Genomic DNA, 56,583 nt, shown 5'->3' on the forward strand with positions numbered 1-56,583 from the left:
CGTCGTCGCTCTTTGTGGAGCAGGCCGTGAGGCTGAACCCCAGGCCGGCCACGAGCGCCAGCGCCGCGGCCTTCCGGTATTGCGGTACGGACATCTGTCCATCCCTTCAGGAACGGGTGTCTCCCAGAAAGTTCGTTGATCCGCGTGGTGACCGCCGGTAATCACCCGGAGGCCAGGTGTGAGTGGAGTCACTGTAGCGAGGCCGACTCATTTCGGCAAGGTATCGACCCACTGTTGAAAAGAGACGACATGCTTACGAGAGATTGCGACAGCATCATGAAGCTGCGCCGATACAACCCCGTTCGCCCGTGTTACCACCCCCACCGAGCGGTGGCAGCGGTCGGCCGACCGGCACGACCTCGGCCATGACGAAAGGCCGCCGACCGCGGGCAGCGGTCGACGGCCAGAGCGTCGGTTCAGCGGGTCAGGGGCAGGGCGGCGGCGGGGGTGGCCGGCGGGGTCAGCGGCCGGGGACGGGTGCGGTGGAGCCGCGCACCACCAGCTCGGGCTCGAAGAGCAGCTCGTCGGTGAGCACTCCGCCCCCCTCGATCTGGGTGACCAGCAGGTCCACCGCCGCCTGCCCCATGGTCTCGATCGGCTGCCGCACGGTGGTCAGCGGCGGGTCGGTGCAGGTCATGAAGGCGGAGTCGTCGAAGCCGACCACCGACACGTCGTCGGGCACCGACCGGCCGAGCCGGCGGACCGCGCGGATGGCACCCAGCGCCAGCACGTCGCTGGCGCAGATGATGCCGGTGATCCCCCGATCGGCCAGCTTGGTCGCGGCGACCCGGGCGCCCTCCATCGAGAAGCTGGAGCGCTCGACCCACTCGGTGTCCTCGTCCCAGCCGGCGACCCGCCGCAAGGCGGCCAGCTTGCGCCGCGACGGCACGTGGTCCTCCGGGCCGAGCACCAGGCCGATCCGCTCGTGCCCGAGCGAGCGCAGGTGGCCGTACGCCTGCTCCACCGCCACCGCGTCGTCCGTGGAGACCCGGGGGAAGCCCAGCTCGTCCACGCCCGCGTTGACCAGCACCACCGGCAGCCCCCGATCGGTCAGCCGCCGGTAGTGCTCGTGCCCGGCGTCGGCCAGCGCGTACGACCCGCCGGCGAAGATGACCCCGGAGACCTGGTGGTCCAGCAGCATCTCGACGTACGCCGACTCGGAGACACCGCCGATGGTCCGGGCGCAGAGCGCCGGGGTGAACCCCCGCTGGGCCAGCGAGCCGGTGACCACCTCGGCGAGCGCCGGGAAGATCGGGTTCTGCAACTCGGGGAGGACCAACCCCACCAGCCGGGCACGTTCGCCGCGCAGTTTGCTCGGCCGCTCGTAGCCGAGCACGTCCAGGGCGGTGAGCACCGCGGTCCGGGTCGCCTCGGCCACGCCTCCGCGGCCGTTCAGCACCCGACTCACGGTGGCCTCGCTGACGCCCGCCTTACGGGCCACCTCCGTCAACCGTTTCGTCACAGCCGCAATCCTACGTCCTGTGTTTGCAAAAACCGAACAGACCTCTGTCGCGGAATGACGTCTTGTGTCAGATCACGAGCTGAGGCTACCCAGCGCCTCGGCGATGGCCCGGTGGAAGGTCGGGTACGCGTAGATCATGTGCCGGAGCTGGGCCAGCGGCACCGCCGCATGCACGGCCACCACCAGCCCGGAGAGCACCTCGCCGCCGGCCGGGCCGACCGAGGTGGCCCCGATCAACACCCCTTGGTCGGCGTCGGCGACAAGCTTGATGAAGCCGCCGTCATCCGTCTTGTGGATCCACCCTCGCGTGGACGAGGAGAGCTTCGTGAAGCCGACCTGCACGTTGATGCCGCGCTCGCGGGCCTGCTGCTCGGTCAGGCCGACCGCGCCGACCTCCGGATCGGTGAAGGTGACCCGGGGCAGCGCCCGGTAGTCGGCGCGGGGCACCGACCCGGCCGAGCCGCTCGACCCGGTGACCGCCAGCGAACTGGCCGAGCCGACCGCGCCGCCCACCACACTGGCGGTGCCGCTGGGATCCGCCCCGCCGTCGGCCCGCCGGACGTGGTCGAGCACGTCGGCGACCACGATGGACGCCTGGTACATGGCGATGTGGGTGAAGGCCCCCTCGCCGGTCACGTCGCCGACCGCCCAGACCTCGTCGGTGACGTGCAACCGGTCGTCGACCGGCAGGTACCGCCGGCTCGCGTCCACGCCGATCGTGTCCAGCCCCAGTTCGTCGAGGTGGGCGCGGCGACCGGTCACCACCAGCAGCCGTTCCGCGGTGAACCCCTCGCCGTCGGCGCCGCGCAGGGTGAAGCCACCCGCGTCGTGCTCGACCCGGGCCGCCCGGACCCCGGTGTGGATCTGCACCCCGTCCGCCCGCAGGGCGGCGGCGGCCACCTCGGACGCCTCCGGCTCCTCGACGGCGAGCACCCGGCCCGACGCCTCGACCACGGTGACCCGTACGCCGAAGCGGGCGAACACCTGGGCCAACTCCAGCCCGATCGCGCCGCCACCCAGCACCAGCAGCGACTCCGGCAACTCCTCGACCTCGATGGCCTCGCGGTTCGTCCAGTACGGCGTGTCGGCCAGCCCGTCGACCGGCGGCGCGGACGGCGTGGTGCCGGTGCCCAACACGATGCCGTACCGGGCCTGGAAGACCCGGTCACCGACGCGGACCCGGCCCGGTCCGGCGAGCCGGCCGCTGCCCCGGACGAAGCGCCCGCCCTTGTCGGTGAACCGCTGCACCGCGACCCGGTCGTCCCATCCGTCGGTGGCCTCCTCGCGGATCCGCTTCGCCACCGGCGCCCAGTCCGGGCGCACCTGCGCGGTGCCGGCCAGCCCGTCGACCCGACGGGCCTCGGCGATCGCGTTCGCCGCCCGGATCATCATCTTGCTCGGGATGCACCCCCAGTACGGGCACTCCCCGCCGACCAGGTTCCGCTCGACACCGACCACGGTGAGCCCGGCCTCCGCGAGTCGCCCGGCCACCTCCTCGCCGCCGACCCCGAGCCCGAGCACGATCACGTCCACCAGTTCCGGCTCCGCCATGTCCGCCAGCATCGCGCACCACCCGCCCGCCGGCCAGCCGACCACGCGGGGACGACCTCAGCGCAGCCAGGCCGGCTCGGCGCCGGGGATGTCCAGCGGCGGTGGGTAGTCGAGACGACGGCGGAGGTCGTCCGGCAGCCGCCACGGCAGGTGCACCGCCTTCCCGACCACCGCGGCCAGCTCGGGCACCCACCGCCGGACGTACCGGCCTTCGGGGTCGTACCGTTCGGCCTGGCGTACCGGGTTGAACCCCCGGTACGGCCTGGTGTCGTTGCCGGTCCCGGCGACCCACTGCCAGTTGCCGGAGTTGTTGGCCACGTCGCCGTCGAGCAGCCACCGGAAGTAGACCGCCAGCCCGTCGCGCCAGTCCAGGCCGAGCGTCTTGGTCAGGTAACCGGCGGTGATCAGTCGCGCCCGGTTGTGCAGCCAGCCCTGCGCGTGCAGTTGCCGCATGCCGGCGTCCACGATCGGCAGCCCGGTGCGCCCCTGCGCCCAGGCGGCCAGGGCCTCGCCGTCGTACCGCCACTGCTCCGTGGCACCGCGCCGGTACGCCTTTCGGGAGATGTCCGGGAAGGCGGCGGTCACCTGGTGGTAGAAGTCCCGCCAGCAGAGCTGCCGGACGAACGCCGAGTCACGGTCGCCGGCCCGGTTCGCCACGGTCAACGGCGAGAGACAACCGAAGCGCAGGTACGGGCTGAGCCGGGAGGTCCCGTCAGCGGCCAGGTCATCGTGCCGGTCGCCGTAGCGGGGCAGGTTGGGCAGCCAGCGGTCCAGCTGGCGTCGGGCCGCCTCCTCCCCGCCGACGACGGCGTCCGGGGAGTCGCCGGCCGGCAGCGCCGGCAGGCGTCCGGCCGGCACCCGCTCCGGCAGCGGCACCCGCTCCGGAGCGGCCAGCTCGTCCCGCCACCACTGCCGGATCCAGGCCCGGTGGTACGGGCCGAACACCCGATAGTGATCGCCACCGCCCGGCGTCAGCTCACCCGGCTCGACCACCGTCAACCCGGGAAAGAACCGCAGGTGCAGCCGGTGTAGCTGGCACTGGACACGCAACCGGCCGGCCCGGCGCTCGGCGTACCGGGAGACGTCGGCGCTGAGCGCGACCGCCTCGGCGCCCACCTCGCCGGCCAGCCGGACGGTCTCGGCCACCGGGTCGCCGTGCCGGAGCACCAGGTCACCGCCGAGCCCGCGCAGCGCGACGCGGAGCGCGGCGAGGCTCTGGTGCAGGAACCGGTCGCGGTTGGGCGAGAGCCCCGCCAGCGTCGGGTCCAGCACGTACAGCGGCACCACCCGGTCGAAGGCGGCGCAGCTGGTGGCCAGCGCCGGGTGGTCGTGCACCCGCAGGTCGCGGGTGAACAGCACGATCGCGGTACGCCCGGTCACCGGGCCGTCGGCCCGGGTCGGCCGACCGGCGTACCGGTCGGGGTGAGCAGTGCGCGGCCGGCCACCGCCATCCGTCGACGCCGCGGCACCGTGGCCCGCCGGGCGAAGACGTCGTAGTCCTGGGCGGCCACCTCGTCCAGGATCCCGCCGTAGAGCGCGTACGCGGTGCGGATGCAGGACTGCGAGCCGGGATCCAGCAGCAGCACCCCCGGCGCGGCGGCGGCGTAGTGCGCCTGGGCCCGGGTCACCTCGTACCGGATCAGCTCGCGCACCGGTCCGCTGGCCCGGCCGGCGGCCCGACAGCCGGCCAGTTCCTCCCGGGCCACCCCGAAGGCGGCCAGGTCCTCCTCCGGCAGGTACGTCCGGCCCCGGTCCAGGTCCTCGGCCACGTCCCGGATGAAGTTGGTGAGCTGGAACGCGAAGCCGAGCTGGCGGGCCGGCTCCCGGGCCGCCAGCGGGTCGGAGCTGCCCAGGATCGGCAGCATCATGGTGCCGATGACGGCCGCCGACCCCTCCATGTAGTCCAGCAGCTGACCGTAGGTGCGGTACGACCCGACGGTCAGGTCCATCGCCATGCTCTTGAGGAACGCGGCGAAGTCCTCCCGGTCCAGGTCGAAGACGGCGATGGTGTGCAGCACCGCCGGCAGCAGCGGGTCGTCGACCCGCTCACCGTGCAGCCCGGCGACGAACCGCCCGCCCCAGTGGTCGAGCCGGGCCGCGCGCTCGGCCGGCGGCAGGGCCTCCGTCCGGTCGACGATCTCGTCGGCGTACCTGGTAAATCCGTACAGGGCGTGGACATGCCGCCGTTTCCATGCGGGCAGCAGCCGGGTGGCGAGATAGTAGGTGCGGCCATGACGTCTGTGCAGCTCACGGCACCGGTCGTAGGCAGCGGTGAGGTCCAGGTCCACCAGCTCTCCTCGATATCGACGCACCAATCGACGCAACTTGCAACCTTAGGGTACGCTCAGCGACGTGGCCACCGACCGACCAACGGGTAACCTGCTTCGCGTGGTGCCTGAACAGCCGGTCGGCGGGGATGACCCGATCGGGGGCGTTCTGGCCGAGTACACCCGCGACCTCGTCACGGCGGTCAACCAGACCCTGGCCGAGTTCCTGACCGCCGAGGTCGCCGCACTGACCGAAATCGACCCGGCCATGGGCGGGTTCGCCGGCACCGCGCGGGACTACGTCCTCGGCGGCGGCAAACGGGTCCGCCCGACGTTCGCCTACTGGGGATGGCGCGGAGCGGTCGGCGGGGGCGAACCGGTCGCCCCGGTGTTGCCCGCACTGGCCACGTTGGAGCTGCTGCACACGTTCGCGCTCGTCCACGACGACGTGATGGACGCCTCCACCACCCGTCGGGGCCGGCCGACCGCCCACGTGGCGGTGGCCGCCCAGCACGCCGCCGCCGGGCTCAGCGGCGACTCCGGCCGCTTCGGCGAGGCGGTCGCGGTGCTGATCGGCGACCTCTGCATGGTCTGGGCCGACCAGTTGCTGGCCCGCACCGCCCTGCCCCCGAGCCGGCTGCTCGATGTGCGGCGCGGCTACGACCGGATGCGGGTGGAGACCGTCGCCGGGCAGTACCTCGACGTCCTCGGCGAGACCGACCCGGCGAACTGGTCGGTCGACCGGGCGCTGCGGGTGGCCCGCTACAAGACCGCCAGCTACACCGTCCAGCGGCCACTGCTCTTCGGCGCCAGCCTGGCCGGCGTCCACGACGACGCCCCGCTGCGGGCCGCGTACACCCGCTACGGCCTCTGCGTCGGCGAGGCGTTCCAGCTCCGCGACGATCTGCTCGGCGTCTACGGCGACCCGACCACCACCGGCAAGCCGACCGGCGACGACCTGCGCACCGGCAAGCCGACCGCGCTGCTCCTGCTGGCCCGGCAGCTGGCCACGCCGGCCCAGCGCCGGGCGCTCGACGGGACCGACTCCGGTGCCGACCCGCCGGAGATCGCCCGGCTGGCCGAGGTGGTGATCGACACCGGCGCGGTCGACCGGGTCGAGCGGATGATCGACGAGCGGGTCGAGGAGGCGCTGGTCGTGCTGGACACCGCCGTCGTCGACGAGACCGCGCATACCGCGCTGGTCGGTCTCGCCACCGCCGCCACCCACCGGCGGGCCTGATGCGCGCCCCGGGCAGGAAGGCGGTCACCGGTGCGGACCGTTGACGGGCGTACCGATCGGGTGGTGGTCGTCGGGGCCGGCCTCGGCGGCCTGGCCTGCGCACTGCACCTGGCCGGCAGCGGGCGGCAGGTGACCGTGCTGGAACGCGAGCCGGTGCCCGGTGGGCGGGCCGGCCGGCTCGGTGTCGACGGCTACGAGTTCGACACCGGCCCGACCGTGCTCACCATGCCCGACCTCATCGCCGAGGCGCTCGCCGCGGTCGGTGAGGAACTTACCGACTGGCTCGACCTGGTCCCGCTCGATCCGGCCTACCGCGCCCACTACCCGGACGGCTCCACGCTCGACGTGCTCACCGACAGCGCCCGGATGGCGGCCGAGATCTCCCGGGTCTGCGGTCCCCGGGAGGCCGACGGCTACCTGCGGTTCGTCGACTTCGCCCGCAACCTGTGGCGGCTGGAACGGGCCGACTTCATCGAGCGCAACCTCGACACACCCACCGACCTGCTCACCGCCAACCTGCTCCGGCTGGTAGCCACCGGGGCGTTCCGGCGACTCCAGACCAAGATCGATCAGTTCTTCCGGGACCCGCGCACCCGGCGGATCTTCTCCTTTCAGGCGATGTACGCCGGTCTCGCGCCGCACGACGCGCTGGCCATCTACGCCGTCATCGCGTACCTCGACTCGGTGCAGGGGGTCTACTTCCCGCGCGGCGGCATCCACGCGGTCTCCCGGGGCCTGGCCGGCGCCGCCGAGAAGCACGGCGTACGGATCCGGTACGACACCACGGTGACCCGGGTGGAGACCGCGAACGGTCGGGCCACCGGAGTGCTGACCGCCGACGGCGAGTTCGTCCCGGCCGACGCGGTGGTGCTCAACCCCGACCTGCCGGTGGCCTACCGCGACCTGCTCCCGCCGACCCGTCGACGCCGGCTGACCTACTCGCCGTCCTGCGTCGTCCTGCACGTCGGCTCGGCCCAGGGGTACGGTCGGATCGCCCACCACAACATCCACTTCGGGCGCGCCTGGAAGGGCACGTTCGAGGAGGTCATCCGGCGGGGCGAGCTGATGACCGACCCGTCCCTGCTGGTCACCAACCCGAGCCGGACGGACCCGGCGGTGGCGCCCGCCGGCCGGCACACCTACTACGTGCTCGCTCCCGTGCCCAACCTCGACCGGGCACCGCTCGACTGGCACGGCGACCTGGCCGCCCGCTACACCGACGAGCTGGTGTCGACCCTGGAGCAACGCGGCTACGTCGGCTTCGGCGCGGGCGTCGAGGTGCTCCGGGCCGTCACCCCGGCCGACTGGGCGGAGCAGGGGATGGCGGCCGGCACCCCGTTCGCCACCGCGCACACCCTGTTCCAGACCGGCCCGTTCCGGCCGTCGAACCTGCACCGGTCCCTGCCCAACGTCGTCTTCGTCGGCTCGGGCACCCAGCCCGGCGTCGGAGTCCCGATGGTGCTCATCTCCGGCAAGCTCGCCGCCGCCCGCATCACCGGAGCCGGCCAGTGAGTGCGAGCAGCGCAGCGGAGCCCCGCAGCCACGAACGAAGGAATGTCCTGATGCCGTCGTCGCGCGAGGGGCACCTGGTCGAGCTGGTCGACACGGCGGGTCGCCCGGTCGGCGAGGCCACCGTGGCCGCCGCCCACCAGACCCCCGGCCAGCTGCACCGGGCGTTCTCCGTGCTGCTCGTCGCGCCGGACGGCCGGGTGCTGCTCCAGCGCCGCGCTGCGGTGAAGACCCGTTTCCCGCTGCGCTGGGCCAACTCCTGCTGCGGCCACCCACTGCCCGGCGAGCCGTTGGCCGAGGCCGCCAACCGCCGGCTACAGGAGGAACTGGGCGCCGGTCCGGTGCCGCTGACCGAGGTCGGGGTCTTCCGCTACCGCGCCGAGGACCCGGCCACCGGGCGGGTCGAGGTCGAGTACGACCACGTCCTGCGCGGCGAACTCCGGCCGGACGCACCGCTGCACCCCGAACCGACGGAGGTCGCCGAGCTGCGCTGGGTCGACCCGGCGACACTGGCCGCGGAGATCGACGGCGACCCCGACGCGTACGCGCCGTGGCTGGGCGGGGTTGTGCACCGGCTGCTCCACCCGTCGGACCCGGCCGGGCTGCCCGCCAGTGACGCGTCGGAGCGGTCGGGTGGCCGATGAGGCGCTGAGCGCCGGGGCCGTCGCCCGGCGACTGGGCGTCGCGGTGACCACGCTGCGCACCTGGCACCAGCGCTACGGTCTCGGGCCCAGCCAGCACGTCCCGGGGCACCACCGGCGCTACACCCCGGCAGACCTGGCTCGGCTGGAAGTCATGCGGCGGCTCACCGCCGAGGGGGTCAGCCCGGCCGTGGCGGCTCGCTGGGCTCGACAGGCACCCGGCACGGCGCCCGACGGCCACGCCGTCCCGGCCCGGTCGAGGAACGCCCGTGACGGCGGCGGCGCCACCATCCCGGTCGGCCGCGCCGGGCCGGCGGCCCGCGGACTGGCCCGGGCCGCGATGCGACTGGACGCGATGGCGATCAGCGAGACGATCTCCCGCGCCATCGCCACTCACGGGGTGGTGGGCACCTGGGACCGGCTGCTGCGTCCGGTGCTCGTCGGCATCGGGGAGCGGCATGCCGCGACGGCGGCCCTGATCGAGGTCGAGCACCTGGTGTCCCGGTGCATCTCCGCGGCGTTCGGCGCGGTCTGCGCCGCGGCCCGGCCCGCTTCCGGCCCGTCCCGCCTCCTGCTCTCCTGCGCCGACGAGGAGCAGCACAGCCTGCCGCTGGAGGCGCTGGCCGCGGCGCTCGCCGAGGCCGGCGTCGGCCATCGGTTCCTCGGTGCCCGGGTGCCGGTGACCGCCCTGCTGGACGCGGTCGAGCGGACCGGACCGGCCGCCGTGGTGCTCTGGTCACACAGCCAGCTCACCGCCGACCCGGCCCAGCTCACCGCAGTGCTCACCGCGCCCCGCCGGCCGCTGCTGCTGCTCGCCGCCGGGCCGGGATGGCAGGCCGACACGCTGCCCGCCGGCGTGGTGCGCCCGGTAGACCTGACCGAGGCGCTCTCACTCGCCGTGACCATCCGCGACTCGCTGGACCGCCCGGCCGCGTCCTGACCGCCCGACGCTGACCCGCCCGACCTCGGCCGCCCGACGCTGACCCGCCCGGCCGGCACGGAGGGCGGTCGCCTCCTGACCCGCGGTGGACCTACTTAAAAGGGGTGAACTAGCGTCGGGGGGTCCGCGAACCGAACCCCTCTCGGGAGCGAACGATGCGTCGTCATGCCCTGCTCGCCTGCGTCACGGGCCTGGTCCTGCTGGTCGCTGGCTGTGGTGGTGGCGGAAACTCGCCGGCGTCCAGCGCCGCGCCCACCCCGGCCAGCCCGCCCACCCCGGCCAGCCCGCCCACCCCGGCCAGCCCGCCCCCCTCGGCAGCCCTGCCGCCGGAGGCGGCCCCGTCACCGACCCGCACCACACCGCCGAAGCCACCGCTGCGGGCGCTGCCGGCCAAGCTGCCGGCGGGTCTGGTCCGCAGCACCGGAGTCGAACAGGTGGCGCTCACCTTCGACGACGGGCCGGACCCAAGATGGACTCCGAAGGTGTTGGACAGCCTGCGGGCGGCCAAGGTGAAGGCCACCTTCTGCGTGGTGGGTACCCAGGTCCGCAAACATCCCGAGCTGGTCCGGCGGATCGTCCGGGAGGGCCATCAGCTCTGCAACCACAGCTGGAATCACGACCTCGACCTGGCCCGGCGGCCGATCGCCGAGATCCGCGCCGACCTGGTCCGCACGAACAAGGAGATCCGGCGGGCGGTACCGGACGCGAAGGTGCCGTACTACCGCCAGCCGGGCGGCCGGTGGACCGCCGAGGTGGTGCGGGTCGCGAAACAACTCGACATGCGATCGCTGCACTGGACGGTCGACCCGCAGGACTGGGCCAAACCGACCGCCGCCACGATCCGGAAACGGGTCAAGCGCGCCGCCCGGCCCGGTGCCGTCGTACTGCTGCACGACGGGGGCGGCGACCGGACGGCCACCCTCACCGCGTGCCCGAAGTTGATCGCCGCGCTGAAGCGCGACCACGGCGTCACCAAACTTCGATAGACCCCTCCTGAGCTGCTGTTATTCGGGGCCTTGTGGCTACCGCCATACCGGTTTGGCCGTCCGGTGAGACATCACGTATGCTTTCCAAGCCTCCGGCGGGGCCGGATGGGAGCAAGTCCGTTCAACGTTGCGAGTGTGCAATGATGGCGGGGCCGCCCTCATCGTCTAGCGGCCCAGGACGCCGCCCTTTCAAGGCGGTAGCACGGGTTCGAATCCCGTTGGGGGCACGGTCCGGCTTCGGCCGGAATGCAACATCAGCTAGGTCCTGTGGAGCAGTTGGAGTGCTCGCCGCCCTGTCAAGGCGGAGGTCGCGGGTTCAAGTCCCGTCAGGACCGCAAGCGCTGGCGCCGCGCACCACGCGCGGCGTTCTGCGTATCGGGGCATGCAACCCACGCAGCGGTGATCCTTCCGGGCGGGTAGCATGAGCCCGAGCACCACGGCCAGGTAGCTCAGTTGGTACGAGCGTCCGACTGAAAATCGGAAGGTCGGCGGTTCGACCCCGCCCCTGGCCACATAGCCTTTCGCCGGGCTACCAGAGCGCCGACCAGCCGAAACGCAGGTCGGCGCTCTTGCGTTCAGAGCGAAATCCGCACTGCGGCATTTTCGAGAGCTGGCCATGGCGCGGCCGCGAGTCTTCTGGACGGCGAGTGGCGTCGTGTTCGTTCGGACGGGCTACCAAGCGGAGCCGGGCTGCACAGCGGTGACCAGCGAAACGCCGCTCACCGTTCCTGCTTACCGGCCGCCGGCACCTGCCCGGCGTCGTCTGGTTCACCGCAGCGGCACTCGCCGTCGGCGCTCGCCTTGTTGAGCGTGTCAGCGTCGCCCTTGACGGTGTAGACCTCCCAAGGCTCGTCACCGGGACCGCGTACCCAGACCTTGTCCTGGCGCGCGTAGCAGCACTCGGTGTCGTTCTCCTCCAGGGTGACCAGGCCGGATTCGGTGAGTCGCCGGGTCGCGGCGTTGACGTCGTCGGTGCTGAACACCTCGACGCCCAGGTGGTCCAGGACGGTGGGCTGCTCGGGCTCGCCTTCGATCAGGACGAGCTTCAGGGGTGGGTTCTCGACCGCGAAGTTGGCGTACCCGGGACGGCGCTTGGCCGGCTCGACGCCGAACAGCTTCGCGTAGAAGGCGACGGAGCCTTCGAGGTCGGAGACGCGCAGGGCGAGCTGGACACGGGACATGACGATCCCCTCTGCCTAGATGACTGTCGAATCAAGTCCACTGTTGCAGTCTGTTTTGACATCTGTCAATCTAGAGGAATGTCGAAACAGACCCTGCCGACGGTGGATCTTCAGGCGGTGGCGTGCTGCTCACCGCTGGCGGTCCGCCCGATGGACGCCGAGCAGGCGGTGGTGGTCGCACCGATGTTCAAGGCCCTCGGCGACCCGGTTCGGCTGCGATTGATGTCGATGATCGCGTCGGTGCCCGAGATATGCGTTTGCGACCTGACCCCGGCGTTCGAGCTGTCCGGGCCGACCATCTCCCACCATCTGAAGGTGCTGCGGGAAGCCGGCCTGGTCCACGCCGAGCGGCGGGGCACCTGGGTCTGGTACCAGGTCGAGCCGGACGCGTTCCGACAACTCCGTGCGCTCCTGGATCTGCCGGTCGCCGCGTCGACCGCCGCCGGCCCGGCGTGAGGCTCACCCTGGCACGGCGAGCCTCCGCCGAGTTCGCTGGCACCGCTCTGCTGGTCACCGCCGGTCAGTGCCTACATCGGCGCCGCCTACTGGTTCACCTCGTCCACCTCGTTCGCCAATCCGGCAGTGACCGTCGGCCGGGCTTTCACCGACAGCTTCGCCGGCATCGCCCCGACCTCTGTGCCCGGCTTCGTCGCAGCCCAGGTCGGCGGCGGCCTGGTCGCCGTCGTCGCGCTCACCACCTGGTACCCGCACCCCGAACCCGCCGCTGGCACCGCGGTCGTGCCCCAACTGGCCGAGGAGAACCGCCCTTGATGAACCCCGCCATCGTGGCCATGGAAGATCACCATGCCGACCAGGTGCTGGACATCTACCGGCTCGGCATCGCCACCGGCCACGCCACCTTCGAGACGGAGCCACCCACCTGGCCTGACTTCACCGCGACCCGGATGCCCGGCCACCGCTGGGTCGCCATCGACCCGGCCGGTCGCGTCCTGGGCTGGATTGCCTGCGCCTCCGTGTCGGACCGGTGCGTCTACGCCGGAGTCGTCGAGCACTCCGTCTACGTGCATCCCGACGCGCGGGGCCGGGGCGTCGGCCGCGCACTACTGAACGCCCTGGTCGCCTCCACCGAGCGGGCCGGCATCTGGACCATCCAGTCCGGCGTGTTCCCCGAGAACACCGCCAGCCTCGCCCTCCACGCCGCCAGCGGCTTCCGCATCGTCGGTACCCGTCAACGGCTCGGCCGGCACCACGGCACCTGGCGCGACGTGACCCTCATCGAACGCCGCAGCCCCACCATCGCCTGAACGGAGCGCGCACCATGATCGGCAAACCCAGCGTCCTGTTCGTCTGCGTGCACAACGCTGGCCGTTCCCAGATGGCCGCCGGCTGGCTGCGCCATCTGGCGGGCGACGCCGTCGAGGTGCGTTCCGCCGGCAGCGCACCCGCCGACCGGATCAACCCGGTCGCCGTCGAGGCCATGCGCGAGGTCGGCATCGACATCACCGACCAGACCCCGGTCCGGCTGACCTGGGACGCGGCCGAGGCCAGCGACGTGATCGTCACCATGGGTTGCGGCGACGCCTGTCCCACCTTCCCCGGCAAGCGCTACGAGGACTGGCAGCTGACCGACCCTGCCGGGCAGCCCCTCGACGTCGTACGCCAGGTTCGCGACGACGTCCGGGCGCGAGTCACGGAGCTGCTGGCCGATCTGGCGCAGGACGGCTGACCGCGCCAATGGCCCTGCTCGGGGCAATGACGGAAGCTGCGCACTGAGGCATCAGCCGGTATGGTCCGGGCCTATGGGACAGGGGATGGCCGATCCGACCGACATCCAACAGGATCACGAACGGTTCGCGCTCCGCAGCACCCTGCTCCTTCCCGCCTCCGCCGAGCAGGCGTACGAGGTGTTCACCGGGCATCTCGCCGACTGGTGGGTGACGGAGTACACCTGGTCCGGGCCGGCCCTCCTCGCCGAGCTGGGCATGGAGCCCCGGGCCGGCGGGATGCTCTACGAGGTCGGCCCCTACGGTTTTCGCAGCGACTGGGGGCGGGTGCTCACCTGGGACCCGCCCCGCCGCCTGGTCTTCACCTGGCAGATCGGCGCGGACCGCGCACCGGTGCCCGATCCGGCGCGGGCCAGCGAGGTCGAGGTGCTTTTCACCCCGGACAGCTCCGGCACGCTGGTCGAGGTCGCGCATCGACACTTCGACCGGCACGGCAGCGCCGCGGAGGGCTATCGGCGGGCGCTGACCGCCGGCTGGCACGAGCTGCTCTCCCGGTACGCGGCAACCGTGATCAATGGTGCGGCGTGAGGCACCCGGGCCGACCGACCGCTGCCGCGACGCCCGGCGGCGCGGGTCAGCCAGCCCGGTGGCGCAGCGTGGCCACGGTCGAACCGGCGAGGGTGAGCAGGCACTCCGGCAACTGCCCGTCGGCCGCCGCCGCACCGAACAGCGCCTCGGCGGTGTCGAGGTCGGAATTCGCGTACGCGCTGACGAAGCGGGCCACCCAGCGGGCGTCGTACCCGGCCTGGTCGATGCCGGGGAAGTCGAGCGCGCAGGCCCCCTGCGGTACCGAATCGCCGACCATCGTCGCAGCCAGGCACCATGCCACGTCGTACGCGCCGACGAGGCCGGCCCGGTCGACGACCGCGTCGAAGGTACCCACCACGGCGTCGCAATCCCCATGGAGCGCCGAGCGGAGGACGGCAGCGGCATCGTCGAGCGTCTGCTGTGGCGAGTCGGTCACCCACCGCACGGTAGAGGTGCCGGTCAAGCAGCCACCCACGACTACTCTCCGCACATGGCGGAGGCGACCTGCGGATAGACCGCCCTCCACGGTCCCGCCACCCAGCCCGGCACGCTAGTCTGCGCAGCGGACCTTCGCCGGAGGAAGGACGACAATGCACATGTCACGCGGGTCGCGGACGGCCATCCTGGCTGTCTGCGCCACGGCCCTGCTCGCCACCAGCGCCTGCGGGAATGACCAGCCAGAGGAGACGACCACCCAACAGGTGCGTCTCTACGGCACGGACGGCAACATGAACAACTCGTACCCGGACGAGTTGAAGGATCGCGCCAGCCTGGTCAACGGCATGAAGGGCACCACACCGCTCACACCGCTGCCAGACAATTTCAAGAAGCGACTACTGTCCGTGGATCCGAAGCTCAACGGCTTCCTCTACGCCGCCGAGTCGTACGACGCAGTGGTGATCAGCGCGCTCGCGGCGCAGCTCGCCGGCACCACCGACCCGGCCGCCATCGCAAAGCAGATCGTCGGCGTCACCAACGGCGGGACCCGCTGCACGACCGTGAACCAGTGCCTGCGGCTGGCCCGTGACGGGGCGGACATCGAGTACCGCAGTGTCTCGATCACCCGGGCCGGCTTCACGGACGCCGGTGAGCCGGCCACCGCCAGCTACGCCACGCTGCACTTCGACGGGCAGCAGCTCAACGACGCCAAGTCGGAGTTCGTCGGCGCCGGTGACGACTCGGCGGCGAGCACGAAGGCGCCGCCGAAGGGCAGGAAGCAGACCGGCAACACCGTTGGTCCGGAAAGCGGCGCGCCGCTCGTCATGGGCGGCCTGCTGCCCAAGACCGGTGACCTGGCGCTGGCCTACCCGCCGATGGGCGCGGCCGTGGCGCTGGCGATCCAGGAGATCAACGCCGCCGGCGGGGTGCTCGGCACGGACGTGGTCTGGATCGACGGCGACGACGGCACCAACCCGACGGTCGCCAAGGCGACGGTGGCCAGCCACCTCGACGCCGGGGTACACGTGATCATTGGTGCGGGCGCGTCCGGCATCTCCGCCGCCGTGCTGCCGGACGTGATCGAGGCGGGCCGGATCCTGTTCTCCCCGTCGAACACCGCGGCGAGCCTGACCAACGCGGAGGACAAGGGCCTCTACTTCCGCACCGCACCGCCGGACGGCCTCCAGGGCCGGGCGCTGGCCGACGTGATCCTCCGGGACGGCCCGCACAAGATAGCGATCGTGGCGCGCAAGGACTCCTACGGCGAAGGACTCCAGGACATCGTCCGGGCCGAGCTGGAGCGGGCCGGGTTCGGCGGCGACACGGTGAAGCTGCTCGGCTACGAGCCCAGCGAGGGCGCCGATGCGCCGCCGATCAACTTCAGCGACGGCGCCAAGCAGATCAAGGCGTTCGGCGCCGACGCCGTGCTGATCATCGGCTTCAGTGAGTCCGCCGAGGTGATCAAGGCACTCGCGGACGCCAACGTGCCGCTGGCGGCGCTGGGCCGCTGACCCGCCCGACGCCGACGGCCGCACCGGAGATCCGGTGCGGCCGTCGCGGTGTGTGCGGGCCCTTCAGCGCCCGCGCCGCCGTTCCAGGAACTCTGTCATCCGGCGGCGCTTCTCCTCGTCCTCGAAGAGCACCGCCTGGCTGACCAGGTCCAGGTGCGGATGCGCGGCGGGCGGGGCGTCCACGGCGAGCTTGGTCAGCCGCAGCGCCAGCGCCGAGCCCTTGGCCATCTCGTCGATCAGGTCGTGGGCCGCCGGCAGCAGTTCCTCCGGGGCGGTCACCACCCGGTTGACCAGACCGATCCGCAGCGCCTCCGCGGCGTCCACCCGCCGCCCGGTGAACAGCAGCTCCTTGGCCCGGGCCTCGCCGACCAGCGCCGGCAGCCGGTGGGTCGCGCCGGCGCCGGCCAGGATGCCCAGCCGCACCTCCGGTTGCCCGAAGAGCGCCCGCTCCGTACACACCCGCAGATCGCAGGCGTACGCCAGCTCGGCGCCGCCGCCCAGCGCCGGGCCGTCGACGGCCGCCACGGTCGGCATCGGCAGCGCCCGGATCCGGGCGAAGGCGGCCGAGTTGATCGCGGCGAGCGCGTCCAGCCGTCCCCGGTCACGCAGTTGGCCGATGTCGGCCCCGCCAGCGAAGATCCCCTCGGTACCGCCGGTCAACAGCAGCATCCGGGGCCTTGCCTCCAGTTCGGCGCAGACCTCGTGCAGCGCGGCGATCAGGTCGGCGTCGATGGCGTTGCGCTTTTCCGGCCGGTCCAGGGTGACCACCAGCCGATCCGGACCCTCCTCGACCCGCAGCCCGGTCACCGCGCTGCGCCCGTCGTCGGCTCGGTGCCGCCGGCGCGGGTGCCGTCGGTCCAGGTGTAGAAGCCCTGCCCGGACTTCTTGCCCAGCCGGCCCGCGGCGACCATCTCCACCAGCAGCGGCGGCGGGGCGAACCGGTCCCCGTACGCGGCCTGGAGCGTACGGGCGATGTCGAGGCGCACGTCCAGGCCCACCAGGTCGGTGAGTTCCAGCGGACCGACCGGGTGCCGGTAGCCGAGCACCATCGCCTTGTCGATGTCGGCGGGGCTGGCCACCCCGTCGGCGACCATCCGGATCGCCTCCAGCCCGAGCGTCACCCCGAGCCGGGACGTGGCGAAGCCGGGCATGTCGCGTACCACGACCGGGTCCTTGCCCAGCCGGCCGGCGAGCGTCACGGCCGCCGCGGTGGTCTCCGCCGCGGTGGCCGGCCCGACCACGATCTCCAGCAGGGCCATGGCCCAGACCGGGTTGAAGAAGTGCAGCCCGCAGAAGCGCTCCGGCCGCGCCAGCTCTCCGGCGAGGTCGGCGATGGGAATGCTGGAGGTGTTGCTGCCCAGCAGCGCCGGTCGCAGCGCCTCCGCCTCTGCCAGCACGGCCCGCTTCAGGTCGAGTCGCTCCGGTACCGCCTCCACGACCACGTCCGGGGCCTCGGCCACCTCGGCGAGCCCGGCCCGCAGGCTGATCCGTTCCCGGTTGGCGGCGGCCTGTTCGGCGGTCAGCTTGCCGCGCTGCACGGCCCGGTCCCACAGCTGGGCGAGCCGCTCCACGGCCGCGCCGCCCCGCGCCCGGTCCACCTCGACCAGTTCCACCGCGTGGCCGGCACCGGCCGCCACGTACGCGATACCGAGGCCCATGGTGCCGCCCCCGACCACCACGAATCTTTCAGTCATCGTCGCACCACCGCACAGTGACGACGACAAGCTCGCTGACACCGCTGGCGCGCGGGATCGCCGCCACGCCGGAGCCAGCCCGTACGCTCCGCTCAGTCATGCTGCGACCCTATGCAGCACCGTCCCCGGGCCGATGCGTGGGGGCGGACGGAATCGGGTACAGATCGCCGACAGCCAAGGGAAGGACGAGCAGATGAGCCAGGCACCGGAGACCGTGGACGGCGCAGGCGCCGGGGAGACCGTCGAGACTCGCGGCGACGAGCGCGTCGAGTTGCTGCGCGCCGACACCAACAACGACGGCCGCACCGACGTGTGGGTGGTCGACACCGACGGTGACGGCAAGGCCGACCTGTTCCAGTTCGACACCGACGGTGACGGCAAGGTCGACGTCACGATGGTCGACATCGACGAGGACGGCCAGCCGGACGCGGTAGTCGACGGCGACGGCGGCCTCCCCCCAACCCAGCCCTGATGTAAGGAAGGGCCCCTTGTTAACGCCTCGTGCATAGCAAGGGGCCCCTGTTAACACCTGCCACCGGGCAGCGGTTCAGCCGGGCAGCCGGAGGGTGGCGAGGTAGTACGGGGCGTCGCGGTCGTCCACGTCGGCCAGTTGCCAGTCGGAGCCGTGGAGCAGTTCGGCCAACTCCTCCGGCGAGCAGACCAGATAGTCGAACCAGTGCGTACCCAGCTCGCGGTAGCGCAGCCGCAGCCGCAACTGCCCGCCGAGGCGACCTCGCCGGCGATTGTGCTCGTGATAGCTGGTGTGCAGGGGGTCCCGGGTGCCGTACGGGTCGGTGCCCTGGGCGATCACCTGCGCCCCGGGACGGGCCATCGCGGCCAGCGCGGCAAGGAAGGCCGGCGCGCGCTCCCGGCCCTCGATCAGGCCGAGGTTGTTGCCGAGGAGCAGAAACGTGTCGTATCGCTGCCCGCTCGCGGCGTGCTCGTCGACCGTGCCGTGCACCAGCTCGCGTACGCCCCGGCGACGGCACACCTGGAGCGCACCGGGCGAGACGTCCAGCCCGGTGACCGGTACGCCGCGCTCCTGGAGCAGCAACGCGATCCGCCCGGCGCCGACGCCGACGTCCAGCGTCGCGCCGCGGACCCGGTCCACCGCCCGGTGGTCGTACGGTTGCCAGTCCTGCGGCGGGTCGAGGTAGTGCGCGGCCGGCGCGCCGTTGACCAGCCCGTCGTCCCGCTCGATGATCTCGATGACCGGACGGGGCAGCCGCCCGCCGGCCAGTGGTCGGCGACCGACCCCGGTGGCGACCGCCAGCGCGTCGCGCAGCAGTTCCCCGATGACGTCACCGATCCGTGGCTCCCCCGTCACATCCTTCACGCTATCCGGCTGCTCAGTCAGCCGCACCGGCCGTATCCTTGGCGATGTGACCATGTTGGATCGCCTCTCTGCGGAGAAATACATCCTTCTCACGACCTTCCGCAAGGACGGCCGGGCGGTGCCGACCCCGGTCTGGGCGGTCCGCGACGGCGACGCCCTGGCGGTGTGGTCGGCGGCGGACGCCGGAAAGGTGAAGCGGATCCGTCGCAGCGGGGAGGTCACGGTGGCGCCGTGCGACGTGCGCGGCCGGCCTCACGGCGCGGCGGTGCCCGCCCGGGCGAGCCTCTACGACCCTGGGGCGACGGACCGCATCCGTGGCCTGATCAAGCAGAAGTACCGGGTGATCGGCCGGCTCAGCCTGCTCGGCAGCCGGCTGCGCCGGGGCGAGGGCGGCACGGTGGGCATCCGGGTCGAGTTGACCAGCTGAGCGGCGCTCCCGCCCGGAGCCGGCGTCCGGCCGCCTCGCCGTGCAGGGGCATGACGGTGTCGCCTGCTCCCGGCATGACGAAGGGCGGCGGATCGCTCCGCCGCCCTTCGGGAAGCTCTGCTATCTACCGGCTGGTCAGTCCCCCTGGCGCTGCTGCGGGATCTGCCCCTGCAGCAACGCCCTGACCTCGGACTCCCGATAGCGGCGGTGGCCGCCGAGGGTCCGGATGGCGCTAAGCTTGCCAGCCTTCGCCCAGCGGGTCACCGTCTTCGGGTCGACACGGAACATCGACGCCACCTCGGCCGGTGTGAGTAGCGGCTCTGGTTCGTGCGTTCGCGATGCCATCGGTCACTCCTCCACATGTATAGACATCGGCCGGGGTCCCGCCGGCCGACGCGTCTCCCATGGTCCGGCTAGTCCCCGATGTCCGACATGGGCCGAACGGCCGAACGTCCCTAGACGGACGGATGAACCATGCCCGATTTATACGACTTTTACACCCCAGAAAGTACCTTATTCGGACTCATGATCACGGTTCGTGATGCGTCAACTACGAAGCTGCTTCGCATTCCTGCCCAAATTTAGGACATTGAGGACTAGTTGCAACGCTCCAGAAGTTGCACCTCGCGCCAGCGGGCGACGAGTTTGTCGTACGCCGTGGAGGCCTCCTCCGCCTCGCCCCGGGACAACCCGGCGAGCCCGGCCGCGACCAGTTCCGGCGAGTCGTCGGCGGCCAGTGTCTCGTCCGGGAGCAGGTCGACCAGTCCGCCGTAATCCAACTCGACCACGGAACGCGGATGGAACTCCTCCAGCCACCGGGCGGCCTCCTCGACCGCCTCCGTGATCGGTGCCTCGCCGACCGACTTGCGCAGCACCGCCAGCGCCCGGGACGAGCGGCGACGGGCCTTCGAGATCTCCGTCCGGAACCGCAGCGAGCGACGCCCGGGCGCGGTCACGTGGTTGCGTTCCTCGGCCTCGAAGAGCACGAACCAGCGCAGCGGCACACCCCACGTGGCAATCTGCTCGTGCACCCGGGGCACGCCGTGCTCCAGCACCCGGGCCCCGCTGCGCCAGTCCTCCACCACCGCCTTGGCCTGCCCCGCCAGCACCGGCGGGACGAACGCGTCGGCCAGCACCGCCGGCACCCCGTCACGCGCGCTCAACGCGGCCTCGGCCACCCGGATGCGCAGGTTCCACGGGCACACCAGCAGGGTCTCGTCGGTCTCCAACACGTACGCCTCGTCCGGCAGGTCGGGCAGCCGGGTCCAGCCGGCGCCCAGCGCCTCGATCACCGAAGTCCGCTGCCGGCCCGGCCCCTCCACCGGCGCCACCGCCCGCCCCTGCTCGACGTAGCGCCGCCAGTACGACTGACGATCCCGGTCGAAGGCGGTCAGCGGCTCGTACACGCGCAGGTATGAAGCGAAGAGCGACGGCACGGCGCGATCCTTTCACGAACCGCGAGCCGAGGGTTGCTCGGCGTCATCCGGCAACGGCGGTCCGGCAGGTCCCGGACCGCCGGGCGGTCCCGGCGGAAAGCGCGCCGCGACGCTGCCCGCAGCCCGCTGGACGGCCCTGGCGGAAAGCGCGCCGAGGCTGCCCGCAGGGCGGGACGGCGCCCGGCGGGACGGCGCTCCGGCGGCGGCCGATACTAGGCTCGCAGCACCGGCAGCATCCCGCCGGCGCAGACCAGGTCCGCGTCCCACAAGGACGCCCGCCGACACAGGAGCCAGTCATGGGCGTATTCGCCACCACGGACGACCCCGAGTCCACGGGGCATGAGCAGGTCGTGTTCTGCCAGGACAAGCAGAGCGGCCTGAAGGCGATCATCGGGATCTACTCCACCGCGCTCGGCCCCGCGCTTGGTGGCACCCGCTTCTACCCGTACGACAGCGAGGAGGCCGCCCTCGCCGACGTGCTCGACCTGTCCCGCGGCATGGCGTACAAGAACGCCCTGGCGGGCCTGGACCTGGGCGGCGGCAAGGCGGTCATCTGGGGCGACCCGGAGCAGATCAAGAGCGAGGCGCTGCTGCGCGCGTACGGGCGCTTCGTGGAGTCGCTGGGCGGCCGGTACTACACCGCCTGCGACGTCGGCACCTACGTGCCGGACATGGACGTGATCGCCCGTGAGACCCGGTACGTCACCGGCCGCAGCGTCGAACACGGCGGGGCGGGCGACTCCTCGGTCCTCACCGCCTGGGGGGTGTTCCAGGGCATGCGGGCGGCGGCCGAGCATGTCTGGGGCGTGCCGACGCTGCACGGCAAGCGGGTCGGCGTGGCCGGTCTGGGCAAGGTCGGCAGATACCTCGTCGGCCACCTGGTCGACGACGGTGCCGAGGTGGTCGCGACGGACGTGAATCCCCGGGCCCTGGACTGGGCGCGCACCAACCACCCGCAGGTCACTCTGCTCGACGACGTCTCCGCGCTGGTCGCCGCCGACATCGACGTGTACGCCCCGTGCGCCCTCGGCGGTGCGCTGAACGACGACACGGTGCCGGCGCTGCGGGCGAAGGTGGTTGCCGGGGCGGCCAACAACCAGCTCGCCCACTCCGGTGTCGAGAAGCTGCTCGCCGACCGGGGCATCCTCTACGCGCCGGACTACGTGGTGAACGCGGGTGGCGTGATCCAGGTCGCAGACGAGATCGAGGGCTTCGACTTCGAGCGGGCCAAGCTGCGGGCCACCCGGATCTACGACACCACCCGGGAGATCCTCCGGCTCGCCGACGCCGACGGCGTCCCGCCGGCCGTGGCCGCGGACCGGCTGGCCGAACGGCGGATGGCCGAGATCGGCCGGCTGCGCGCGATCCACCTGCGCTGACGACGCGCCGCCGGGGGCGGGCCGGTTGGTCCCGCCCCCGGCGGTCCGACCCGGCTAAGCTGAAGATGCGACACGTTCATGAGGATCTGCCCGGTGTCAGGGCCGTTCCCGTGTCGGGGCCATTCCCGGTTGTCAGCACCATTTGCCCCATGTCAGGACCGTTCGCGGCATCGCTCCTTACCGGGTACAATGGGTGACGACTGCACGACCGCAACGCGCGGTGGCGGTCGACGGTAACCCGAGGTGCCGAACGGTGGCATCCCCATGTACCGTAAGAGCCACGAGAGATGCCTGACGTCATCGGGGCCCGCCTTCGGGCTGCCCCGCATTCTGTGCGAGGGGGTCGAGCCATGGGGCGCGGCCGTGCTAAGGCCAAGCAGACAAAGGTGGCCCGGGAGTTGAAATACCACTCCCCGAACACCGACCTCGCCGCCTTGCAGCGAGAACTCGGCGGCAGCGGCAAGTCGGACCAACACTTCGACGACGACTACAAAGAGTACGTCGACGACGACGACGAGGACCACGCCGAGGACGACCCGGACACCTGGGCCCGTCCGACTCGCTGACCCCCGGTCGCATCTGAGCACGCGGTAACTCCCCGCGTGCTCACGCATGTGCCCGTTACGCGGCGGCGTACCACCCCGACGGTCCCAGGGGCCCGCCATGCCCGGACGATGCTCCGACGGCTTGGCGGGCCCCTTGGACCGGCCGGTCAGCGTGGCCGGTTGTTCCAGTTGTAGAACGTCGGGATGTTCTCGAAGTGGTTCCAGGCGCAGACCGCGCTGACGCCGTCGCCCCCCGCCACCTCCGCCCGCAGCCGTCGCGCCGCCTCGGCCTCGTGGAGCAGGGCGGTGAGCCCGGCGGCGGCTTCCCGAACCCGGTCGGCGACCCGATCAGGCTCGCCTCCCGTCACGTGCTCAGGCTCCCGGTGACTGGTGGTCTCGGGCATGCTCCAACACTCCCTCCAGTAGGCGGATCTTGCTGTTACGGCAATGCTCGGTCTCCGTACCGTCAAAACGCCCCAGCTCGAAGTAGCGGTTGGCCGCGTGACCTCCGCCACAGAAACCGAAGTACGGGCAGGACGACCGGCACGCCTCCACCCCGGCCATGAACTCACCGACCCAGGCCGTGCGCTCCGCGTCGGCGAGGATCGCGTGCAACGGGGTGGCGAGCACGTTCCCGCTGGTGAAGTCGCCGTACCGGGGGTCGGTGAAGCCAGCCAGCTCAGGCGAGAGCACGACGACCGAGCCGTCGTACGCCACGGTCGGAATCGGGTCGAGCCGGCCGGGCAGCAGCTCCTCCACCGTGCCGTCGAGCACCGCCGCGGCGTACCGCAGCGACCATTCGACCTCCCGCAGGTGGATCCTCGGGTCCCGCCGCCAGGCCGAGACCAGCTCGGCCCAGAAGCCGGTCACCGCGGCGGCGTCGTGGGCATTGTCCCGGGTGTTGACCCCCTCGGTCTCCTCGATGTTCACGCCAAGCACCTCGCAGCCGAGGTCGAGGCAGTAGTCGTAGAGCTCGGCCGCGCGGCCGGGGGACGGGTCGTTCACCACCGCGAGCGCCGAGAACGGCAGCCCGTGCCGGCGCAGCGCGGCCACCCCGCGGATGATCCGGTCGTACGCCGGCCGGCCGGCCCGGGTGACCCGCTCCCCGTTGCGTTCCCGGGGCCCGTCCACGCTCACGCTCACCCGCATCCGGTGCGCGGCGAAGAACTCGCACCACGCGTCGTCGATCAACGTGGCGTTGGTCTGGACGTGGTGCTCCACCTCCGGCCCGAACGGCGCCATCAGCGCGGCGAGCCCTTCCCGACCGGCGGCGAGCGGTTCGCCACCGTGCCAGACCACCGAGAACCGTCCCTCGGTCGCCCACCGGGCAACCGAGGCGGCCACCGCCTCGGCCACCGCGACCGGCATCCGCCGATCGAGTGCCCGCTGCGGCAGGTAGCAGTACGCGCAGTCGAGATTGCAGAGGGTGGTGGGCTGCATCACGACGTACGACGGGACGGTGGCCAGACCCCGCATCCCGCGCAATGTCCGTCCCCGCGCAGCCATCGCCCTCCTCCGTAATGGTTGAAGGGCTGCCGGGCACACCCCGGCACGGACACGCCCACAGCTCTGAGGGTGCCTCTCAGGCTAGGCGGCGACGCCCACTCGGGTGAACCCCTGACCAGGTGCTTGGACGATCATCGGAGCACGATCACCCGCGGGTGTGCTGACCGATCATCCGCACCTCGCCGGTGCCGTCGATGATCTCGCCGACCTGCCAGGCGTCCACGCCCCGACCGGTCAGCGTGGCCAGCGCGCGGTCCGCGTCCTCGGCCGAGACGATCGCGAACATGCCGACGCCCATGTTGAAGGTGGCGTCCATCTCCGAGTCCTCGATCCGCCCCTTGGACTGGATCAGGTCGAAAATCGGCTGCGGCTTCCAGGTCGAGCGGTTGACCACCGCGTCCACGTGCTCCGGCAGGATCCGCACCAGGTTGCCGGGGATGCCGCCGCCGGTGACATGGGCCAGCGCCCGCACCTCGGCCTCGGCGATCAGCTTGAGGCAGTCCTGCGCGTAGATCTTGGTGGGGGTGAGCAGCTCCTCGCCGAGGGTGCGCTGCCGGCCGAAGTCGTCGATCACCACATCCAGCCGCATCCGGCCGGCGCCGAGCAGCACGTGCCGGACCAGGGAGTATCCGTTCGAGTGCAGGCCGGACGAGCGCATCGCGATCACCACGTCGCCCACCTCGACCCGCTCCGAGCTGAGGATCTCGCTCTCCTCCACCACGCCGACGCCGGTGGCGGAGATGTCGTACTCGTCCGGACGCAGCACGCCCGGGTGCTCGGCGGTCTCCCCGCCGAGCAGCGCGCAGCCCGCGTACCGGCAGCCGTCGGCGATGCCGGCGCCGATCTCGGCGACCTTGTCCGGCACGACCTCGCCGGTGGCGATGTAGTCGAGCAGGAAGAGCGGCTCGGCACCGCAGGCGACGAGGTCGTCAACGACCATCGCGACCAGGTCGATGCCGACCGTGTCGTGGATGTCCATCTGCTGGGCGATCACCAGCTTGGTGCCGACACCGTCCGTGGAGGAGGCCAGGATCGGGTGCTTGTACTTCGTGATGTCCAGCCGGAACAGGCCGGCGAAGCCACCGAGGTCGCCCATCACCTCCGGCCGGCGGGTCTGCTTCACCTTGGACTTGAGCAGCTCGACCGCGCGGTCGCCCGCCTCGATCGACACGCCGGCGTCCGCGTACGAAACCGCGCGTTTGCGAGCCGGGCGGCCGGTGCCGGCCGTCCAGGGCTGACGGTCGCCGCCAGCGCCGGTCGGGCTGCTTCCTGCGCCGCTGCGCTCGGACACGTGCGTCACGGTTCTCCCCTTTGTGGTTCTCGGCTGCCGCGTCGACGGTGACCGGCGCCGCAGCCGGGCGGTGCTACGGGCGGTGTGTGGTCGCCGACAATTTCAGGTCGAGCTGCTTGACGTCGTCGGTGGCGTCGGCCGCGCTGTGCGCGACCCGACGCCCGATTCCTTCGAGCACGTGCTTGCCGATCAGGTTGCCGACCGGAAGCTCGATCGGGTATTCCCCGTCGAAACACGCCCGGCACAGCCGGTTCTTCGGCTGCTCCGTCGCGCCGATGAGGCCGGGCAGCGAAACGTAGCCCAGGGTGTCCGCGCCGATCGACCGCCGGATGCCCTCGTTGTCGAGGCCGTTGGCGAGCAGCTCGGCGCGGGTGGCGAAGTCGATGCCGTAGAAGCAGGGCCAGCTGACCGGCGGCGAGGAGATGCGTACGTGCACCTCCACCGCGCCGGCCTCGCGGAGCATCCGCACGATGGCGCGCTGGGTGTTGCCCCGGACGATGGAGTCGTCGACCACCACCAGGCGCTTGCCCCGCACGTTCTCGCGCAGCGGGTTGAGCTTGAGCCGGATGCCGAGCTGGCGCAGCGTCTGCGACGGCTGGATGAAGGTACGCCCGACGTACGGGTTCTTCATCAGGCCGGCACCGTAGGTGATGCCGGACTCCTCGGCGTAGCCGATCGCGGCCGGAGTGCCCGACTCCGGCACCGGGATGACCATGTCGGCCTCGACCGGGTGCTCCTTGGCCAACTGGCGACCGATCTGCACCCGGGCCGCGTGCACGTTGCGGCCGGCGATGGTGGCGTCCGGGCGGGCGATGTAGACGTACTCGAAAAGGCAGCCCTTGGGCTCGGGCGCGGCGAACCGGGTGGAGCGCAGCCCCTCGGCGTCGATCGCGATCAGCTCGCCGGGCTCCACCTCGCGGACCACGCTCGCGCCGACGATGTCCAGCGCGGCGGTCTCGCTGGCCACCACCCAGCCCCGCTCCAACCGACCCAGCACCAGGGGGCGTACCCCGTGCGCGTCCCGCGCGGCGTAGAGCGTCGACTCGTCCATGAAGACGAAGCTGAACGCGCCGCGTAGCTGCGGCAGGACCTCCAGCGCCGCGGCCTCGACGGAGAGATCCGGCCGGCTGGCCAGCAACATGGTCACCAGCGAGGTGTCGTTGGACGAGCCGTCGGCGGTCAGGCCACGCTCGGCCACCTCACGCTGAAGCTCCGCGGTGTTGACCAGGTTGCCGTTGTGGGCCAGCGCGATCGTGATGCCCGAGCTGGTGGCCCGGATGGTCGGCTGGGCGTTCTCCCAGGTCGAAGCGCCGGTCGTCGAATACCGGGTGTGCCCGATCGCGACGTGCCCACGCAGGCTGGCCAGCGTCGGCTCGTCGAAGACCTGGGCCACCAGGCCGAGATCTTTGTAAACCACGACGCCGGAGCCGTCGCTGACCGCAATGCCGGCCGCCTCCTGCCCCCGGTGCTGCAACGCGTACAGCCCGAAGTAGGTCAGGTTCGCGACCTCTTCCCCCGGGGCCCAGACACCGAAGACGCCGCACGCGTCCTGGGGACCGGGTCGTTGGGGATCAAGGTCGTGGCTCAGCCGGCCGTCGCCTCGGGGCACCTGCCGCTCCCTCTTGCTGGTCTGGACTGGCCTGGCGAAAACCATGGGACAGCTCCGCACTGCTCGGCCGGGGACCACACTGTCGTCGCCTGACAGTGTACGCGAATCCAAGTCGCCACATACAGTCACATTGTCACCGCTTTGTGTCAGCAGCAACATGCGTCACCCCAGTTCGAGCGGCAGATACGCGGACAGGTCCGCGCGGACCCCACTGGCCCGCACGCGACCCTCCGTGATCGCCTGCGTCCAGTCGAGTCGCCCCGTCGCCAACCCGAGCCAGGTTTCCGGATCCATCTCCACCGTGTTCGGAGGCGTACCGCGGGTGTGTCGCGGCCCCGGCATGCACTGAACTACACCGTAAGGTGGGACGCGCACCTCCACCGATCGGCCGGGGGCGCGATCCGCGAGGATGGTCAACAGGGCCCTGACCGCCTCACGGAGCACCGACCGTTCGGGGGCACGCCCCTCATCGAGAGCCGCCAACGCTGTCGCGACCGCAGCGGACTTAATGTACGGAGAGGACACGACGGGACGATACGGCGTGACCGCGCCACGTATCACCCTGGCCCTGGGTCGCGCCGATCCGCCCCAACAAGGCATAGTTGCCGACGGCGTATTCGTACCGTGATGTTCCCCCGCCCGGCACCCGCTGGTCAGGGGAGGTCAGTTCGGAAGGCGGTGGACGTGTCAACACACCGACGAGCCTGGCAAAAGCGGGCCGGTGTGGTCGTGGCGCTGATGGTCGGTGCCCTGCTCGCCACCCCCGCCACACCCGCATTCGCCGCCAGCGTCAACGTGATCCCTAACTCGGTGACGGTCAATGCTGGCAGCGACGCCACGGTTACCTTGCAGATCACCCCGGGTGAGGGTGACACCAGTGCCGAGATCAATCTGACTGGTCTGCCCGCTGGCGTGAGCTGCGCCAGGGGCTGCGGAAGCGTTCAGTTGAATGCGCCAGCGCCGAGAACCCAACTGCTGACGCTTCGGGCCAACGACAACGCCCGAAACGCATCCGTCACCGTCACCGTTCAGGTCCAGCCGGACAACTCCGAACCCGCAGTCGGCAGCTTCCAGCTCACTGTTCGGGGAGAGCAGGCGCCGCCGACGACGCAGGCACCGCAGGCGCCGCAGACGGTGCGGTCGATTTCGGGCAAGGTCGTGAACCAGGCCGGCGAGGGGGTGTCGGGCGCGCTCGTCCTGCTCAAGGACAGCGCCGACAAGCGCCGGGAAGCCACCAGTGACAGAGACGGCAACTTCCGCTTCACGGGCACCAGCGACAACCCCATCGCCCCGGGGCGGATCGACATCGGGGCGAGCGCGAACAACGTCACCAATGCGGTGAGCTTCAACGCCAGCCCGGGCCAGAGCATCACCGGGCGGCGCATCACCCTGGCGATCCAGTCGTCGGCCAGCCCGAGTGCCACGCCGTCGGCGTCTGAATCGGCCGTGCCCACCGAGGATCCGTTCGACGAGGAACTCACCGAAGAGGACGAGAACACCGCCGGTGAGAGCGTCGCGGCGCAGGCTCCGGCCGGGAACGAGGACTCCGGCGGCTTCGGCAGCTGGCTGTTGATCCTGCTGGGCGGCCTCTTCGTGGCGGTCGGTGTCGGCACGATCGTGCTGCTCTGGATGAAGCGCAAGGAGAACGAGGACGCCGAGGCGGAGGGCGGCGACGCCCCGGCGGGCGCACCGGCCGGAGCGGTCCCGGCGGCCCGGGGCGCGTTCGTGGGTGCGGACGACCACACCCGGGTGGTGAACCGGGTCGGCTCCGCCCCGGACCCGACCATGGTGGGCGGCCCCGGCCTGAGCAACGCGCCGACGATGATGCACCAGCCGGTCGTCGACGACGTCCCGCCGGACCCGTACGGCGCCCCTCCGCAGCCGTACGGCGCGCCGGGCGGGCCGGGTCAGGGCTGGTCCGGTGGTGGCGGCTACGGCGACGAGCCGGGCGGCTACGGCGCACCCGGTTACGGCAACGCCCCCTCCTCCGGTGGCGGCTACGGCAACAGCAGCCCGTCGTCCGGTGGTGGCTACGGCAGCCGCGACTACGGTGCCGGCAGCGGCGGCGCGGACTACCCACCGGCGGGCGGCGCCGGCGGCTACGGCGAGCGGTACGACGAGCCGACCGGCCGCTACAACGGCGAGGAGACTCGGTACCCCGCTCCCGCCGATCCGTACGCGACCGGCCTCTACGAGCCCGGGGCGGGCCAGGGATACGGTCAGTCCGAGTCCACTGGCTACGCTCGGGGCGAGCCGGCCGGCGGTGACTACGGCCGCAACGAGCCCACCGGCGGCTATGGCCAGGGCGACTCGACCCGCGGCTACGGCCAGGGCGACCCCAACGCCGGCTACGGCCAGGCCGACTCGACCCGGGGCTACGGCCAGGGCGACGCCAACGCCGGCTATGGCCCGGCTGCGCCGGGTGGCGGCTACGGGCAGAGCGACTCCGGCGGGGGCTACGGTCGGGGCGAGTCGAGCAGCGGCTATGGCCGTGGCGCGGAATCGACTGGCGGGTACGACCAGCCGGCCGGCGGCTACGGTCAGGAACCCCCACGCCAGCGGGGCGGCTACGACAACACCGGCGGATACGACCAGGGCGGCTACGGCGGCCAACCCGTCGGCAGCTACGGCCAGGAGCCCTCACAGCAACGCGGCGGCGGCTACGACAACAGCAGCGGATACGACCAGGGCGGCTACGGCGGCCAACCCGCCAGCGGCTACGGCCAGGAGCCCTCACAGCAACGCGGCGGCGGCTACGACAACACCGGCGGCTACGACCAGGGCGGCTACGGCGGCCAACCGGCTGGCAACTACGGCGACCCGGCGCAGGCCGGCCGAGGCCGGCCGGACGGCCCGGCGCAGGACCGTGGCGGCCGCCGACTCGACTGGCTCGACGACTAGAGCAATTCTTCGCGCACCAGCAGGGGGATCCCGGGGTTCCGGGATCCCCCTGCTGCGGCGCCCCGTAGATCGTGCACGTTCGGTCCCCCGAACGGTCTCCACAACCTTCACCGATGGTGTCGACCTGCCCCACTGCCAGCCCCGGCCTAATGTGTTCCTCGTCGTTGCTCTGCTTCGACCAGCGCAACGGTCACTGTCCGTCAAGGACGCTGGCGCATGACGTGGCTGCGGATCGGTGTATTGAGGCTGGCCAACTGGTGCTGCGTGAATTGAAGCAGAGCAAAGCTCGTGTGGGCGACCAATGCCCTTCCGGTTGTAGGCACGCAGCGTCACGGGGCACGCAGCAGTCGTGCCTACCACCAATGCCGCGTAGACCCCGGCCGAACTCGGCCGGGGTCTACGCGGCCCAGTGGAACCAGGCCCCGGATCCCGGGCTAGACGGAGACGGCCGGGGTCGACGCCTCAGCGCTCGTCGGGCGCAGCGGGCTGCTCGGCGGCACCGGGCTGGGCACCGCCACCGGCCTCGCCGCCGGCCGGGTCGCCCTGACCCGCCGGCTCGTCGCCGCTCGCGGCCTTCTCCGGCGACCCGGTGACCGCGCGGACCGCGCGGTCCGCCGGGCGGTCGACCGGCTCGGCAGCCGACTCGCCGGTCTCCGAGCCCGACGCGGATGCCGCGCCCGTCGCCCCGACGCCGCTCGCGGGCTCGGGGACACCCGCAACCTCGGCACCATCGGTGGAATCAAGCGCGCCAGCCACCTCGCCGTCGCCGGCCGGCTCCGCGGCACCCCCGACGCCGACGTCACCGGCCGGCTCCGCACCGGAGCCCGCCGCGGAGTCGGCCGTGGCGTCGGACTCCGCGTCGACCGGACCGGTGTCGCTCCCGGGCACGACAGCAGCGACCGCCACCGCGGGGGCCGGCACGGCCGGCGAGCCGGCCGGCGGCTCGTCCAGCGGCGACCCGACGGCGTCCGCGGCGGTCACCTCGAAAGGCTGCACGCCGCCGAAGAGGCTCGGCAGGGTGCCGCTGTACGCCTCGCGCAACTCGTCCAGGCCGATCCGGAACTGGCCGTGCACCTCCAGCGCGCCGCCGGTCGGGTCGGTGACCCCGATCAGCTCCCACGGCACGTCGTGCTCGGCGCAGAGCGCGGTGAACGCCTTCTCGTGGCCGCGCGGCACCGAGGCCAGCACGCGGCCGGCGGACTCGCTGAACAGGAAGACGAACGGCATGGAGCCGCCCTCGAAGCGTTCCGGCACCGCGATCCGCGCGCCAGCGCCGTGCCGCAGGCAGGACTCCACCAGGCCCTGCGCGAGCCCGCCGTCGGAGAGGTCGTGCGCGGAGCTGAGGTGCCCCACCCGGGCGGCGGCGGCCAGCAGCCCGGCGAGCTGCTTCTCACGCGCCAGGTCGACCTGCGGAGGTACACCGCCGAGGTGCTGGTGGGTCACCCAGGCCCACTCCGAGCCGGAGAGTTCCACGTGCGTCTCGCCGAGCAGGAAGAGCTGGTCGTGGTCGCCGTTGGGCCGAGGGGCGAAGCCCGTCGCGACCCGGTCGGCCACGTTTTCCAGCACACCGAGCACACCGACCACCGGCGTCGGGTGGATCGCCGCCGCCCCGGTCTGGTTGTAGAAGCTGACGTTGCCACCGGTCACCGGGATGCCCAGTTCGGCGCAGCCGTCGGCCAGGCCGCGCACGGCCTCGGCGAACTGCCACATCACGCCCGGGTCCTCCGGCGAGCCGAAGTTGAGGCAGTCGGTGACCGCGATCGGCGTCGCGCCGGTGACGGCCACGTTCCGGTACGCCTCGGCCAGCGCCAGCTTGGCGCCGTGGTACGGGTCGAGCCGGGCGTACCGGCCGTTGCCGTCCACCGACAGCGCCACGCCGAGGCCGGTCCGCTCGTCGATCCGGATGACGCCCGAGTCCTCCGGCTGGGCGAGCACGGTGTTGCCGAGCACGTAGCGGTCGTACTGCTCGGTGACCCACGTCTTGTCGCAGAGGTTGGGCGAGGCGATCATGCGCAGCACGGTCGCGCGCAGCGCGTCCGGGTCGGCTGGCCGGGGCAGCGTCTCGGCCCGGTCGGCCTGGAGCAGGATCAGGTCGGCCGGCTCACGCATCGGGCGGGCGTAGACCGGGCCATCGTCCACCAGCGAGCCCGGCGGTACGTCCACCACCAGGTGGTCCCGCCAGGTGATCAGCAGCCGGCCCGGCTGGCCGTCCGGCTCCGGCGCGGTGACCTCGCCGATCGCGGTGGCCAGCACGCCCCACTTGTCGCAGGTCTTGAGCACCGCTTCGAGCTTGGCCGGCTCGACGACCAGGAGCATCCGCTCCTGCGACTCGCTGGCCAGGATCTCGTGCGGCTCCATCGACGGCTCGCGCAGCGGCACCCGCTCCAGCCAGACCCGCATGCCGGTGCCGGCCGCCGCCGCGGTTTCGGTGAGCGCGCAGGTGAGCCCGGCACCGCCGAGATCCTGGATGCCGGCGACGAGCTGGGCGTCGTACAGCTCCAGGCAGGCCTCGATCAGCAGCTTCTCGATGAACGGGTCGCCGACCTGCACCGACGGGCGGCGCTGCTCGCTGCCCTCGGTGAAGGTGGCGCTGGCCAGCACCGAGACGCCGCCGATGCCGTCCCGGCCGGTCTTGGCACCCATCAGCACGACGACGTTGCCGGGACCGACGGCGGCCTTGTTCTGTAGCCGGCTCACCGGCAGCACGCCGAGGCAGAGCGCGTTGACCAGCGGGTTGCCCTGGTAGCAGGGGTCGAAGACCACCTCGCCACCGATGTTGGGCAGGCCGAGGCAGTTGCCGTACCCGCCGACACCGGCGACCACGCCGGGCAGCACCCGGGCGGTGTCCGGGTGGTCGGCGGCACCGAAGCGCAGCGGGTCCATCACGGCCACCGGGCGAGCGCCCATGGCGAGGATGTCGCGGACGATGCCACCCACACCGGTCGCCGCGCCCTGGTACGGTTCGACGAAGCTCGGGTGGTTGTGCGACTCGACCTTGAAGGTCACCGCCAGCTCGTCGGAGATCCGCACCACACCGGCGTTCTCACCGATGCCGGCCAGCAGCCGGTCGCTCGGCGGGGCCTTCTCGCCGAACTGCCGCAGGTGCACCTTGCTGGACTTGTAGGAGCAGTGCTCGCTCCACATGATCGAGTACATCGCCAGCTCGGACTGGGTCGGCCGGCGGCCCAGGATGTGCCGGATACGGTCGTACTCGTCGTCCCGGAGCCCCAACTCGGCGTGGGGCTGGAGTTCTTCCGGGGTGCCACCGGCGCGCGGCACGGTGTCCACCCCGTCGGCCCACTCGGAAAGCTCCTCGGCGGCGGCGTGCCGGGCCGGCGCGACGGCGGCCGGGCGGGGCTGCGCCGGCGCCGCCGGGGTTGCCTCCGGGGTCTCCCGTACCGGGTCCGGATGCGTGGTCATGACCTCTCCTCGTTACGCTCGCCGCCCGACGGGCGGGTGAGCCGACCGATGATCCCGCTGCGGACGGTCACGCCGGCGCCCCCACCAGGTGCTTGAGCACCGAGGTGAAGAAGCCGAGGCCGTCGAGGGAGGGGCCGGTGAGCGCCTCCACCGCGTGCTCGGGATGCGGCATGATGCCGACCACGTTGCCGGCGGGGTTGGTGATGGCGGCGATGTCCCGCTGCGACCCGTTGGGGTTGCCGCCGACGTACCGGGCGACGACCCGGCCCTCGGCTTCGAGCTCGTCCAGGGTCGCGGGGTCGGCGACGTAGCAGCCCTCACCGTTCTTGACCGGGATCAGCACCTCCTGGCCCGGCTGGAACGTGTTGGTCCAGGCGGTGCCGACCGCCTCGATGCGCAGGATCTGGTCGCGGTTGCGGAAGTGCAGATGCTGGTTGCGGGTGAGCGCGCCGGGGAGCAGGTGGGCCTCGCAGAGGATCTGGAAGCCGTTGCAGATGCCGAGCACCGGCAGGCCACCGGCGGCAGCGTCGACGATCTTCTCCATCACCGGGGCGAACCGGGCGATGGCGCCGCAGCGCAGGTAGTCACCGTAGGAGAAGCCGCCGGGCAGGACGACGGCGTCCACCCCGTGCAGCTCCGGGTCACCGTGCCAGAGGCGGACCGGCTCCGCGCCGGCGATCCGGACGGCCCGGGCGGCGTCCCCGTCGTCGAGCGAGCCGGGGAACGTCACCACACCGACCCGCGCGGTCACGAGCGGGCGTCCGCAGGCTCGTCGGCCTCGACCAGGCGGACGGTGAAGTCCTCGATGACCGGGTTGGCGAGCAACTTGTCGGCGATCTCCCGGGCCCGGTCGAGGTCCGGTTCACCGGTGAAGTCGATCTCGATCCGCCTGCCGATCCGAACCGAGGCGACGTCGTTGACGCCGAGCCGGGGCAGCGCGTTTGCGACGGCCTGGCCCTGCGGATCGAGGATCTCGGGCTTGAGCATGACGTCGACGACGACGCGAGGCACTGGGCACTCCTGACTGTGTACGCAGTTGGGTGCCGACCCACAACGGGCGAGCGCAGCCAGCCTACCCGGCAGATACCGCGTCAGACGCACCGGTCGGACGCCGCCGGAGGAGTACTCGACTCTACCCGCGCACCCCCCTCGGGACCGATACGGGTTCGTTGCGATCCCGATACGGGTTTGTTGCCGGATTCCCCGACGGATCGACTGCGCCCCCAGAGCACGGCACCCCGCACCCCGCCGGGGAAATCCGACTGTTACATCATCTTGTTTCAATGAACCTCTTGTGAAACATCTCACCGGGCCCTACGGTACATCGTCAGACGTCGATTTAATGGCGTCGCGGTGACGGGTCACCCCCACCCGCCACCGCAGGTCGACCCGGCACACCCGGGTCCCAAAAACCCCGAAGGAGCCCTACCGTGCGCATCCGATCCCTGATCGCGGTCTTCGCCACAGCCCTGGCCGGCGTGCTCGGCGCCAGTTCGGGCGCCGTCGCCGCGCCCGTCAGCCCGTACATCATCGGCGGCGGCACCGTCTCCTCCGCGCCATGGGCCGCTGCGGTCTTCAGCAACGGCTCGTTCACCTGCTCCGGCACGATCATCGCACCCCAGTGGGTGCTCACCGCCCGGCACTGCGTCAGCGGCACGATGTCCGTCCGGGTGGGCAGCGTCTACTACGCCTCCGGCGGCGTCACCCGCACCGTCAGCGCCTCCTACAGCCGCTACGACCTGGCCCTGATGCGGCTCTCCAGCTCGGTGAGCACCAGCTACGTCAGCCTGGCCAGCAGCAACCCGCCGGTCGGCTCGACCAACTCGATCTACGGCTGGGGCATGACCTGCTACAGCGGCTGCTCGGCGTCGCCCCAGCTCAAGACCGCGTCGGTGCAGGTGACCAGCAACAGCGCCAGCGACGCGTACGGCGGGCAGGCGATCCGGAGCTCGCGGATCAACGGCAACGCCTGGCGGGGCGACTCGGGCGGCCCGCAGTTCTACAACGGCCTCCAGGTCGGCGTGGCTTCCACCGCCGACGGCGTGACCATCCAGAACTACGGCAGTGTCGCGTTCAACCGGGCCTGGATCACCTCGGTGGCCGGTGTCTGACGGTTAGCGCCCTGGCGGCGCGGATGGCGGGGTACGCGCCCGCCGTCCGCGCCGCGCTGTTTTTCAGCATCCGATCAGCTGAACACGGCTCACATCGAGCCGCAGCCGCGCCTGCCAGCATCGGAAACGTGCTGGTCGTGACGACGGATCAACTTCCCGGCTACGAGATCCGCCAGATCCTCGGCGAAGTGGTCTCCTCGATGGCCAGGACCCGCAACCCGTACCGCGAGGGCGTGAAGAACCTCCGCGGTGGCGCGTACGACCCGATGGCGCCGGACAACCTCACCCGCTGGCGTACCGACTCGGTGGCCCGGCTCGGCGAGGAGGCCCAGCGACTCGGCGCGAACGCCGTGGTGGGGATGCGGTTCGACAGCCGCGACTGCGGCGAGATGTGGATGGAGATCTGCGCGTACGGCACCGCCGTGATCGTGGTGCCCAAGGTCCCCGACGTCATGCCCCCCGACCAACCCCTGGTCGCCGCGGAAACCGCCCAGGACCCCGCCTTCGCCGAGGAACTCGGCGGCATCGCCGAACCCGCCAGCGCCCCCAACCTCTCCACCGCCGCCGAAACTCCCACCCGTGACGCCTGACCCCACCACTTTGCCGTCAACGGGATCGGCAGGTCAGAGGATGGGGGGTGGGGCGTAGGTGGCGGCGTGGGGGTGGGTCTGGACGATCTTGGTGATCCGGGCGGTTACCGCATTGATCTGGGCGGGGGCGGCGCCCACGAAGGCGGCCCGGTCGGCGACCAGGGCGTCGATCTCGGGGCGGGTCAGCGCGAGGCGGGGGTCGGCGGCGAGGCGGTCGAGGAGGTCGTTCTCGGGGGTGCCCTGCTCCCGCATGGCCAGGGCCACGGCGACGGCGTGTTCCTTGATCGCCTCGTGGGCGGTCTCGCGGCCGACGCCCCGGCGCACCGCGGCGACCAGGATCTTGGTGGTGGCCAGGAACGGGAGGAAGCGCTCCAGCTCCCGGTTGATCACCGCCGGGTACGCGCCGAACTCGTCCAGCACGGTGAGGAAGGTCTGGAACAGCCCGTCGGCGGCGAAGAAGGCATCCGGCAGGGCGACCCGGCGGACCACCGAGCAGGAGACGTCCCCCTCGTTCCACTGGTCGCCGGCCAGCTCGCCGACCATCGACAGGTACCCGCGGATGATCACCGCAAAGCCGTTCACCCGCTCCGAGGAGCGGGTGTTCATCTTGTGTGGCATGGCGCTGGAACCGACCTGGCCCGGCTTGAAGCCCTCGGTGGCCAACTCCTGACCGACCATCAGCCGGATCGTCGTGGCCAGCGACGACGGTGCCGCGGCCACCTGCGCCAGCGCGGAGATCACGGCCAGGTCGATCGAGCGCGGGTAAACCTGGCCGACGCTGTCCAGCACCCGGTTGAAGCCGAGGTGCTCGGCGACCCGCCGCTCCAGCTCGGCCACCTTCCCGGCGTCGGAGTCGAAGAGGTCCAGTTGGTCGGCGGCGGTACCCACCGGACCCTTGATCCCCCGCAGCGGGTACCAGGCGATCAGGTCCTCCAGCCGCTCGTACGCGATGATCAGCTCCTCGGCGGCCGACGCGAAGCGCTTGCCCAGCGTGGTCGCCTGCGCCGCCACGTTGTGCGACCGGCCGGCCATCACCACGTCCGCGTACTCGTGGGCGTGCCAGGCCAGCCGGGCCAGCGTCGCCACCACCCGGTCCCGGATCAGTTCCAGCGACCGGCGCACCTGGAGCTGCTCGACGTTCTCGGTGAGGTCCCGGGAGGTCATCCCCTTGTGCACGTGCTCGTGCCCGGCGAGCGCGCTGAACTCCTCGATCCGCGCCTTCACGTCGTGCCGGGTCACCCGCTCCCGCTCCGCGATCGAGGCAAGATCAACATCGTCGAGCACCCGCTCGTACGCCTCGACCACCCCGTCGGGCACCGGCACGCCGAGGTCCCGCTGAGCCCGGAGCACGGCGAGCCAGAGCCGCCGCTCCAGCCGGACCTTCTCCTCCGGCGACCAGAGGGCGACCAGTTCGGGCGAGGCGTACCGGTTGGCGAGCACGTTCGGGATCGTCGTCACCCCGCCATTCTCGCCGTACCGCTGCCCACCTCCCCGACCGGGTGCAGCTTGGACGCCCAGCGGGTCAGCGTTCCAGGATCGCGGTCACGCCCTGGCCGCCGGCGGCGCAGATGGAGATGAGCCCGCGTCCGCTGCCCCTCTCGGCGAGCAGCTTGGCCAGGGTCGCCACGATCCGGCCGCCGGTCGCGGCGAACGGGTGGCCGGCGGCCAGCGAGGAGCCGTTCACGTTGAGCTTGTCGGTGTCGATCGCGCCAAGCGGGGCGTCCAGGCCCAGCCGCTCGGCGCAGAACTCCTTCGACTCCCAGGCGGCCAGGGTGGCCAGCACCTGGGAGGCGAACGCCTCGTGGATCTCGTAGTAGTCGAAGTCCTGGAGGGTGAGCCCGGCTCGGGCGAGCAGCCGGGGCGCCGCGTACGTGGGGGCCATCAGCAGACCCTCGTCGCCGTGCACGAAGTCCACCGCGGCCGTCTCCGACCAGGAGAACCAGGCCAGCACCGGCAGGTGGTGCTCGGCCGCCCACTCTTCGCTGGCCAGCAGCACCGTGGAGGCGCCGTCGGTGAGCGGCGAGGAGTTGCCGGCGGTCATGGTGGCCCGCTCGGCGTCCGGGCCCCTGGCCCCGAAGACCGGCTTGAGCGCGCCGAGCTTCTCCAGCGTGCTCTCCGGGCGGAGATTCTGGTCGCGGGTCAGACCCAGGTAGGGGGTCATGAGGTCGTCGAAGAACCCCTTGTCGTACGCGCTGGCGAGCCGCTGGTGCGAACGCAGCGCCAGTTCGTCCTGCGCCTGCCGGTCGATGTTCCAGCGCAGCGCGGTCTGGGCGGCGTGCTCGCCCATGGAGAGCCCGGTGCGGGGCTCGGCGTTGCGCGGGATCTCCGGCTTGAACGGCTGGGCCGGGCGCAGTTTCGCCGCGATCCGCAGTCGCTCGCCGAGGGTGCGGGCGGAGTTGAGCTTGAGCAGGGTGCGACGCAGCTCCTCGTTGACGGCGAGCGGGGCGTCCGAGGTGGTGTCGACGCCACCGGCGATGCCGACGTCGAGCTGCCCGAGGGCGATCTTGTTGGCGACCAGGATCGTCGCTTCCAGGCCGGTGCCACAGGCCAACTGGATGTCGTACGCGGGGGTGCGCGGGTCGAGCTTGGAGCCGAGCACCACCTCACGGGTGAGGTTGAAGTCCTTCGAGTGCTTCAGCACCGCGCCGGCGACCACCTCGCCGACCTGCTGCCCGGCCAGGCCGAACCGGGCGATCAGGCCGTCCAGGGCGGCGCCGAGCAGGTCCGAGTTGGAGGCGCTGGCGTACCGGGAGTTGGAGCGGGCGAAGGGGATCCGGTTGCCGCCGATCACCGCGACCCGTCGAACGTTCTGCATGATCCGCCTCCTCAGGAGTGTTGCCCGCACCTTACTCGCCAGTAGGCTACGCCCATGACCGACAGGTACGCGAGCTTCGTCCAGTCGGGCGCCGGTCGGGCGCTGGTCAAGCGCCTCGGGCTGCCCGATCCGCCGCGACTGCGCCGGCACGTCCCCGGCGAGCCGATCCTCCCCGGGCTGGTCCTGCTGGGTGCCGCCACCGGTGGCCGCCTCGCCGAACCGGTTGGCAAGATCCTGGCCTCCGCCGGGCTCGCCCTGCGCGACCCGGCCACCGCCGTCCCCGATCCGGCGACCGGCCGTACGCCGGCCAGCGCCGCCCTGGTCTACGACGCCACCGGCATCACCGACTCGACCGGGCTGCGCCAGCTCTACGACTTCTTTCATCCGCAGGCCCGGGCGGTGCAGCCCAGCGGCCGGGTGATCGTGCTGGGCACCCCACCCGCCGAATGCGCCACCCCGCGCGAGGCGACCGCCCAACGGGCCCTGGAGGGGCTTACCCGCAGCATCGCCAAGGAGTTCGGTCGGGGCACCACCGCGCAACTGGTGTACGTCACGCGCGACGCCGACCCGGGCACCTGGACCAGCCTGGAGGCGACCCTGCGATTCCTGCTGTCGGGCCGTTCCGCGTACGTCTCGGGACAGGTGATCCGGGTCGGCGCCGGCCAGGCGAGCGCGCCGGTCGACTGGGATCGCCCACTGGACGGGCAGGTCGTGCTGGTCACCGGCGCGGCCCGCGGCATCGGCGCGGCGCTGGCCCGGGTGCTGGCCCGCGACGGCGCGACCGTGGTGGCGCTCGACGTCCCGGCGGCCGGCGACGAGCTGGCCGGCGTCGCCAACGAGATCGGCGGCAGCGCCGTGCAGCTCGACCTGACCGTCGCCGACGCGCCGGCCCGGCTCGCCGATCACCTGGCCGGCCGTCACGGCCGGGTGGACGTGGTGGTGCACAACGCCGGCATCACCCGGGACAGGACCCTCGGCCGGATGGACGCCGACCGGTGGGACCAGGTCATCGACGTCAACCTCGCCAGCCAGGAGCGGATCAACGACCTGCTCCTGGAACGCGGGCTGATCCCGGCCGGTGGGCGGATCATCGGCGTCTCCTCGATCGCCGGGATCGCCGGCAACCGGGGCCAGACCAACTACGCCACCAGCAAGGCCGGTGTGATCGGGCTGGTCGACTCGCTCGCCCCGGCGCTGCGCGAACGTGGGATCAGCGTCAACGCCGTCGCGCCCGGGTTCATCGAGACCCGGCTGACCGCCCGGATCCCGCTGGTGCTACGCGAGGCCGGCCGCCGGATGAACAGCCTCTCCCAGGGCGGGCTGCCGGTGGACGTCGCCGAGACGATCGGCTGGCTGGCCTGGCCCGCGTCCGGCGCGGCCAGCGGAAACGTGGTCCGCGTCTGCGGCCAGAGCCTGTTGGGGGCCTGATGGCCAGGCGCAGGCGCCGGGATGAACCGGTCGACGACCTGTCGGTCGGCGAGCTGATCGACGGACCGACGGAGACCCTGACGCCGGAGATCCTGGCCGCCGCGATCTCGGCACCGGCGACTCGGGCCCGGGTGGAGCTGTCGGGGATGCCGGCGGCCGGGCCGCTGTACCGGCGGGCACTGCTCGGCGCGGTGCCCGGGCTGGGCGGCCGGCGCCGCGACGAGGTGTCCGCCGTCGAGCTGGCCGTCAGCGGCGTCACCGTCGATCCGGAGCGGCTGGCCGACTACGACCGGGTCTGCGGGTTCCGGCTCGCCGACCGGCTGCCGGCGACCTTCCCGCACGTCATGGGCTTCCCGCTGACGCTGCGGCTGATCACCGCGCCGGAGTTTCCGATCCCGCTGACCGGGGTGGTGCACATCGGCAACCGGATCACCGTGCACCGGCCGGTCAGCGTCACCGACCGGCTGGACTTCACCACCTGGGCGGAGAACCTCCGCCCGCACGACCGGGGACGGCAGGTCGACGTCGTACTGGTCGGGTCGGTCGACGGGGAGGAGGTCTGGCGCGGTGTGTCGACGTACCTCGGCCGGCAGCGCACGCCAGACGGCGGTGAGCGGCGCGACCGGGGCGAGCGGCCCGTGCCCCCGGCCGCCACCGCCCGCTGGCGGGTGACACCCCGAGTGGGTACGGACTACGCGCGGGTCTCCGGCGACCACAACCCGATCCACACCTCGCGGCTGGGCGCGCGACTGCTCGGCTTCCCCCGGCCGATCGCGCACGGCATGTGGAGCAAGGCCCGGTGCCTAGCCGCGCTGGAAAACCGGCTGCCCGAGGCGTACACGGTCGACGTCTCGTTCAAGCTCCCGGTCCCGCTGCCCAGCACGGTCGCCTTCAGCGCCGCCCCAACCCCCACCGGCTGGACGTTCGCCCTGCACTCCCCCCACCCCCACCTCCTAGGCCAGGTGAAAGGAAGGGCCCCCTATTAACGCCTGGTGTAGAGGAAGGGCCCCCTCTTAACAGTCGCTGCCCCGAGCATGGAGCCATGGAGGACCTGCTCGACCTGGTTCGGCAGTCGCTCAGCTCGCCGTGGGTGTACCTGCTGCTGTTCGGGCTGACCACGATCGACGCGATCCTGCCGATGGTGCCGGCCGAGGCGGCGATCATCACGGTGACCGTCCTCGCCCGGGGAGGCGAGCCGAACCTGCTGCTGGTGATCGTGGCGGCCCTGCTCGGCGCGCTCGCCGGGGACCATCTCTCGTACGCGATCGGGCGGCGCGGCGGGGCGCAACGCCTGGCCCGCTTTCCGGTGGACAGCCGGCGCCGGGCCGGCTCGGAGTGGGCCCGGCGGGCGGTGGACCGGCGCGGTGGCATGATCCTCGCCGCCGCGCGCTACGTCCCCGGTGGGCGGACCGCGGTCACCCTGACCATGGGCGCGATCTGCTACCCACTGCGGTCGTTTCTCTTCTTCGACCTGCTCGGCGCCGGCTCGTGGGCGCTGTACTGCGTGCTGCTCGGCACCTTCGGTGGGCTGGCCTTCGAGACTGACCCGCTGCGCGGGATCCTGACCGGGCTGGGCCTCGCGCTCGTCGTCACGCTGCTGGTGGAGCTGGTGCGTTGGCTCCGGCACCGTGCCCGCCGCCGGGCCGCGCGCCGCTGATCTGGACGGCGCACTGTACGCGGGGCGGGTGTTAAGAGGGGGCCCCTCCTCTACACGAGGCGTTAATAGGGGGCCCTTCCTTACTCCGAGGGTGGGTGCCAGGTGACGCCGCGGAGGAGTTGGCCGGCGCCTAGCCAGGCGGCGTTCATCATCCGGGTCGCGGTCTTTTCCGGGTCGGCCTCCGGGCGGTCGGCCAACCAGTCGGCCAGCGACTCGGTCGCGCCGACCAGGGCGTACGCGACCACCTCCAGCTCGGTTTCGGCCGCCTCGCGCCCCTCGGCGCGCAACGCGTGGTCGAGCATGCCGGCGACCACCTCGACCAGTCGGGCCCGCATCACGGTCAGCTCGCCGGCAAACGGCGGCTCTCCCCGGGCCTGCCGGTAGAGCACCGCCCAGCCGTCCCGGTGCGCCCCGACGAAGCCGAAGAAGGCCCGCAGCCCGCGCCAGAGCCGCTCGTCGGCCGGCAGGTCGGGGGCGGCTGCCCCGGCAATGGCCTCCATCATCCGGGTGCCCTCGCGGTGCAGGCAGGCGACGAAGAGCTCCTCCTTGGTGCCCAGGTACGCGTACACCATGGGTTTGGAGATGCCGGCCTTCTCGGCGATCTCGTCCATGCTGGCGCCGTGATAGCCGTGGCGGGAGAAGACGCGCACGGCGGCGTCGAGCATCTGCTGCTCGCGCACGGCCCGAGGGAGGCGCTTGAAGGCGGGCGTGGTGGACACCTTGCGAGCATACCTACTCATGCGTAAGGTTACGCCGGAGTAACCATTGTCCGAGAGGTGCTTCCATGACTGACTTCGACCCGGCCAACTTCGCCAACGTCGGCCCGAAGGAGTTCGCCCAGCTCGTCAAGTCCACCCCGGAGAGCAAGCTCGCCGAGGTGATGTCGGGCGACCTGCGCGGCAAGATCCTGGGCGAGGTCTTCGGGCGGATGCCGGAGCTGTTCCGCGCCGACCGGGCCGGCTCCACCAACGCGGTGATCCACTGGAACATCACCGGCGCCCCGGATGGCGGCACCGACACCTACGAGGTGGTCATCGCCGACGGCGCCTGCACGATGAACGAGACCCCGCAGCACGACCCCCGCCTGAGCCTGACCCTGGGCCCGGTCGAGTTCCTCAAGGTCGTCTCCGGCGGCGCCAACCCGGTCATGATGTTCATGACCGGCAAGCTCAAGGCAAAGGGCGACCTGGGCCTGGCCGCCAACATCGCCAACCTCTTCGACATCCCCAAGGCCTGAGATGGTCGAGTTCTCGCTCGACCTGAACGAGGAACAGCGGGATCTACGCGACTGGGTGCACGGCTTCGCCAGCGAGGTCGTACGCCCGGCCGCGGCCGAGTGGGACGCCCGCGAGGAAACCCCGTGGCCGGTCATCCAGGAGGCGGCAAAGGTCGGCCTGTACGGCTTCGAGTTCCTCGCCACCTGCTGGGCCGACCCCACCGGTCTGTCGCTGCCGATCGCCAGCGAGGAGCTGTTCTGGGGTGACGCCGGCATCGGCCTGAGCATCTTCGGCACCTCCCTCGCGGTCGCCGCCATCTACGGCACCGGCACTCCCGACCAGCTCGTCGAGTGGGTGCCGCAGTGCTTCGGCGACGTCGACGCCCCGGCCGTCGCCGCGTTCTGCTCCTCGGAGCCGGAGGCCGGCTCGGACGTCGCCGCGATGCGCACCCGGGCCACCTACGACGAGGCGGCCGACGAGTGGGTGCTGCGCGGCCAGAAGGCGTACGCCACCAACGGCGGGATCGCCGGGGTGCACGTGGTCACCGCCTCGATCGAGCCGGAACTGGGCTCCCGGGGACAGGCGGCGTTCGTCGTACCACCGGGCACGGCGGGGCTCAGCGCCACCCGCAAGCTGCGCAAGCTGGGCCTACGCGCGTCGCACACGGCGGATGTCTTCCTCGACGACGTGCGGGTGCCGGGGCGGTGCCTGCTCGGCGGCAAGGAGGCGCTGGAGGAGCGGCTGGCCCGGGCCCGGTCCGGGCAGCGCGCCTCCGGACAGGCCGCGATGCGTACCTTCGAGCTGTCCCGGCCCACCGTCGGCGCGCAGGCGCTCGGCGTGGCCCGGGCCGCCTACGAGTACGCCCTGGAGTATGCGAAGGAGCGGGTCCAGTTCGGCCGGCCGATCATCACCAACCAGGCGGTCGCCTTCGCGCTGGCCGACATGAAGATGGAGATCGACGCCGCCCGGCTGCTGGTCTGGCGGGCCTCCTGGATGGGTCGCAACAACCGGCCGTTCACCGCGGGCGAGGGCTCGATGTCCAAGCTCAAGGCCGGCGAGGTGGCCGTGTCGGTCACCGAGCGGGCCGTCCAGTTGCTCGGCGGGGCCGGTTTCCTGCGCGACCACCCGGTAGAACGCTGGTACCGGGACGCCAAGATCTACACCATCTTCGAGGGCACCTCGGAGATCCAACGCCTGGTCATCTCCCGCGCCATCTCCGGCATGCAGATTCGCTGATCGCCCGGGCGGTCGCCCCGGTGACCGCCCGGCCCGCACCGGTGAGGGAGGCATGCGGGGTATGGACCTGCCGTTCGTCGTCGCCACGCTGACCCGCCGTGGCCTGCTCACCCCGGGCCGCCCGATCCGCGTCGCCGCCCAGCTCAACGCGCTACGGAAATGGGGCTGGAGCCTGGCCGGCGAACTGCGCCAGGCGGCGGCCCGGGACCCGGGACGGATCGCCGTCGTCGACGAACGGGGCGCCGAGCTGACGTACCAGGAACTCCTGGAGCGCTCCATGCGACTCGCCCGCGCCCTCCGTGCGGGCCTGGGCGTCCAGCCGGGCGATCGGGTCGCCGTGCTCTGCCGCAACCACCCGGGCCTGGTCGAGACCATCGTCGCCGCCACCCTGCTCGGCGCGGACGCCGTGCTGGTCAACACCGGGCTTTCCCCGGCACAGCTGGCCACCGTGACGGAGGAACAGCGGCTGCGGGTCCTGGTGCACGACGACGAGTTCACCGAACGCACCCTGGGGCTGCCGGCCGACCTGCATCGCCTCGACGAGCAGGCCCGGGAGGACCTGGTCACCGCCGCCCTTCCCGGCGAACTGCGCCCGCCCGAGCGGGACGGCCGGATCATCGTGCTCACCTCGGGCACCACCGGCGCGCCGAAGGGTGCCCGACGGCCCACCCCGGACGGCTTCGGCCCGCTGGTGTCCATCATCGACCGGATCCCGCTGCACGTCCGGGACCACGTCATGATCGCCGCGCCGATCTTCCACACCTGGGGGTACGCGGCCCTACAGGTCTGCTTCGCGCTGCGGGCCACCATCGTGCTGCACCGGCGCTTCGATCCGGCCGCCACCCTCGACGCCCTGGTGCAGCACCGCTGCCAGGCGCTCTTTGCGGTGCCGGTGATGCTGCAACGGCTGATGGAGGTGCCGGCACCAGAGCCCCGGCCGCCGCTGAAGGTGGTGGCGGTGAGCGGTTCCGCGCTGCCCGGCGGTCTTCCGCCGGCCTTCATGGACAGCTACGGCGACGTGCTCTACAACCTGTACGGCTCGACCGAGGCGTCCTGGGCCTCCATCGCCACCCCCGCCGACCTGCGCCTGGCCCCCACCACCAGCGGCCGGCCGCCACGCGGCACCCGGCTGGCGATCCTCGACGACGCCGGCGAGCCGGTGCCCGGCGGCCGGGTCGGCCGGATCTTCGTCGGCAACGAGATGCTCTTCGAGGGCTACACCTCGGGTGCCGACCGGGAACGCCACGACGGCCTGCTGGACACCGGCGACCTGGGCCGGGTCAACGCGGACGGCCTGCTCTTCGTCGACGGCCGGGCCGACGACATGATCGTCTCCGGCGGGGAGAACGTCTTCCCCTCCGAGGTCGAGCAGCTGCTCGCCCAACTCCCCCAGGTACGCGAGGCCGCCGTGATCGGCGTATCCGACCCCGAGTACGGCCAGCGGCTCGCCGCGTTCCTCGCTCTGCGCCCCGGCGAGACGTTGGACGCCGAGGCGGTCCGCGAGTACGTCCGGCACTACCTGGCCCGGTTCTCCGTGCCCCGCGACGTGGTCTTCGTCAGGTACCTGCCGCGCAACGCCACCGGCAAGGTGCTCACCCGCGAACTACGCCGCTACTACGCCTGACCGCTGCTGACGCTCAGACCCGTTGCCTGCCGCGATCACCGACCCGGGTCGGTGCTGGCTCGGTCGATCGCGGCCTGCACCCCGCCGATCCGGTCGGCGAGCAGGCCCAATGCCCCGACCGCGCGGTCCACCGGGTCGTCGCCGGTGCCGCCGAGCGCCCGCGAGCGTCGGAAGGCGTCCTTCACCTCGGCCCAGCGGCGGGCCTGCTCGGGGGTGAGCCGGCCGCGCAGCTCGGCGAGTTTGAGCAGGTTCGCCTCGGCGCCTGCGGCGAGGGTCTGCGCCTCGCCCAGGTAGTGGTCGTCGATCACCGCTTCCAGTTCGTCGTCGGTGAGCACCGGGACGATCCGCTCGGCCAGCTTGTTCATGTTCCGGTACGACCCCTGGAGCTGGAACGGGGGCTCGGTGCGGGCGTCGTCGGACTGCCCCGCCGAGGCGATGTAAGCCTGGTTGTTGGCGAGCACCACCTGCTGCACCCGCAGCAGCTTGCGCAGCACCGAGACGATCTGCTCCAACTCCACCGGCGGGTACGGGTGGGAAAGCTGGTCGGCCCGGACCGAGTCGTCGCCGCGTGCCATCCGGACCAGCAGCTCAAGGTCGGCGCGGTCCCGCCCGGAGAGCGGCGCAAGCACCGCGTTGGCGGTGAGCGCGTTCTCGATGTAGCTGAGCGCGAAGACCTCCTCCCGGCCGGAGAGCACGTCGCCGAGATTCCACACGTCGGCCCGGTTGGCGAGCATGTCCGGGATCCGGAACCGCTTCCCCGACTCGGTGTACGGGTTGCCGGCCATGCACACCGCGAACCGCTTGCCGCGCAGGTCGTAGGTGCGGGTGCGGCCCTCCCAGATGCCCTCCATCCGGCGCTGCCCGTCGCAGAGCGAGATGAACTTCTGCAACAGCTCCGGGTTGGTGTGCTGGATGTCGTCCAGGTAGAGCAGCACGTTGTTGCCGAGCTCCAGGGCAAAGGAGATCTTCTCCACCTCCTGCCGGGCGGTGGCGTCGGGTGCCTCCGCCGGGTCCAGCGAGGTCACCTTCGAGCCCAGGGCCGGCCCGTTCACCTTGACGAAGACCAGGCCGAGCCGGCTGGCCACGTACTCCATCAGGGTGGTCTTGCCGTAGCCAGGTGGTGAGATCAGCAGCAGCAGGCCGGACTGGTCGACCCGCTTGCCGTCGCCGGTCGCGCCGAGCTGCCGGGCCAGGTTGTCGCCGATCAGCGGCAGGTACACCTCGTCCAGCAGCCGGTTGCGGACGAAGGCGTTCATCACCTTCGGCCGGTATTCCTCCAGCCGCAGCCGCTCCCGCTCGGTCTCCACCAGCGCGTTGCGCTGCCGCTGGTAGTCGCGGTACGCCGGAACCAGCTCGGTACGGAACGACCGGGTGCGGGCCAGCGTCTCGTCCAGCCGGACGCCGAGCGCGGAGCCGTCGATGCGCGGGTGGGCGCCGAGCAGCCCGCCGACGGCCTCCGTCATGGTCGCGGCGCTGTCCTGTCGGGGCAACTCGGGGCCGCACAGCTCGACGGCCACCGCCTCCGGCAGGTCGTACCCGGACAGCGTCCCATCGCTGGTGGTCAGGGAGTCGGTGGCGAGGAAGGCGGCCAGCCACGCCTCGACCAGCTGGTGCCGGCCGGCCAGGTCGTCGCCGAGCGCGCGCAGGTCGTCGTCGAACTCCCGGGACGAGCGCGACTGCGGGCCGCCGAGCGCCCGGCGGAACCGGTCCAGCAGGGCCCGCGCCCCGCCGCCGGTGACGAACCGCGCCGGCGGAGCGGAAAGCTCCTCGAAAAGGTATTCGCCGGCCAGGCCGGTCCCGGCCGCCGGCACCGGCAGCCCGGCGCCGCGCAGGAAGCCGTCGACCGCCCCGGCCAGCTGGGCGCAGAGCCGGTCGGCCGCGTCCTCGCCGTCGGGGCGACCGAACCGCTGCCGGGCCCGGGCCAGCGAGGCGGCCCGAGCCGTCCAGGCCGACCGGGTCGGCTCGTCGGTGCCGAACCGCCAGTAGAGCTGGGCGGCGGCCCGGTCGGCCGGCGGGTAGCGGAGCAGGCCCGCGCCGGCGTGCAGGCGCAGCAGCACGCGGAGGATCTCGGCGGCGTCGTGGTCGTGCACGCCGCGCTCGTACCCCTCGTCGTAGCGGGTCTCGGCGACCCGCCGGACCAGCTCCCGCAGCTCGTCGGCGTCCACCGCCGCCGTGTGCAGCGCGTCCAGGGTGAGCCCGTCGCGGCCCGCCTCGCCGGTGGCCAGGATCGCGGTGGCCAGGTACTCCGCCCGGTACACCTGGGTCGACTCGGAGACCAGCAGCTGATCCCAGAACCGCCGGGTCTGCTGGAACTCCTCGTCCCGGACCGGGGCGCGGTAGTCGGTGCCGGTCACCGCCACCACCATCCGGCCCTCGGCCGGCACCACCGCCACGTCGATCGGCTGGGTGTTTACCGCGAAGCGGTGCCGGCCCAGCCGGATCGTCTCGCCGCCGTCGGCGTACAGGTCGAGGCGGTCGCGCAGGCCGCGCCCGGACTCCTGGCGGGCCGCGCGGACCCGGCCGTCCAGCTCCTCGGCCCGCACCGCGTCGCCGAGGGTACGCAGCTCCTCGACCACCGCGCGCAGCTTGCCCACCATCGGATCGGCCGCGAAATACGTGTTGATCTCGTCCAGCGAGCCGAGCGTGCCGGCCCGCCGCTGCACGCTGACCAGGATCCGGTCGGCCGAGGCGACCAGCCGGTCGGCCCGGCGTGACCGCTCGTCCAGCAACGCCTGCTTGCGCGCCGAGAATGCCTCGTAGATGTCGGTACGCCGGGTGGCCAGCTCGGCCAGGAAGTCGTCGAACTCGCCGAACCGGGACTCCAGCTCCTCCACCCGAAGCAGCAGCCGGCCAAGCTGCTCGTCGCAGCGCTCGGCGGTGTCCGCCGCCGCCAGCGCACCGGTCACCGCCTGCCCGAGTAGGGCGAACTCGGCGGCGAAGCCGGCCCGTCCCTCGGCGGCGGCCAGCTCCCGGCGCCGCTTGTCGAGCACCGCGCGGGCCCGGTTGACCGCGCCGAGCACCTCGCCGACCCGGCCCAGGATGCCGGTACGCACCGTCGCGTCGGCGATGTCCAGCCCGCCCACCACGTCGGTGATGGTCTGCAGGCCGTCGGTGCGGGCGGCCAGTTCGTCGCGGACCTTGCCGGCCTCGGCCACCGTGCCGATCGCGGCGGCCCTACCGGCGAGCCGCTCCACCTCCTGCTGGTAGCCGGTGAACGCCTCGTCCCGCCGGAGGAACTCGACCGCCCGCCGGCCGGCCACCGACAGCTCCTCGTCCAGCCGGGCGGCCAACTCGTCGATCCGGGCGTGGTCGACGTACCGCAGCTCGCGCAGCGTCTCCAGGTGCCCGCGTGCCCGACGCAGGCCGCCGAGCTGGGCGACCCAGTCGTCGGCGGTCAACGGCGCCTCGCCCCGGGCCCGCCGGGCCAGCGAGACGATCTGCTCGGCGCTGGCGTCGAGTTCGGTGCGGGCCTGCTCGGTGAGGGTACGGACCTTCTCGTGCTCCTCCAGCACGGCGGTGGCGGTGCGGCGCAGTCCGGCCAGCGGTGTGGCCAGGTCACCGAGTTCGTCCTCGCCGAGCCAGTGGTAGTGGTCGGTGATCCGGGCACACGCGGCGATCAGTGCCTCGTACACCTCGGCGGTGGTGGTGCCGTCGACCATCCGGGCCGCCGAGAGGCAGTCCGAGATGCCACGTACCAGGTCCGCGTTCCCGACCCGCTCCAGCGGCCCGGTCCCGGCCGGCTGCGCCGCCGCGTACGCGTCCGAGACGTACGGCGTCTGCCAGATCTGCATCGGGTGGACCCGGGTCGGCTCCTCGGAGACCGCCCGGAACACCACCAACGTGCCGTCGTCGAAGAGCGAGAACCCGTGGCACGGGATCGGCGCGGCCACCTCCTTGCGGATCGCGTTGTACGGCAGCAGCAGGGAGCGCCCCTCGGCGCGGGCGTGGAAGACGTAGAGCACATCCTCGCCGTTGGGGGAGCGCACCACCCGCTCGAACTCCAGGTCGGAGACCTCGGTGTCGAAGGTGCGGGTGACGCCGGTGGACAGGTGGTAGCCGCCCGGGAAGATGATGCCGTGGTCCTCCGGCAGCCGCTGGCAGGCGATGCCGATGCCGTCGAGCCGGACCACCTCACGGGTGAGCGTGTTGAAGACCAGGTGCCGCCACTGCGTCTCCTTGTACGGCCGCAGCCGCAGCAGGATCAGCGGCCCCACCCGGGCCCAGTGCACGTCGGCGTCGGCGAGGCTCTGTAGCGGTTCGTCCACCGGCTCGCTGTAGATGCCCTCGCCGATTTCGGTGTTGTTCTCCACTTTGACGGTCAGCGTGCCGCCGACCGTCTCCACGAAGACCTCACCGTCGATGGAGATGTGCGGATGCCGGCCGAGGATGTGGTCCTCGCGGGTGGTCTCGATCCACTCGAAGTCGTGGGTCGGCGGGAAGACGTGATCCCGCTCACCCCGGCTGTCCAGGTACTCGGGCACCCCGTCGATGCCGACCTGCCAGCGCAGCACCCGGATGTCCTCGGTACGCGGCCCGGTCTGGAACACCGCCAGCAGCCGGCCGTCGACCCGGCGCAGTTGCAGCAGCTTGGCCTGCCGGTAGTAGCGGTACAGCTCGCCGAAGTCGCGGACGAACTGCGAATGGCGCAGCAGGCCGGGCAGCTCGTCCGGGCCGGCCTCGTCGAACCGGAAGACCTCCGCGCCGTCCGCGTCCGCGCCGCCCTGCCGGGTGAACCGGTGCAGCGAGAAGACGTCGTCGATGGTCGTCTCCGGCTTGAGGCCGATGAAGACGTTGTAGCCGAAGAGCATCAGCCCGCCGACCGAGACGATGTCCCGGGGTACGCAGTTGTGCTCGGTACGGATCCGCTCGGTGCTCAGCAACCGCAGCTCGGTGCCGCCGAAGACCTCCAGCCGGCGGGAGTTGAGCGCCTCCGCCCGCCGGGACAGCTCGACGGCCTGCCCGTCGAGCCGTCGGCGCAGCACCTCGTAGCTGCCGTCGGTCGGCTCACTCACCGGCACGCTGCCGCGGCGCGGTGAGGGCGGCGACCGGGGTCTCCGCCACACCCAGGCGCTGCGCGGCCTTCAGCAGCTCCTGGAGCTTGCCCTGGTCGGCGCCGCCGGACCGCATCTGCTGCACCAGGAACGCCGACAGGGTGAGGTTCTGCACGTCGCCGCTGTCCAGCGAGCCGACCATCCGGGCCAGGTCGTCGGTGAAGCTGGCGCTGCCGTCCAGCCACGGCTGGGCGAGGTTCTTCGCCACGTCCGAGTGGGCCACGAAGCCGTCCACGCTCTTGCCGAACGAGATCGAGCTGAGCAGCCGGTCGAAGAAGACGCTGTCCCCGCCGACGATGTCGATGTTCGCCTTCTCCAGGCCGGTGGAGACCAGTTTGGCCTGGGCCTCGGCGACCTGCCGCTGGGCGTCCAGCCCGGCCAGCCGGACCTCCTTCTCCAGTTCCAGGCGCAGCCGGTACTCCTCGTGCTCCCGGGTCGCGTCGTCCAGCGCGGCCATCGCGGCGGCCTTCTCGGTGAGACCCTCGGCCTCGCCCTTCAGCTTCTCGCGCACCGCCTCGGCGGCGGCCAGCGCCTTGTCCCGCTCCACGGCGACCTCGGCGCGACCGACCTTCTCGATCGCCTCGGCGCTGCGCTCCTGCACCTGCACCTCGGCCAGACCGGCCGCCGCGCTCTCGGCCTGGATCCCCTCGGCCAGCCGGATCTTCGCCCGGGTGTCCAGCTCGGCGGCCTGCTGCCGGGCCTCGGCCAGCACCAGTTCCTCGCGGGCCTTGTGCTTGGCCGCCGCCTCGGCGGCCTCCGCCGCCTTGATGTCCTTGACCAGGTTCTCCTGCGCCTCGGCCTCGGCCTGGATGACCAGCGCCTGGCGGGTCCGCTCGGCCTCCTCGACCACCCGCAGCCGCTTGATGTTCTCCTCCTGCTCGGCCACGGTCTTCTCCACCGCGATCCGCTCCCGGATCACCTCGGCGATGGCCCGCTTCTCCGCCTCGACCTCCTTGTCCTTGGCGATCGTGCTCAGCTCGGTCTCCCGCTCCCGGCCGATCACCTCCAGCAGGCGGTCCTTCTCGATCCGCTCGGTCTCGATGGCGATGACCCGCTCGCGGTTCTTCTCCGCGACCGCGATCTCCCGCGCCCGGTTCTCGTGCTGGACGCCCAACTGCTCGTCGGTACGGATGTTTGCGGTCTCGGCCCGCAGCCGCTCCTCGGCGCGTACCCGGGTGACCTCGGCCTCCTCGCGGGCCCGCACGGTCTCGATCTCGCGGCGCTGCTTCGCCTCGGCGTCCGCCTGCCGGCGCTCCAGTTCCAGGATCGCCTCCTTGGCGTCCACGTTCTGGCGGGTGATCTCCTTCTCCTCGCTGCGCCGGAACTCGTTGGTCCGGACGTTCTCCTGCGTGGTCAGCTCGGTGATCTTCCGGATGCCCTGGGCGTCGAGGATGTTCTTCGGGTCGAGCTGCGCCATCGGCGTCTGCTCCAGGAAGTCGATCGCCGCGTCCTCCAGGCTGTATCCGTTGAGGTCGGTGCCGATGACCCGGATGATCTGGTCGCGGAACTCGTCGCGCTTGGTGTAGAGGTCGACGAAGTCGAGTTGCTTGCCGACCGTCTTCAGCGCCTCGGAGAACTTCGCGTTGAACAGCTCCTGCAACGTCTCCCGGTCGCTGGCCCGCGCGGTGCCGATCGCCTGCGCCACCTTGATGACGTCCTCGGTGGTCTTGTTGACCCGGACGAAGAAGGTGATCCGGATGTCGGCCCGGATGTTGTCCCGGCAGATCAGGCCCTCGTTGCCGGTCCGTTCGATGTCGATCGTCTTGACCGAGATGTCCATGATCTCGGCCTTGTGCAGCACGGGCAGCACGACCGCGCCGGTGAAGGTCACGTCGACCCGCCGGATCTTGGAGACGATCAGCGCCTTGCCCTGCTCGACCTTGCGGAACAGCCGGCTGACCATGAACACCACGCCGAGCGCGATGAGCAGGACGACGGCGAGGAGTACACCGATTCCGGTGGTGATGACATCCATGGCTGGGCGCGCGGGCGACCGCGGCCGGCGAACTACCGGCGGGACGCCGCGCATCCTCCTTTCGGGGCGTCTCAGGGGCAGCGTGGGGCGGGCCGGAGATGGGGGTGATCCGGCTGGCCCGGTGGTGTCGGGGTGAACCGCGCGCGGCGGGCTCACCTGGGGCGGTTACTCGGGGCTATGTCTCAGAGGGTCGAAGGCGGGCCCGGCGGGCATCACCCAGAAGAACTCGCCCTCGGTGTCGTAGTCGTAGATCAGGGCGGAGCTGCCGGCGGACATCTTCTCCTCGCCCGGCTGCCGGATCTGCACCACCGCCGACGAGCCGTCGGCCGCGGTCACCTCGGCCTGACCGAAGTCGGCGGTGACCGTGCCGGTGCGCACGACGCAGAGCCGGCCGACGAAGGCGTGCCGGGTGGCGTCCGTCTCGGTCGGGAAGAGCCGGCTCAACGGCACCGCGACCAGCCGGGTCACCACCCACGCGCAGGCCGCGGCGGCCAGCAGCACGCCGATCGAGACCAGGATCCGGGTGCCGGAACCGAAACCCAGGCCGTCGAGCAGGGCGGTACCGGCGAGGCTGACGAACCAGGCGACCGCGACGAGCAGCGAGAAGATGACCGCACTGGGCACACCACCGAGACCGAGACCGGCCAGGAAGGTGCCCGGCACGCCGTCGACGTCCAGGTCGTCGCCGAGATCCAGCACCCCGGTCAACACCAGCAGCCAGTAGCCGACGACGACCACCAGCAGGAAGCTGAACAAGACGGTGGGAAAACTGAGCGCCGCGCCGAGAAAACCGGTCACCGCGTCCTCCTCCCCGTACCCGGCGGCACGTGCCAGCCACCGGCACGATGATCGTGACACGAGGTGTCAATGCCCACCCGGCCCGATCGGCTGATCCCCGCTGGCCTGACCGGCCGGGATCAGTCGGGCAGGGCGATCCGGCCGTCGATCGCGGCGGCGGCGATGTCGGAGCGGTGGTGCGAGCCGGCCAGCGTGATGCCGCGTACCAGCTCGTAGGCGGCGTCGCGGGCGGCGGCCAGGTCGGGGCCGGTGGCCGTACCGCAGAGGACCCGGCCGCCAGCGGAGAGCAAGGCGCCGTCGGCGGCCCGGCGGGTGGTGCCGGCGTGGATGACGCCCGGCCGGTCCGCGCCGGTGATCACATCGCCGGTACGCGGCTTCGCCGGGTATCCCTCCGCGGCGAGCACCACGGTCACCGCCGCGCCGGGGTGCCAGCGCAGCGGCGGGTGTTCGGCCAGCGTGCCGGTGGCGGCGGCGTGCAGCAGCCCGGCCAGTGGCGTCTCCAGCAGGGCGAGCACCACCTGGGTCTCCGGGTCGCCGAAACGGGCGTTGAACTCGATCACCCGGGGGCCGGCGGCGGTGATCGCCAGCCCGACGTAGAGCAGGCCGGCGAAGGGCGTGCCGCGGCGACGCATCTCGGCCAGGGTCGGGTGCACCACGTCGCGCATGACCTCGTCGACCAGGCCGGCCGGGGCCCAGGGCAGCGGAGCGTACGCCCCCATGCCGCCGGTGTTCGGGCCGGTGTCGCCGTCGCCGACCCGCTTGAAGTCCTGCGCCGGCAGCAGCGGCACCGCCGCCTCCCCGTCGGTCACCACGAACAGCGACACCTCGGGGCCGGCAAGGTACTCCTCGACCACCACCCGACCGCACTCTCGCGCGTGTGCCAGCGCCGCTGCCCGCTCGTCGGTGACCACGACGCCCTTGCCGGCGGCCAGTCCGTCGTTCTTCACCACGTACGGCGGGCCGAACTCGTCGAGCGCCTGCGCGGTGCCGGCCTCGTCGGTGCAGGTGTAGGCACGGGCGGTGGGTACGGCAGCGGCGGTCATCACGTCCTTGGCGAACGTCTTCGAGCCCTCCAGCCGGGCCGCCTCAGCGCTCGGTCCGAAGACGGCGATGCCCTTGGCCCGGACCGCGTCGGCGACCCCGGCCACCAGCGGCGCCTCCGGCCCGATCACCACCAGGTCCGCCGCCACCTCGACCGCGAGCCCGGCGACGGCGCTCGGGTCGACGATGTCCACCTGCCGCTGTTGCGCGATCCCGGCAATCCCCGGATTCCCCGGCGCGCAGATCAACTCAGAAACGGACGCGTCCTCAGTGAGGCGCAGCGCGAGCGCATGCTCCCGCCCCCCACCGCCCAACAACAAAACCCGCACGACCCGGCATCCTACCCACCCTCCCCCTCCGCCCGTTGATCATGAAGTTATTGCCACGACACGCCGAGCCGGGGCGACAACAACTTCATGATCGGCGGGGGTGTCAGGGGAGCAGGGGGTGGCGGGTTACGTTCTCTTCGCGGCCGGGGCCTACGCCCACGACGCTCACGCGGGTTCCGCAGAGTTGCTCGATGCGGGCGATGTAGCGTTTCGCGTTCTCCGGGAGCTCGTCCTCCGTACGCGCCTTCGTGATGTCTTCCCACCAGCCGGGGTGCTCTTCGTAGATCGGGGTGGCGTGGTGGAAGTCGGTCTGGGTCATCGGCATGTCGTCGACGCGCTTGCCGTTGATCTCGTAGCCGACGCAGATCGGCACCGTGGGCAGGCCGGTGAGCACGTCCAGCTTGGTGATCACCAGGTCGGTGACGCCGTTGAGGCGGCAGGCGTACCGGGCCACCACCGCGTCGAACCAGCCGCACCGGCGCTCCCGGCCGGTGGTGGTGCCGTACTCGTGGCCGACCTTGCGCAGGTGCGCGCCGTTCTCGTCGAACAGCTCGGTCGGGAACGGCCCGGAACCGACCCGGGTGGTGTACGCCTTGCTCACCGCGATCACCTTCGTGATCGCGGTCGGCGGGATGCCCGCGCCCACGCACGCCCCGCCGGCCGTCGGGTTCGACGAGGTGACGAAGGGGTACGTGCCGTGGTCCATGTCGAGCATGGTGGCCTGGGCACCCTCCAGCAGCACGGTCTCGCCCCGGTCCAGCGCGTCCCAGAGCATCGCCCGGGTCTCCGCGATGTACGGCCGCAGCCGCTCCGCGTACGCCAGGTACTCCTCGATGGTGGCGTCGACATCGATCGCCTTGCGGTTGTAGACCTTGAACAGCACCTGGTTCTTCTCGCGCAGCGCGAGTTCCAGCTTCTTGCGCAGGATGCCCGGGTCGAGCAGGTCCTGCACCCGGATCCCCATCCGGGCGACCTTGTCGCCGTACGCCGGGCCGATGCCCCGGCCGGTGGTGCCGATCCGCGAACTGCCCAGGTACCGCTCGACCACCCGGTCCAGCGCCCGGTGGTGCGGCATGATCAGGTGCGCGTCGCCGGAGATGCGCAGCCGGGACACGTCCACGCCCCGTTCGGCGAGCCCGTCGATCTCGGTGAGCAGCACCTTCGGGTC

The 56,583-nt window shown here is 71.9% G+C and carries 50 protein-coding genes, 3 tRNA genes and 2 pseudogenes (2 of these 55 running past the window's edge); 27 read left to right on the plus strand and 28 right to left on the minus strand.

Annotated features, from left to right (window positions below):
- From ACQPYA_RS00515 to ACQPYA_RS00535, 5 genes are all read right to left on the minus strand, one after another.
- Positions 1-94, minus strand: partial view of an ABC transporter substrate-binding protein gene (locus tag ACQPYA_RS00515; RefSeq protein ID WP_433530670.1) — the beginning only. Its footprint begins 1,286 nt before the window's first position; only the first 94 of its 1,380 coding nucleotides appear in the window; the start codon lies at positions 92-94; its stop codon lies off the left edge, out of view.
- A 366-nt stretch (positions 95-460) separates the two neighbouring features.
- The gene (locus ACQPYA_RS00520; RefSeq protein ID WP_433530671.1) at positions 461-1,462 is read right to left on the minus strand and encodes a LacI family DNA-binding transcriptional regulator; all 1,002 of its coding nucleotides are present in this window, start codon (positions 1,460-1,462) and stop codon (positions 461-463) included.
- 72 nt (positions 1,463-1,534) lie between these two features.
- Entirely contained in the window at positions 1,535-3,013 is a 1,479-nt protein-coding gene (locus ACQPYA_RS00525; protein ID WP_433530672.1) for a dihydrolipoyl dehydrogenase family protein, read from the minus strand.
- 57 nt (positions 3,014-3,070) lie between these two features.
- The gene (locus ACQPYA_RS00530) at positions 3,071-4,393 is read right to left on the minus strand and encodes a cryptochrome/photolyase family protein (protein WP_433530673.1); all 1,323 of its coding nucleotides are present in this window, start codon (positions 4,391-4,393) and stop codon (positions 3,071-3,073) included.
- Positions 4,390-5,301: a phytoene/squalene synthase family protein gene (locus tag ACQPYA_RS00535; protein ID WP_433530674.1), complete on the minus strand. Its 912-nt coding sequence runs from the start codon at positions 5,299-5,301 to the stop codon at positions 4,390-4,392. Before ACQPYA_RS00535 ends, ACQPYA_RS00530 begins: the two co-directional genes overlap by 4 nt.
- A gap of 100 nt (positions 5,302-5,401) precedes the next feature.
- Between ACQPYA_RS00535 and ACQPYA_RS00540 the strand changes: the two genes are divergently transcribed.
- The 8 genes from ACQPYA_RS00540 to ACQPYA_RS00575 all read left to right on the plus strand — a co-directional run bounded on the left by ACQPYA_RS00540 (position 5,402) and on the right by ACQPYA_RS00575 (position 11,108).
- Positions 5,402-6,520: a polyprenyl synthetase family protein gene (locus tag ACQPYA_RS00540; protein WP_433530675.1), complete on the plus strand. Its 1,119-nt coding sequence runs from the start codon at positions 5,402-5,404 to the stop codon at positions 6,518-6,520.
- A gap of 30 nt (positions 6,521-6,550) precedes the next feature.
- A complete protein-coding gene (gene crtI, locus ACQPYA_RS00545) occupies positions 6,551-8,032 on the plus strand; it encodes a phytoene desaturase family protein (protein WP_433530676.1) in 1,482 nt (493 codons plus the stop codon).
- 50 nt (positions 8,033-8,082) lie between these two features.
- Complete coding sequence (idi, locus tag ACQPYA_RS00550; RefSeq protein ID WP_433530677.1) at positions 8,083-8,673, plus strand: isopentenyl-diphosphate Delta-isomerase; 591 nt, start codon at positions 8,083-8,085, stop codon at positions 8,671-8,673.
- Positions 8,663-9,610: a MerR family transcriptional regulator gene (locus ACQPYA_RS00555; protein ID WP_433530678.1), complete on the plus strand. Its 948-nt coding sequence runs from the start codon at positions 8,663-8,665 to the stop codon at positions 9,608-9,610. The genes idi and ACQPYA_RS00555 overlap by 11 nt, the downstream gene beginning before the upstream one ends.
- 155 nt (positions 9,611-9,765) lie before the next feature.
- Positions 9,766-10,596 carry a polysaccharide deacetylase family protein gene (locus tag ACQPYA_RS00560; protein WP_433530679.1) on the plus strand — a complete coding sequence of 277 codons (831 nt, stop codon included), beginning with the start codon at positions 9,766-9,768 and terminating at the stop codon, positions 10,594-10,596.
- Between the two features lie 154 nt (positions 10,597-10,750).
- Positions 10,751-10,823 (plus strand) — tRNA-Glu (locus ACQPYA_RS00565).
- Positions 10,824-10,857: 34 nt separating this feature from the next.
- A tRNA-Asp gene (locus ACQPYA_RS00570) sits at positions 10,858-10,931 on the plus strand.
- Positions 10,932-11,034: 103 nt separating this feature from the next.
- Positions 11,035-11,108: transfer RNA gene (locus tag ACQPYA_RS00575), tRNA-Phe, on the plus strand.
- Positions 11,109-11,315: 207 nt separating this feature from the next.
- Here the strand turns inward: ACQPYA_RS00575 and ACQPYA_RS00580 are convergent.
- A complete protein-coding gene (locus ACQPYA_RS00580) occupies positions 11,316-11,777 on the minus strand; it encodes an ArsI/CadI family heavy metal resistance metalloenzyme (protein ID WP_433530680.1) in 462 nt (153 codons plus the stop codon).
- A 78-nt stretch (positions 11,778-11,855) separates the two neighbouring features.
- On the opposite strand from ACQPYA_RS00580, the gene ACQPYA_RS00585 reads away from it, so the two are divergent.
- The 5 genes and pseudogenes from ACQPYA_RS00585 (at position 11,856) to ACQPYA_RS00605 (ending at position 14,050) form a co-directional block, all read left to right on the plus strand.
- Positions 11,856-12,233, plus strand: a complete 378-nt coding sequence (locus ACQPYA_RS00585; protein WP_433530681.1) for an ArsR/SmtB family transcription factor — start codon at positions 11,856-11,858, stop codon at positions 12,231-12,233.
- A 30-nt stretch (positions 12,234-12,263) separates the two neighbouring features.
- Positions 12,264-12,521 (plus strand): annotated as a pseudogene (locus ACQPYA_RS00590) (phosphatase); the annotation flags it as partial.
- A 26-nt stretch (positions 12,522-12,547) separates the two neighbouring features.
- Positions 12,548-13,042 (plus strand): N-acetyltransferase family protein, encoded by a 495-nt coding sequence (locus ACQPYA_RS00595; protein ID WP_433530682.1) that lies wholly within the window; start codon positions 12,548-12,550, stop codon positions 13,040-13,042.
- Between the two features lie 14 nt (positions 13,043-13,056).
- Positions 13,057-13,464 carry an arsenate reductase ArsC gene (locus ACQPYA_RS00600; RefSeq protein ID WP_433530683.1) on the plus strand — a complete coding sequence of 136 codons (408 nt, stop codon included), beginning with the start codon at positions 13,057-13,059 and terminating at the stop codon, positions 13,462-13,464.
- Between the two features lie 73 nt (positions 13,465-13,537).
- Complete coding sequence (locus tag ACQPYA_RS00605) at positions 13,538-14,050, plus strand: SRPBCC family protein (RefSeq protein ID WP_433530684.1); 513 nt, start codon at positions 13,538-13,540, stop codon at positions 14,048-14,050.
- A 46-nt stretch (positions 14,051-14,096) separates the two neighbouring features.
- Here ACQPYA_RS00605 and ACQPYA_RS00610 read toward each other — a convergent pair whose 3' ends face one another.
- Positions 14,097-14,486 carry a hypothetical protein gene (locus ACQPYA_RS00610; protein ID WP_433530685.1) on the minus strand — a complete coding sequence of 130 codons (390 nt, stop codon included), beginning with the start codon at positions 14,484-14,486 and terminating at the stop codon, positions 14,097-14,099.
- A gap of 154 nt (positions 14,487-14,640) precedes the next feature.
- On the opposite strand from ACQPYA_RS00610, the gene ACQPYA_RS00615 reads away from it, so the two are divergent.
- A complete protein-coding gene (locus ACQPYA_RS00615) occupies positions 14,641-15,999 on the plus strand; it encodes an ABC transporter substrate-binding protein (protein WP_433530686.1) in 1,359 nt (452 codons plus the stop codon).
- A 63-nt stretch (positions 16,000-16,062) separates the two neighbouring features.
- On the opposite strand, the gene ACQPYA_RS00620 is transcribed toward ACQPYA_RS00615, so the two are convergent.
- Together ACQPYA_RS00620 and ACQPYA_RS00625 are read right to left on the minus strand one after the other, a co-directional pair.
- Positions 16,063-16,806, minus strand: a complete 744-nt coding sequence (locus tag ACQPYA_RS00620; protein ID WP_433530687.1) for an enoyl-CoA hydratase/isomerase family protein — start codon at positions 16,804-16,806, stop codon at positions 16,063-16,065.
- Entirely contained in the window at positions 16,803-17,693 is an 891-nt protein-coding gene (locus ACQPYA_RS00625) for a 3-hydroxyacyl-CoA dehydrogenase family protein (protein ID WP_433530688.1), read from the minus strand. Before ACQPYA_RS00625 ends, ACQPYA_RS00620 begins: the two co-directional genes overlap by 4 nt.
- 193 nt (positions 17,694-17,886) lie before the next feature.
- On the opposite strand from ACQPYA_RS00625, the gene ACQPYA_RS00630 reads away from it, so the two are divergent.
- On the plus strand, positions 17,887-18,165 hold the full coding sequence (locus tag ACQPYA_RS00630) for a hypothetical protein (RefSeq protein ID WP_433530689.1): 279 nt from the start codon (positions 17,887-17,889) through the stop codon (positions 18,163-18,165).
- Between the two features lie 75 nt (positions 18,166-18,240).
- On the opposite strand, the gene ACQPYA_RS00635 is transcribed toward ACQPYA_RS00630, so the two are convergent.
- Positions 18,241-19,020: a class I SAM-dependent methyltransferase gene (locus ACQPYA_RS00635; protein ID WP_433530690.1), complete on the minus strand. Its 780-nt coding sequence runs from the start codon at positions 19,018-19,020 to the stop codon at positions 18,241-18,243.
- A gap of 55 nt (positions 19,021-19,075) precedes the next feature.
- Between ACQPYA_RS00635 and ACQPYA_RS00640 the strand changes: the two genes are divergently transcribed.
- Positions 19,076-19,456, plus strand: coding sequence for a PPOX class F420-dependent oxidoreductase (locus ACQPYA_RS00640; protein WP_433530691.1), 381 nt, complete (start codon positions 19,076-19,078; stop codon positions 19,454-19,456).
- A gap of 135 nt (positions 19,457-19,591) precedes the next feature.
- On the opposite strand, the gene ACQPYA_RS00645 is transcribed toward ACQPYA_RS00640, so the two are convergent.
- Together ACQPYA_RS00645 and ACQPYA_RS00650 are read right to left on the minus strand one after the other, a co-directional pair.
- On the minus strand, positions 19,592-19,801 hold the full coding sequence (locus ACQPYA_RS00645; protein ID WP_007073996.1) for a BldC family transcriptional regulator: 210 nt from the start codon (positions 19,799-19,801) through the stop codon (positions 19,592-19,594).
- 251 nt (positions 19,802-20,052) lie between these two features.
- Positions 20,053-20,892: a hypothetical protein gene (locus tag ACQPYA_RS00650; RefSeq protein ID WP_433530692.1), complete on the minus strand. Its 840-nt coding sequence runs from the start codon at positions 20,890-20,892 to the stop codon at positions 20,053-20,055.
- 296 nt (positions 20,893-21,188) lie between these two features.
- Between ACQPYA_RS00650 and ACQPYA_RS00655 the strand changes: the two genes are divergently transcribed.
- A complete protein-coding gene (locus tag ACQPYA_RS00655; RefSeq protein ID WP_433530693.1) occupies positions 21,189-22,271 on the plus strand; it encodes a Glu/Leu/Phe/Val family dehydrogenase in 1,083 nt (360 codons plus the stop codon).
- A 350-nt stretch (positions 22,272-22,621) separates the two neighbouring features.
- On the plus strand, positions 22,622-22,837 hold the full coding sequence (locus tag ACQPYA_RS00660) for a DUF3073 domain-containing protein (RefSeq protein ID WP_433530694.1): 216 nt from the start codon (positions 22,622-22,624) through the stop codon (positions 22,835-22,837).
- Positions 22,838-22,983: 146 nt separating this feature from the next.
- Here ACQPYA_RS00660 and amcA read toward each other — a convergent pair whose 3' ends face one another.
- The 5 genes from amcA to ACQPYA_RS00685 form a co-directional block, all read right to left on the minus strand.
- The gene (gene amcA / locus ACQPYA_RS00665; RefSeq protein ID WP_433530695.1) at positions 22,984-23,220 is read right to left on the minus strand and encodes a multiple cyclophane-containing RiPP AmcA; all 237 of its coding nucleotides are present in this window, start codon (positions 23,218-23,220) and stop codon (positions 22,984-22,986) included.
- Positions 23,189-24,292 (minus strand): cyclophane-forming radical SAM peptide maturase AmcB, encoded by a 1,104-nt coding sequence (gene amcB / locus ACQPYA_RS00670; RefSeq protein ID WP_433533717.1) that lies wholly within the window; start codon positions 24,290-24,292, stop codon positions 23,189-23,191. The genes amcA and amcB overlap by 32 nt, the downstream gene beginning before the upstream one ends.
- A gap of 175 nt (positions 24,293-24,467) precedes the next feature.
- Positions 24,468-25,622 carry a phosphoribosylformylglycinamidine cyclo-ligase gene (gene purM, locus ACQPYA_RS00675; protein ID WP_433530696.1) on the minus strand — a complete coding sequence of 385 codons (1,155 nt, stop codon included), beginning with the start codon at positions 25,620-25,622 and terminating at the stop codon, positions 24,468-24,470.
- Positions 25,623-25,686: 64 nt separating this feature from the next.
- Complete coding sequence (gene purF / locus ACQPYA_RS00680; RefSeq protein ID WP_433530697.1) at positions 25,687-27,222, minus strand: amidophosphoribosyltransferase; 1,536 nt, start codon at positions 27,220-27,222, stop codon at positions 25,687-25,689.
- 162 nt (positions 27,223-27,384) lie between these two features.
- Entirely contained in the window at positions 27,385-27,747 is a 363-nt protein-coding gene (locus ACQPYA_RS00685) for a sterol carrier family protein (RefSeq protein WP_433530698.1), read from the minus strand.
- Positions 27,748-27,960: 213 nt separating this feature from the next.
- Here ACQPYA_RS00685 and ACQPYA_RS00690 point away from each other — a divergent pair, with 213 nt between their 5' ends.
- Positions 27,961-30,123, plus strand: coding sequence for a carboxypeptidase-like regulatory domain-containing protein (locus ACQPYA_RS00690; RefSeq protein WP_433533718.1), 2,163 nt, complete (start codon positions 27,961-27,963; stop codon positions 30,121-30,123).
- A 920-nt stretch (positions 30,124-31,043) separates the two neighbouring features.
- On the opposite strand, the pseudogene purL reads toward ACQPYA_RS00690, so the two are convergent.
- The 3 genes and pseudogenes from purL to purS form a co-directional block, all read right to left on the minus strand.
- A pseudogene (gene purL, locus ACQPYA_RS00695) lies at positions 31,044-33,543 on the minus strand (phosphoribosylformylglycinamidine synthase subunit PurL); the annotation flags it as partial.
- A gap of 67 nt (positions 33,544-33,610) precedes the next feature.
- Complete coding sequence (gene purQ / locus ACQPYA_RS00700; protein WP_433530699.1) at positions 33,611-34,294, minus strand: phosphoribosylformylglycinamidine synthase subunit PurQ; 684 nt, start codon at positions 34,292-34,294, stop codon at positions 33,611-33,613.
- Positions 34,291-34,554, minus strand: a complete 264-nt coding sequence (gene purS, locus ACQPYA_RS00705; protein WP_092381490.1) for a phosphoribosylformylglycinamidine synthase subunit PurS — start codon at positions 34,552-34,554, stop codon at positions 34,291-34,293. The genes purQ and purS overlap by 4 nt, the downstream gene beginning before the upstream one ends.
- Positions 34,555-34,973: 419 nt before the next feature.
- Here purS and ACQPYA_RS00710 point away from each other — a divergent pair, with 419 nt between their 5' ends.
- Positions 34,974-35,654, plus strand: coding sequence for a S1 family peptidase (locus ACQPYA_RS00710; protein WP_433530700.1), 681 nt, complete (start codon positions 34,974-34,976; stop codon positions 35,652-35,654).
- A gap of 23 nt (positions 35,655-35,677) precedes the next feature.
- Positions 35,678-36,244: a YbjQ family protein gene (locus ACQPYA_RS00715; RefSeq protein WP_433530701.1), complete on the plus strand. Its 567-nt coding sequence runs from the start codon at positions 35,678-35,680 to the stop codon at positions 36,242-36,244.
- Positions 36,245-36,277: 33 nt separating this feature from the next.
- Here ACQPYA_RS00715 and purB read toward each other — a convergent pair whose 3' ends face one another.
- Positions 36,278-37,702 (minus strand): adenylosuccinate lyase, encoded by a 1,425-nt coding sequence (gene purB, locus ACQPYA_RS00720; protein ID WP_433530702.1) that lies wholly within the window; start codon positions 37,700-37,702, stop codon positions 36,278-36,280.
- 64 nt (positions 37,703-37,766) lie between these two features.
- Entirely contained in the window at positions 37,767-39,059 is a 1,293-nt protein-coding gene (locus ACQPYA_RS00725; RefSeq protein WP_433530703.1) for an acetyl-CoA C-acetyltransferase, read from the minus strand.
- Positions 39,060-39,113: 54 nt separating this feature from the next.
- On the opposite strand from ACQPYA_RS00725, the gene ACQPYA_RS00730 reads away from it, so the two are divergent.
- From ACQPYA_RS00730 to ACQPYA_RS00740, 3 genes are read left to right on the plus strand one after another with little or no spacing between them, the layout of a single operon-like run.
- Complete coding sequence (locus tag ACQPYA_RS00730) at positions 39,114-40,487, plus strand: 3-oxoacyl-ACP reductase (protein WP_433530704.1); 1,374 nt, start codon at positions 39,114-39,116, stop codon at positions 40,485-40,487.
- Positions 40,487-41,473 carry a MaoC/PaaZ C-terminal domain-containing protein gene (locus ACQPYA_RS00735; RefSeq protein WP_433530705.1) on the plus strand — a complete coding sequence of 329 codons (987 nt, stop codon included), beginning with the start codon at positions 40,487-40,489 and terminating at the stop codon, positions 41,471-41,473. Before ACQPYA_RS00730 ends, ACQPYA_RS00735 begins: the two co-directional genes overlap by 1 nt.
- Before the next feature lie 56 nt (positions 41,474-41,529).
- Positions 41,530-42,144 (plus strand): DedA family protein, encoded by a 615-nt coding sequence (locus ACQPYA_RS00740; RefSeq protein ID WP_433530706.1) that lies wholly within the window; start codon positions 41,530-41,532, stop codon positions 42,142-42,144.
- A gap of 80 nt (positions 42,145-42,224) precedes the next feature.
- Here ACQPYA_RS00740 and ACQPYA_RS00745 read toward each other — a convergent pair whose 3' ends face one another.
- Complete coding sequence (locus tag ACQPYA_RS00745; protein WP_433530707.1) at positions 42,225-42,863, minus strand: TetR/AcrR family transcriptional regulator; 639 nt, start codon at positions 42,861-42,863, stop codon at positions 42,225-42,227.
- Positions 42,864-42,928: 65 nt separating this feature from the next.
- On the opposite strand from ACQPYA_RS00745, the gene ACQPYA_RS00750 reads away from it, so the two are divergent.
- The 3 genes from ACQPYA_RS00750 (at position 42,929) to ACQPYA_RS00760 (ending at position 46,221) form a co-directional block, all read left to right on the plus strand.
- A complete protein-coding gene (locus tag ACQPYA_RS00750; RefSeq protein WP_433530708.1) occupies positions 42,929-43,381 on the plus strand; it encodes an SCP2 sterol-binding domain-containing protein in 453 nt (150 codons plus the stop codon).
- Between the two features lies 1 nt (position 43,382).
- On the plus strand, positions 43,383-44,597 hold the full coding sequence (locus ACQPYA_RS00755; RefSeq protein ID WP_433530709.1) for an acyl-CoA dehydrogenase family protein: 1,215 nt from the start codon (positions 43,383-43,385) through the stop codon (positions 44,595-44,597).
- Between the two features lie 61 nt (positions 44,598-44,658).
- On the plus strand, positions 44,659-46,221 hold the full coding sequence (locus ACQPYA_RS00760; protein WP_433530710.1) for an AMP-binding protein: 1,563 nt from the start codon (positions 44,659-44,661) through the stop codon (positions 46,219-46,221).
- 35 nt (positions 46,222-46,256) lie between these two features.
- On the opposite strand, the gene ACQPYA_RS00765 is transcribed toward ACQPYA_RS00760, so the two are convergent.
- From ACQPYA_RS00765 to ACQPYA_RS00785, 5 genes are all read right to left on the minus strand, one after another.
- The gene (locus tag ACQPYA_RS00765; protein WP_433530711.1) at positions 46,257-51,233 is read right to left on the minus strand and encodes a DNA repair ATPase; all 4,977 of its coding nucleotides are present in this window, start codon (positions 51,231-51,233) and stop codon (positions 46,257-46,259) included.
- Positions 51,226-53,247: a flotillin family protein gene (locus ACQPYA_RS00770; protein WP_433530712.1), complete on the minus strand. Its 2,022-nt coding sequence runs from the start codon at positions 53,245-53,247 to the stop codon at positions 51,226-51,228. Before ACQPYA_RS00770 ends, ACQPYA_RS00765 begins: the two co-directional genes overlap by 8 nt.
- Positions 53,248-53,412: 165 nt before the next feature.
- A complete protein-coding gene (locus ACQPYA_RS00775) occupies positions 53,413-54,045 on the minus strand; it encodes a hypothetical protein (RefSeq protein WP_433530713.1) in 633 nt (210 codons plus the stop codon).
- A 119-nt stretch (positions 54,046-54,164) separates the two neighbouring features.
- Complete coding sequence (gene purD, locus ACQPYA_RS00780) at positions 54,165-55,415, minus strand: phosphoribosylamine--glycine ligase (protein WP_433530714.1); 1,251 nt, start codon at positions 55,413-55,415, stop codon at positions 54,165-54,167.
- A 103-nt stretch (positions 55,416-55,518) separates the two neighbouring features.
- Positions 55,519-56,583: the 3' portion of an adenylosuccinate synthase gene (locus ACQPYA_RS00785; protein WP_433530715.1), read on the minus strand. It continues 225 nt past the right edge of the window; only the last 1,065 of its 1,290 coding nucleotides appear in the window; its start codon lies beyond the right edge, outside the window; the stop codon is at positions 55,519-55,521.

It is taken from the genome of Micromonospora sp. CA-263727 (assembly GCF_050942455.1).
In the GTDB taxonomy this organism is placed as follows: domain Bacteria; phylum Actinomycetota; class Actinomycetes; order Mycobacteriales; family Micromonosporaceae; genus Micromonospora.

Bases quoted from the DNA above. Each gene is read 5' to 3' on its own strand.
- ACQPYA_RS00525 (WP_433530672.1), bottom strand. From the start codon at position 3,013: ATGGCGGAGCCGGAACTGGTGGACGTGATCGTGCTCGGGCTCGGGGTC.
- ACQPYA_RS00625 (WP_433530688.1), bottom strand. From the start codon at position 17,693: ATGACTGAAAGATTCGTGGTGGTCGGGGGCGGCACCATGGGCCTCGGT.
- ACQPYA_RS00740 (WP_433530706.1), top strand. From the start codon at position 41,530: ATGGAGGACCTGCTCGACCTGGTTCGGCAGTCGCTCAGCTCGCCGTGG.
- ACQPYA_RS00645 (WP_007073996.1), bottom strand. From the start codon at position 19,801: ATGGCATCGCGAACGCACGAACCAGAGCCGCTACTCACACCGGCCGAG.
- ACQPYA_RS00560 (WP_433530679.1), top strand. From the start codon at position 9,766: ATGCGTCGTCATGCCCTGCTCGCCTGCGTCACGGGCCTGGTCCTGCTG.
- ACQPYA_RS00600 (WP_433530683.1), top strand. From the start codon at position 13,057: ATGATCGGCAAACCCAGCGTCCTGTTCGTCTGCGTGCACAACGCTGGC.
- ACQPYA_RS00735 (WP_433530705.1), top strand. From the start codon at position 40,487: ATGGCCAGGCGCAGGCGCCGGGATGAACCGGTCGACGACCTGTCGGTC.
- ACQPYA_RS00605 (WP_433530684.1), top strand. From the start codon at position 13,538: ATGGGACAGGGGATGGCCGATCCGACCGACATCCAACAGGATCACGAA.
- ACQPYA_RS00725 (WP_433530703.1), bottom strand. From the start codon at position 39,059: ATGCAGAACGTTCGACGGGTCGCGGTGATCGGCGGCAACCGGATCCCC.
- ACQPYA_RS00595 (WP_433530682.1), top strand. From the start codon at position 12,548: ATGAACCCCGCCATCGTGGCCATGGAAGATCACCATGCCGACCAGGTG.
- ACQPYA_RS00750 (WP_433530708.1), top strand. From the start codon at position 42,929: ATGACTGACTTCGACCCGGCCAACTTCGCCAACGTCGGCCCGAAGGAG.
- ACQPYA_RS00615 (WP_433530686.1), top strand. From the start codon at position 14,641: ATGCACATGTCACGCGGGTCGCGGACGGCCATCCTGGCTGTCTGCGCC.
- ACQPYA_RS00770 (WP_433530712.1), bottom strand. From the start codon at position 53,247: ATGGATGTCATCACCACCGGAATCGGTGTACTCCTCGCCGTCGTCCTG.
- ACQPYA_RS00630 (WP_433530689.1), top strand. From the start codon at position 17,887: ATGAGCCAGGCACCGGAGACCGTGGACGGCGCAGGCGCCGGGGAGACC.
- ACQPYA_RS00715 (WP_433530701.1), top strand. From the start codon at position 35,678: ATGGCGGGGTACGCGCCCGCCGTCCGCGCCGCGCTGTTTTTCAGCATC.
- idi (WP_433530677.1), top strand. From the start codon at position 8,083: ATGCCGTCGTCGCGCGAGGGGCACCTGGTCGAGCTGGTCGACACGGCG.
- ACQPYA_RS00730 (WP_433530704.1), top strand. From the start codon at position 39,114: ATGACCGACAGGTACGCGAGCTTCGTCCAGTCGGGCGCCGGTCGGGCG.
- ACQPYA_RS00660 (WP_433530694.1), top strand. From the start codon at position 22,622: ATGGGGCGCGGCCGTGCTAAGGCCAAGCAGACAAAGGTGGCCCGGGAG.
- ACQPYA_RS00585 (WP_433530681.1), top strand. From the start codon at position 11,856: ATGTCGAAACAGACCCTGCCGACGGTGGATCTTCAGGCGGTGGCGTGC.
- ACQPYA_RS00655 (WP_433530693.1), top strand. From the start codon at position 21,189: ATGGGCGTATTCGCCACCACGGACGACCCCGAGTCCACGGGGCATGAG.
- amcB (WP_433533717.1), bottom strand. From the start codon at position 24,292: ATGCGGGGTCTGGCCACCGTCCCGTCGTACGTCGTGATGCAGCCCACC.
- ACQPYA_RS00580 (WP_433530680.1), bottom strand. From the start codon at position 11,777: ATGTCCCGTGTCCAGCTCGCCCTGCGCGTCTCCGACCTCGAAGGCTCC.
- ACQPYA_RS00690 (WP_433533718.1), top strand. From the start codon at position 27,961: ATGGTCGGTGCCCTGCTCGCCACCCCCGCCACACCCGCATTCGCCGCC.
- ACQPYA_RS00760 (WP_433530710.1), top strand. From the start codon at position 44,659: ATGGACCTGCCGTTCGTCGTCGCCACGCTGACCCGCCGTGGCCTGCTC.
- ACQPYA_RS00755 (WP_433530709.1), top strand. From the start codon at position 43,383: ATGGTCGAGTTCTCGCTCGACCTGAACGAGGAACAGCGGGATCTACGC.
- amcA (WP_433530695.1), bottom strand. From the start codon at position 23,220: ATGCCCGAGACCACCAGTCACCGGGAGCCTGAGCACGTGACGGGAGGC.